The organism is Variovorax nivicola, from assembly GCF_051216475.1.
Lineage (GTDB): Bacteria > Pseudomonadota > Gammaproteobacteria > Burkholderiales > Burkholderiaceae_C > Variovorax.
This window is the reverse complement of sequence record NZ_JBPJZK010000008.1, coordinates 1-56,432: the sequence shown is the minus strand read 5'-3', so window position 1 is coordinate 56,432 and position 56,432 is coordinate 1. Positions and strand designations below refer to the sequence as shown.

51 protein-coding genes and 3 pseudogenes are annotated in these 56,432 nt (G+C 62.1%); 31 read left to right on the top strand and 23 right to left on the bottom strand.

Annotation, left to right across the window (positions count from 1 at the left end; genetic code table 11):
* Positions 1–495 precede the first annotated feature (495 nt).
* Together ACSFBF_RS27115 and ACSFBF_RS27110 are read left to right on the top strand one after the other, a co-directional pair.
* Complete coding sequence (locus tag ACSFBF_RS27115; RefSeq protein ID WP_435460607.1) at positions 496–804, top strand: DUF736 domain-containing protein; 309 nt, start codon at positions 496–498, stop codon at positions 802–804.
* 606 nt (positions 805–1,410) lie between these two features.
* The gene (locus tag ACSFBF_RS27110; RefSeq protein ID WP_435472407.1) at positions 1,411–1,752 is read left to right on the top strand and encodes a DUF2958 domain-containing protein; all 342 of its coding nucleotides are present in this window, start codon (positions 1,411–1,413) and stop codon (positions 1,750–1,752) included.
* A 30-nt stretch (positions 1,753–1,782) separates the two neighbouring features.
* On the opposite strand, the gene ACSFBF_RS27105 is transcribed toward ACSFBF_RS27110, so the two are convergent.
* On the bottom strand, positions 1,783–2,073 hold the full coding sequence (locus tag ACSFBF_RS27105; protein ID WP_435460605.1) for a helix-turn-helix domain-containing protein: 291 nt from the start codon (positions 2,071–2,073) through the stop codon (positions 1,783–1,785).
* 235 nt (positions 2,074–2,308) lie between these two features.
* On the opposite strand from ACSFBF_RS27105, the gene ACSFBF_RS27100 reads away from it, so the two are divergent.
* From ACSFBF_RS27100 to ACSFBF_RS27055, 10 genes and pseudogenes are all read left to right on the top strand, one after another.
* Positions 2,309–2,650: a DUF2958 domain-containing protein gene (locus ACSFBF_RS27100; RefSeq protein ID WP_435460604.1), complete on the top strand. Its 342-nt coding sequence runs from the start codon at positions 2,309–2,311 to the stop codon at positions 2,648–2,650.
* Between the two features lie 107 nt (positions 2,651–2,757).
* Entirely contained in the window at positions 2,758–3,009 is a 252-nt protein-coding gene (locus ACSFBF_RS27095) for a transcriptional regulator domain-containing protein (protein WP_435472405.1), read from the top strand.
* A 112-nt stretch (positions 3,010–3,121) separates the two neighbouring features.
* Positions 3,122–3,562, top strand: a complete 441-nt coding sequence (locus ACSFBF_RS27090; RefSeq protein ID WP_435472403.1) for a DUF2285 domain-containing protein — start codon at positions 3,122–3,124, stop codon at positions 3,560–3,562.
* A 92-nt stretch (positions 3,563–3,654) separates the two neighbouring features.
* Positions 3,655–3,951, top strand: a complete 297-nt coding sequence (locus ACSFBF_RS27085; RefSeq protein WP_435460602.1) for a helix-turn-helix transcriptional regulator — start codon at positions 3,655–3,657, stop codon at positions 3,949–3,951.
* 27 nt (positions 3,952–3,978) lie between these two features.
* A pseudogene (locus ACSFBF_RS27080) lies at positions 3,979–4,803 on the top strand (replication initiator protein A); the annotation flags it as partial.
* Positions 4,804–5,003: 200 nt separating this feature from the next.
* Positions 5,004–5,762, top strand: coding sequence for a ParA family partition ATPase (gene parA / locus ACSFBF_RS27075; RefSeq protein ID WP_435460601.1), 759 nt, complete (start codon positions 5,004–5,006; stop codon positions 5,760–5,762).
* The gene (locus ACSFBF_RS27070; protein ID WP_435460600.1) at positions 5,759–6,022 is read left to right on the top strand and encodes a chromosome partitioning protein ParB; all 264 of its coding nucleotides are present in this window, start codon (positions 5,759–5,761) and stop codon (positions 6,020–6,022) included. Before parA ends, ACSFBF_RS27070 begins: the two co-directional genes overlap by 4 nt.
* A pseudogene (locus ACSFBF_RS27065) lies at positions 6,019–6,549 on the top strand (DUF2840 domain-containing protein). The gene ACSFBF_RS27070 and the pseudogene ACSFBF_RS27065 overlap by 4 nt, the downstream one beginning before the upstream one ends.
* A complete protein-coding gene (locus ACSFBF_RS27060) occupies positions 6,546–7,079 on the top strand; it encodes a S26 family signal peptidase (RefSeq protein ID WP_435460599.1) in 534 nt (177 codons plus the stop codon). Before ACSFBF_RS27065 ends, ACSFBF_RS27060 begins: the two are co-directional and overlap by 4 nt.
* A gap of 375 nt (positions 7,080–7,454) precedes the next feature.
* Positions 7,455–9,401 carry a DUF3363 domain-containing protein gene (locus tag ACSFBF_RS27055; protein ID WP_435460598.1) on the top strand — a complete coding sequence of 649 codons (1,947 nt, stop codon included), beginning with the start codon at positions 7,455–7,457 and terminating at the stop codon, positions 9,399–9,401.
* A gap of 175 nt (positions 9,402–9,576) precedes the next feature.
* Here ACSFBF_RS27055 and ACSFBF_RS27050 read toward each other — a convergent pair whose 3' ends face one another.
* Positions 9,577–10,605 (bottom strand): ABC transporter substrate-binding protein, encoded by a 1,029-nt coding sequence (locus ACSFBF_RS27050; RefSeq protein ID WP_435460597.1) that lies wholly within the window; start codon positions 10,603–10,605, stop codon positions 9,577–9,579.
* A 73-nt stretch (positions 10,606–10,678) separates the two neighbouring features.
* The gene (locus tag ACSFBF_RS27045; protein ID WP_435460596.1) at positions 10,679–11,401 is read right to left on the bottom strand and encodes a GntR family transcriptional regulator; all 723 of its coding nucleotides are present in this window, start codon (positions 11,399–11,401) and stop codon (positions 10,679–10,681) included.
* 108 nt (positions 11,402–11,509) lie between these two features.
* Between ACSFBF_RS27045 and ACSFBF_RS27040 the strand changes: the two genes are divergently transcribed.
* The 4 genes from ACSFBF_RS27040 to ACSFBF_RS27025 are packed head-to-tail and all read left to right on the top strand — an operon-like array spanning position 11,510 to position 14,212.
* Positions 11,510–12,331, top strand: coding sequence for an ABC transporter ATP-binding protein (locus ACSFBF_RS27040; protein ID WP_435460595.1), 822 nt, complete (start codon positions 11,510–11,512; stop codon positions 12,329–12,331).
* Positions 12,328–13,104: an ABC transporter permease gene (locus ACSFBF_RS27035; protein ID WP_435460594.1), complete on the top strand. Its 777-nt coding sequence runs from the start codon at positions 12,328–12,330 to the stop codon at positions 13,102–13,104. The genes ACSFBF_RS27040 and ACSFBF_RS27035 overlap by 4 nt, the downstream gene beginning before the upstream one ends.
* A gap of 36 nt (positions 13,105–13,140) precedes the next feature.
* Positions 13,141–13,563, top strand: coding sequence for a cupin domain-containing protein (locus ACSFBF_RS27030; RefSeq protein ID WP_435460593.1), 423 nt, complete (start codon positions 13,141–13,143; stop codon positions 13,561–13,563).
* On the top strand, positions 13,457–14,212 hold the full coding sequence (locus tag ACSFBF_RS27025; protein WP_435460592.1) for a flavin reductase family protein: 756 nt from the start codon (positions 13,457–13,459) through the stop codon (positions 14,210–14,212). Before ACSFBF_RS27030 ends, ACSFBF_RS27025 begins: the two co-directional genes overlap by 107 nt.
* A 14-nt stretch (positions 14,213–14,226) precedes the next feature.
* On the opposite strand, the gene ACSFBF_RS27020 is transcribed toward ACSFBF_RS27025, so the two are convergent.
* The 8 genes from ACSFBF_RS27020 to ACSFBF_RS26985 all read right to left on the bottom strand — a co-directional run bounded on the left by ACSFBF_RS27020 (position 14,227) and on the right by ACSFBF_RS26985 (position 22,658).
* A complete protein-coding gene (locus ACSFBF_RS27020) occupies positions 14,227–15,213 on the bottom strand; it encodes a PDR/VanB family oxidoreductase (RefSeq protein WP_435460591.1) in 987 nt (328 codons plus the stop codon).
* Positions 15,210–15,953 (bottom strand): hypothetical protein, encoded by a 744-nt coding sequence (locus ACSFBF_RS27015; RefSeq protein ID WP_435460590.1) that lies wholly within the window; start codon positions 15,951–15,953, stop codon positions 15,210–15,212. Before ACSFBF_RS27015 ends, ACSFBF_RS27020 begins: the two co-directional genes overlap by 4 nt.
* Entirely contained in the window at positions 15,950–17,572 is a 1,623-nt protein-coding gene (locus ACSFBF_RS27010) for an ATP-dependent acyl-CoA ligase (RefSeq protein ID WP_435460589.1), read from the bottom strand. The genes ACSFBF_RS27015 and ACSFBF_RS27010 overlap by 4 nt, the downstream gene beginning before the upstream one ends.
* An 18-nt stretch (positions 17,573–17,590) precedes the next feature.
* Positions 17,591–17,959: a Zn-ribbon domain-containing OB-fold protein gene (locus ACSFBF_RS27005; protein WP_435460588.1), complete on the bottom strand. Its 369-nt coding sequence runs from the start codon at positions 17,957–17,959 to the stop codon at positions 17,591–17,593.
* Positions 17,953–19,128 (bottom strand): thiolase family protein, encoded by a 1,176-nt coding sequence (locus tag ACSFBF_RS27000; RefSeq protein ID WP_435460587.1) that lies wholly within the window; start codon positions 19,126–19,128, stop codon positions 17,953–17,955. The genes ACSFBF_RS27005 and ACSFBF_RS27000 overlap by 7 nt, the downstream gene beginning before the upstream one ends.
* Before the next feature lie 53 nt (positions 19,129–19,181).
* Positions 19,182–20,159 (bottom strand): Bug family tripartite tricarboxylate transporter substrate binding protein, encoded by a 978-nt coding sequence (locus ACSFBF_RS26995; RefSeq protein WP_435460586.1) that lies wholly within the window; start codon positions 20,157–20,159, stop codon positions 19,182–19,184.
* A 47-nt stretch (positions 20,160–20,206) separates the two neighbouring features.
* Entirely contained in the window at positions 20,207–21,532 is a 1,326-nt protein-coding gene (locus tag ACSFBF_RS26990; RefSeq protein ID WP_435460585.1) for an aromatic ring-hydroxylating oxygenase subunit alpha, read from the bottom strand.
* 553 nt (positions 21,533–22,085) lie between these two features.
* Positions 22,086–22,658, bottom strand: a complete 573-nt coding sequence (locus ACSFBF_RS26985) for a MarR family winged helix-turn-helix transcriptional regulator (RefSeq protein WP_435460584.1) — start codon at positions 22,656–22,658, stop codon at positions 22,086–22,088.
* Between the two features lie 141 nt (positions 22,659–22,799).
* On the opposite strand from ACSFBF_RS26985, the gene ACSFBF_RS26980 reads away from it, so the two are divergent.
* From ACSFBF_RS26980 to ACSFBF_RS26930, 11 genes are read left to right on the top strand one after another with little or no spacing between them, the layout of a single operon-like run.
* On the top strand, positions 22,800–24,407 hold the full coding sequence (locus ACSFBF_RS26980; protein ID WP_435460583.1) for an FAD-dependent monooxygenase: 1,608 nt from the start codon (positions 22,800–22,802) through the stop codon (positions 24,405–24,407).
* 2 nt (positions 24,408–24,409) lie between these two features.
* Entirely contained in the window at positions 24,410–25,141 is a 732-nt protein-coding gene (locus tag ACSFBF_RS26975) for an SDR family NAD(P)-dependent oxidoreductase (protein WP_435460582.1), read from the top strand.
* A 10-nt stretch (positions 25,142–25,151) separates the two neighbouring features.
* Positions 25,152–26,207 carry an Ldh family oxidoreductase gene (locus ACSFBF_RS26970; protein ID WP_435460581.1) on the top strand — a complete coding sequence of 352 codons (1,056 nt, stop codon included), beginning with the start codon at positions 25,152–25,154 and terminating at the stop codon, positions 26,205–26,207.
* Positions 26,208–26,231: 24 nt separating this feature from the next.
* The gene (locus tag ACSFBF_RS26965) at positions 26,232–26,633 is read left to right on the top strand and encodes a RidA family protein (protein WP_435460580.1); all 402 of its coding nucleotides are present in this window, start codon (positions 26,232–26,234) and stop codon (positions 26,631–26,633) included.
* Positions 26,634–26,637: 4 nt separating this feature from the next.
* Positions 26,638–27,546, top strand: a complete 909-nt coding sequence (locus tag ACSFBF_RS26960) for a fumarylacetoacetate hydrolase family protein (RefSeq protein ID WP_435460579.1) — start codon at positions 26,638–26,640, stop codon at positions 27,544–27,546.
* Positions 27,546–28,472: a VOC family protein gene (locus ACSFBF_RS26955; protein ID WP_435460578.1), complete on the top strand. Its 927-nt coding sequence runs from the start codon at positions 27,546–27,548 to the stop codon at positions 28,470–28,472. Before ACSFBF_RS26960 ends, ACSFBF_RS26955 begins: the two co-directional genes overlap by 1 nt.
* A gap of 18 nt (positions 28,473–28,490) precedes the next feature.
* Complete coding sequence (locus tag ACSFBF_RS26950) at positions 28,491–29,426, top strand: amidohydrolase family protein (protein WP_435460577.1); 936 nt, start codon at positions 28,491–28,493, stop codon at positions 29,424–29,426.
* Complete coding sequence (locus tag ACSFBF_RS26945; RefSeq protein ID WP_435460576.1) at positions 29,423–30,748, top strand: aromatic ring-hydroxylating dioxygenase subunit alpha; 1,326 nt, start codon at positions 29,423–29,425, stop codon at positions 30,746–30,748. The genes ACSFBF_RS26950 and ACSFBF_RS26945 overlap by 4 nt, the downstream gene beginning before the upstream one ends.
* Complete coding sequence (locus tag ACSFBF_RS26940; protein ID WP_435460575.1) at positions 30,745–31,242, top strand: aromatic-ring-hydroxylating dioxygenase subunit beta; 498 nt, start codon at positions 30,745–30,747, stop codon at positions 31,240–31,242. Before ACSFBF_RS26945 ends, ACSFBF_RS26940 begins: the two co-directional genes overlap by 4 nt.
* Entirely contained in the window at positions 31,239–31,985 is a 747-nt protein-coding gene (locus ACSFBF_RS26935) for an SDR family NAD(P)-dependent oxidoreductase (protein WP_435460574.1), read from the top strand. The genes ACSFBF_RS26940 and ACSFBF_RS26935 overlap by 4 nt, the downstream gene beginning before the upstream one ends.
* Before the next feature lie 7 nt (positions 31,986–31,992).
* The gene (locus ACSFBF_RS26930; RefSeq protein ID WP_435460573.1) at positions 31,993–33,603 is read left to right on the top strand and encodes an AMP-binding protein; all 1,611 of its coding nucleotides are present in this window, start codon (positions 31,993–31,995) and stop codon (positions 33,601–33,603) included.
* Between the two features lie 550 nt (positions 33,604–34,153).
* On the opposite strand, the gene ACSFBF_RS26925 is transcribed toward ACSFBF_RS26930, so the two are convergent.
* From ACSFBF_RS26925 to ACSFBF_RS26890, 8 genes are all read right to left on the bottom strand, one after another.
* Complete coding sequence (locus tag ACSFBF_RS26925) at positions 34,154–34,936, bottom strand: SDR family NAD(P)-dependent oxidoreductase (RefSeq protein ID WP_435460572.1); 783 nt, start codon at positions 34,934–34,936, stop codon at positions 34,154–34,156.
* Between the two features lie 91 nt (positions 34,937–35,027).
* Entirely contained in the window at positions 35,028–36,038 is a 1,011-nt protein-coding gene (locus ACSFBF_RS26920; RefSeq protein WP_435460571.1) for a transketolase family protein, read from the bottom strand.
* A complete protein-coding gene (locus tag ACSFBF_RS26915; RefSeq protein ID WP_435460570.1) occupies positions 36,035–36,886 on the bottom strand; it encodes a transketolase in 852 nt (283 codons plus the stop codon). Before ACSFBF_RS26915 ends, ACSFBF_RS26920 begins: the two co-directional genes overlap by 4 nt.
* A 13-nt stretch (positions 36,887–36,899) precedes the next feature.
* On the bottom strand, positions 36,900–38,783 hold the full coding sequence (locus ACSFBF_RS26910) for a TRAP transporter large permease (RefSeq protein WP_435460569.1): 1,884 nt from the start codon (positions 38,781–38,783) through the stop codon (positions 36,900–36,902).
* A 57-nt stretch (positions 38,784–38,840) separates the two neighbouring features.
* Positions 38,841–39,860 (bottom strand): TRAP transporter substrate-binding protein, encoded by a 1,020-nt coding sequence (locus tag ACSFBF_RS26905; protein WP_435460568.1) that lies wholly within the window; start codon positions 39,858–39,860, stop codon positions 38,841–38,843.
* 38 nt (positions 39,861–39,898) lie between these two features.
* On the bottom strand, positions 39,899–42,211 hold the full coding sequence (locus ACSFBF_RS26900) for a molybdopterin-dependent oxidoreductase (RefSeq protein ID WP_435460567.1): 2,313 nt from the start codon (positions 42,209–42,211) through the stop codon (positions 39,899–39,901).
* 2 nt (positions 42,212–42,213) lie between these two features.
* Positions 42,214–43,077 carry a PCC domain-containing protein gene (locus ACSFBF_RS26895; RefSeq protein WP_435460566.1) on the bottom strand — a complete coding sequence of 288 codons (864 nt, stop codon included), beginning with the start codon at positions 43,075–43,077 and terminating at the stop codon, positions 42,214–42,216.
* Positions 43,078–43,727: 650 nt separating this feature from the next.
* Positions 43,728–44,531 carry an SDR family NAD(P)-dependent oxidoreductase gene (locus ACSFBF_RS26890; protein ID WP_435460565.1) on the bottom strand — a complete coding sequence of 268 codons (804 nt, stop codon included), beginning with the start codon at positions 44,529–44,531 and terminating at the stop codon, positions 43,728–43,730.
* 214 nt (positions 44,532–44,745) lie between these two features.
* Here ACSFBF_RS26890 and ACSFBF_RS26885 point away from each other — a divergent pair, with 214 nt between their 5' ends.
* On the top strand, positions 44,746–45,624 hold the full coding sequence (locus ACSFBF_RS26885) for an IclR family transcriptional regulator (RefSeq protein ID WP_435460564.1): 879 nt from the start codon (positions 44,746–44,748) through the stop codon (positions 45,622–45,624).
* A 118-nt stretch (positions 45,625–45,742) separates the two neighbouring features.
* Entirely contained in the window at positions 45,743–47,020 is a 1,278-nt protein-coding gene (locus tag ACSFBF_RS26880) for a bifunctional O-acetylhomoserine aminocarboxypropyltransferase/cysteine synthase (protein ID WP_435472387.1), read from the top strand.
* Between the two features lie 661 nt (positions 47,021–47,681).
* Here the strand turns inward: ACSFBF_RS26880 and ACSFBF_RS26875 are convergent.
* The 3 genes from ACSFBF_RS26875 to ACSFBF_RS26865 form a co-directional block, all read right to left on the bottom strand.
* The gene (locus ACSFBF_RS26875; RefSeq protein ID WP_435460562.1) at positions 47,682–49,160 is read right to left on the bottom strand and encodes an efflux transporter outer membrane subunit; all 1,479 of its coding nucleotides are present in this window, start codon (positions 49,158–49,160) and stop codon (positions 47,682–47,684) included.
* Positions 49,161–49,249: 89 nt separating this feature from the next.
* The gene (locus ACSFBF_RS26870) at positions 49,250–52,420 is read right to left on the bottom strand and encodes an efflux RND transporter permease subunit (protein ID WP_435460561.1); all 3,171 of its coding nucleotides are present in this window, start codon (positions 52,418–52,420) and stop codon (positions 49,250–49,252) included.
* Entirely contained in the window at positions 52,420–53,700 is a 1,281-nt protein-coding gene (locus tag ACSFBF_RS26865) for an efflux RND transporter periplasmic adaptor subunit (protein WP_435460560.1), read from the bottom strand. Before ACSFBF_RS26865 ends, ACSFBF_RS26870 begins: the two co-directional genes overlap by 1 nt.
* A gap of 194 nt (positions 53,701–53,894) precedes the next feature.
* Between ACSFBF_RS26865 and ACSFBF_RS26860 the strand changes: the two genes are divergently transcribed.
* Together ACSFBF_RS26860 and ACSFBF_RS26855 are read left to right on the top strand one after the other, a co-directional pair.
* A complete protein-coding gene (locus ACSFBF_RS26860) occupies positions 53,895–54,584 on the top strand; it encodes a response regulator (RefSeq protein ID WP_435460559.1) in 690 nt (229 codons plus the stop codon).
* The gene (locus tag ACSFBF_RS26855) at positions 54,584–55,684 is read left to right on the top strand and encodes an ATP-binding protein (RefSeq protein ID WP_435460558.1); all 1,101 of its coding nucleotides are present in this window, start codon (positions 54,584–54,586) and stop codon (positions 55,682–55,684) included. Before ACSFBF_RS26860 ends, ACSFBF_RS26855 begins: the two co-directional genes overlap by 1 nt.
* 404 nt (positions 55,685–56,088) lie before the next feature.
* On the opposite strand, the pseudogene ACSFBF_RS26850 reads toward ACSFBF_RS26855, so the two are convergent.
* A pseudogene (locus ACSFBF_RS26850) lies at positions 56,089–56,289 on the bottom strand (transposase domain-containing protein); the annotation flags it as partial.
* Positions 56,290–56,432: the final 143 nt, after the last annotated feature.

Here is a 56,432-nt window from a genome sequence, read left to right as displayed (position 1 = left end):
GGGAACGACGGGTCATCCAGCGTCACGGATCAGTCCCTCGCCGCGGATGTCTGACTTTCTTCTGTGCCGCCTATGCCAATCACGTCTGCGGCCTCGATGCAGTGGGGCGTTCCGGCGGCGCTTTCCTGGCCAGCCGGCTTGGACCTGGACTGCGTCCGGGTCCATGCCGGAAAGCCGTTGCTGCGGGATCAGTGCCTGGGCCACGTGTCCTTTCGGGATCAGGTTCACGCCCACGGCCTTGTATTTGTCGTGAATCCTGGCGCGGGCACGGCGGCGCTTCTCTTCGTTGCGCTTCGCCTCGGGCTTCATCGCCGCAACCGTCCGGCCCGACAAATTTCCCCGACCTGCGGTCTTCCTCGCGAGGCAAATTTCTCGGGCCTTACGGTCCTCCACTCGCGTTGCGGCCTTCGGTGCGACGCGCCCGGACCCGCGCCGACCGGATCACGCCAAGACCGCGATGGGCGCGGACCTGGTCAACTTCGAAAGGACTTCATCATGGCCAACATCGGCACTTTTGCCGCACAGAACAACGGCTTCATCGGCACGGTTCGCACCCTGACGCTCAACGTCAAGGTCAAGATCGCGCCCAGCGACAAGGAAAGCGAGAACGCCCCGGACTACCGCATCGTGGCGGGCACCGGCTACGAGATCGGTGCGGCATGGAAGAAGGTCAGCAAGGCGGACCGGCCCTACCTGTCGGTGACGCTGGACGACCCGTCGTTCCCGGCGACCATCTATGCCCGCCTGGTCGAGGGCGACGATGGCGCGCACAACCTGATCTGGTCGCGCAGCAAGGGCGACTGATCGTCGCCCGGCGCCCCGCCGGCTGGCGGGGCGCTTTACCCTTGGATTCCATCAATGGCCCGCGCTCTGTCGCGGGCCGTTTCATATCTGCGTGCGCGCACTGAGTGGCGGAAGTACGGATTGGCGTCAATCCGTACTTCCTGATTTCCTGATGCGTGGGTAATCGCAGTTCGGCTTTTTCGGTTCTACGGATGTACGGATGTACGGGTAGCCGTGGATGTGCACAGGTGGTTCTGCGAATTCGCGGGTTTGTGCAAAGACGGGTCGCAGGTTGTGCGAATCGGCGTGCATACGGTTCGGCGTCGAAGAAATGCGTGCGTCTCCCGGCGGTGCCGGGCCGGGCTGTCGTGCGGCGCATCGAGCCGCCGGTGGCGTCTCGCCCCTTCGGGCTTCCATCCCTGACGCCTGCGCGCTTCGCTTGCCTCAGGGCGGGGGAGGGGCTTGCTGTTCCCTTCATCGTTGCACGAGGTTCTCGCCATCAAGGTCTGCGCGCACGTTGTGCGTGCGCTTGCGGCCGGAGGCCGTCTGCGAACCCTGACGGCTGCGCTGCGTCGTGCGGCTTCGGTCTCGGGCAATCCCGCCCTGCATCCTCTTCAAGGAGAGACCATGACGAACCTTCTGACCGACCACCAACGCGTACAGTTGCTGGCCAACGGGCGGCAATCCATCGAGAACCCCAACTTCGACCCGCTGCCCGTGGTCAAGCTGTTCACGCCCAATGCGGGCGCGACCTGGTTGCTCACCGAACTCGATTCGGAAGAAATCGCGTTCGGACTCTGCGATCTTGGGCAAGGCTTTCCCGAACTCGGCTATGTGAGCCTGGCGGAGCTGGAAGGCTTGCGCGGGAGATGGGGCCTGCCGATCGAGCGCGATCTCCATTTCGTCGCCGACAAGCCGCTGAGCGGTTACGCGCGCGAAGCACGGCTGGCAGGGCGCATCGTGGCGTAGCGACGAAGGCGCGGCCAACCGGCCGCGCTTTCACTCTGTTTGCGCGTCTTGGATTTCGGCCAACTCGCGCCGTACACGCTCGAAGAGCTTGTCTCTGGCCTTGTCGTTGCCGCCGTAAGCGAGCGTCAGCAACGTGAGTGGATGCACGTCCATGACCTCGCACAGCTCGCTCACCTTGCTGAGGGTCGGGCTCTTCAGGCCGCGCTCGAGCGAACTCAAGTACGTGCGACTCGACACATCGGAAAACGCTTCCTGACTCAAGCCACGGGCTTTCCGGACAGCCTTGAGAGCTGCGGGGAAAGAGTGTGTGGTGGAGGTCATTCGATCGTTCGTCGGGGAACGGCGATGACACCCTATCGACCTCTATAGAGCTACAATCTATAGTGTTCAAAAGCGCATTCTTATCAAGGCGTTGGCTTTGCGTCGGCGCAGAAGGCGTTGCCGAACGAGATCCCGCGGTTGGACATCGTGCAAGCTTTGAGTCGCATGAAGTCGCCAATTTGACTTACAAGTCCTCGTCCGTCGCACTAGCATTCCAAGGTCTCTTCTCGAAGCCATGGCATTCCTCACTGAACAGCAGCGTGACCAGATGCTGGCCAACGGCGTGGCGCGCGCCAGTGGGCAGGTCGTCGACCTCTATCCCGTCGTCAAGCTGTACACGCTGGACGCCCCTGCCTGCTGGCTGCTCACTGAACTCGACGCCGACGGCGATCGCGCCTATGGGCTGACCGATGCCGGCACGGGCTTTCCCGAACTCGGCCACGTGAGCCTGACCGCGCTCGAGGGCGTGCGCGGTCCCCAGGGGCTGCGCATCGTGGCCGATCCGCACTTCAGGGCGCGCCAGCCGCTGTCCGGCTATGTGGCCGAAGCGCAGCGCGACGGATCGATCAACGACTGATCCTCATTGGCGGGCGTACGGAATCGTCGCCGCGCGCGCGAGAGCGCATCGCCGCAAAAGCCAGCCATGCCGGCCGTGCCTATGGCAGCCTTCGCGCAAGCAAAGGAGTGAGTTCTGCCATGACCGACCGCAAGGCCGAAGGCCTGCCGAGCGCGCCCTGGGGCGCGTCGGCGGCCTACCTCTACACGCTCGATCTCGACGGCCCCGCACTCGCGTGGGAGTACCTGCGCCGCCATCCGCCGTACCAGGCGGACTGGGCGCGGCGCGCCGCATCGCTCGACCGGTGGGGGTTGCGACAGCGCCGAAGACCCCCGTCTCGATGCGCGCGAAGCGCGGCCATTCTGGATCTCGGCGACTGACGAGTTGCTGCACGTGCGTGCCTTGCGCGCGCATGGTGCGTCGACCCAACCGACCTTCGACCTCTGGCGCGTGCCAGGCCGCAAGCACTTGGCGCCCGGTGGTGTCGGCCTGATGCTGCTGACCGACGTATCCGCGCAGCGCATCCGCATGTCACTGGCCGATGACCTCGGCGACGGTGCGGCCTACACCTGCACCGTCCCGCTCGGCCCTGGCCTGCGCGGCCAATTGGATGTGTTCAACGCCCAGGCACGGGTACTTCGAGGTCACGCGCCGGCATCGGCGCATGCGCGGCCCGTCGGCCGGGCCGCGCTGCTGCATCTTCGCGCCCTGCAGGCGCTCGATGGCGCGCAGTCCGGGGCGTCGCACCGCGAGATTGCCCAGGCCCTGTTCGGTCTCGACGCCATGGGGCGCTGGCACGCCGATGGCGAGCTTCGCGCCCAGGTCCGGCACCTGTTGCGGCGTGCCGAGGCGTACATGCGCGGTGGCTACCTGGCGCTCGCGGGCATACGGCGCACCGCAGCCGATCGCCCCGGAGACGAACTGATGCACTGAATCTCTCCCTGCGCAGGAAGACATTTACTCCTGAGACTGCCTCCATCGGGCTGCGAATGGTTCGCGGCCCCGCGACAACGATGGAGGCTGTCATGGCAAGCGCCAGTTCCCGGTTTCCCGTCCGCGCTGCGGCGACTGCGCCGCAGCCCCTTTCAGCACCTGATGCGCCCGCCACCCCCGAGTTCCTGACCACCGACGAGGCCGGCGCCTTCCTGCGGCTGTCGCCGCGCACGCTCGAAAAGCACCGCGTGCTGGGCGGTGGTCCGCGCTTTCGGAAGTTCGGCGCGCGTGTGGTCTACGCGGTCGAGGATCTGCGGGCCTGGGCGAACAGCCGGGCCTATGAGATGACGTCCGATCCCGGCTACGTGCAGCGCGGCTCGGTCCGCTGATCGGCGCGCAGGGCAGGGAGCACCCCCATGTCGAAGCGTTCGAGCGAACGCGAACAGCTGTCGCTGTTCCGCGCGCTGCCGGCAGGCGACATGGCGCTGCGCGACGCGCAGGACCTGATGGCCTATCCGTTCTTCTCGCTGGCCAAATCGCCGCGCACGGTGCCGATCCGCTTCGAGGCCGGCGGCGTGTCGCTCACTGTCGAGGGCGTGCCGGAGCACGGCATCGCGACGATCTGGGATGCCGACGTCCTGATCTGGGCCGCGAGCCAGATCGTCCAAGCCAAGAAGGAAGGCATCGCGCCTTCGCGCCTGATGGTGGCCACGCCCTACGAGATCCTGCGCTTCACGCGGCGCGGGACCGGCCGCAGCGACTACCAGGCGCTGCGCGCCGCGCTCGACCGTCTGCAGTCCACCACCATCGCCACCACGCTGCGCCAGCGCGAGCGTCCGAACGGCGCCATGCGCGTGCACCGCTTCTCTTGGATCAACGAGTGGAAGGAGTACGTCCGGCCCGACGGGCGTTCCGACGGCATCGAGCTGATCCTGGCCGACTGGTTCTTCTCCGGCGTGATGGAGGAGACCCTGGTCCTCACGCTCGATCCCACCTACTTCCGGCTTTCCGGAGGCATCGAGCGCTGGCTGTACCGGCTGGTGCGCAAGCACGGCGGACGCCAGCCCGCGGGCTGGCGCTTCGAGATGCGCCACCTGTACCTGAAGTCCGGGAGCCTGCAGCGCTACCGCGACTTCGCCGCGCACGTGCGCCGCCTTGCCTTGCGCCAAGCGCTGCCGGGTTATGGCCTCGTCATCGAGCGCCGTGGCGGCAGCGAATGGCTGGCGTTTCGCCACTGCCCGGACGGCGTCGCAACACCTGACTTATCCACAGATTCTGTTGAAGAACCTGTGGATGGCGTGGGGATGGGCTCGGTGGATCACCGTCGGGCGACTCGGTGGATCACCGGCGCAACTGTCGGTGGATCACCGGCGCCAAACAGCCCGCAAGCCGCGCCCCGCAACGGTTTCGGGGCTCCCTAAACATCTAAAGGGATACATAAATGGAAGTCACGCGCGCGCGAGCCGAAGGTGCTCAAAGAATGGGCAGCGCCTCTTTCGAGGCAATCCAAGCAAGCCGGCCAGCCGGAAACCACTCGCCAGGCAGCGAGCCCCTCTCGGGCAAAGTGATCGCGCTGCTGAACCAGAAAGGCGGTGCAGGCAAGACGACGCTCGCCACGCATCTGGCCGGCGAGCTGGCGATGCAGGGTCGGCGCGTCACGCTGCTCGACGCCGATCCGCAGGGGTCGGCTCTGGACTGGGCGCAGCGTCGTCTCCAGAACGGCCAGGAGCGGCTTTACGGCGTCTTCGGGCTGGCGAGGGACTCGCTGCACCAGGAAGCGCCGCAGATCGCCTCGCAGGCCGACTACGTGGTCATCGATGGTCCGCCCCGGGTCGCGGCGCTTGCGCGCTCCGCGCTGCTGGCCGCCGACTTGGTGCTGATCCCGGTGCAGCCCAGCGCCTACGACGTGTGGGCCAGCCACGAGATGGTGCAGCTCGTCACCGAAGCGAGGGTGTTCCGGCCGCAACTGCGCGCGGCCTTTGTGATCAACCGGCGCGTGGTGGGGACGGTCATCGGGCGCGAGGCGCGTGGGGCGCTGGCCGATCAGCCGTTCGCTGCGCTGCGCGCCGAAGTCTCGCAGCGCATCGTGTTCGCCGACAGTGTCGCCGCCGGCCGGCTCGCCTGCGAAGCGGCGCCGACGTGCGCAGCCGCGCGCGAGATCGCCGCGCTGACGCAGGCCGTGCGGGAGATGCTGCGATGACGTCGCGCGCGACATCCACCGCGCAGAAGCGCGCGCCGATCGGCCGCAGGCCGGCTGCCGATGCTGCGTCGGCCTGGGTGCGGCGCGCCGACGAACCGACGACTGCACCCAAGGCGTCGATTTACACCGCGCGCCTGACCATTGATGTGACGCCCGCGCTGCGGGGGCGCATCAAGATCGTGGCGTTCAAGCGCAGTACCACGGCGGCCGAGATGCTGCGCGAAGTGCTGCAGCGCGAGTACCCGGAGGACACGCCATGACCGCACGGGTTTCGCATTTGACGCCGGCCATCGTGCAGACCTGGCCGCAGGCTGCATTGCCACAGCGGCCAGCGAACATGCAGGTTTCGCTCGCTTTCGTCCAGCAACGCGTGAACGTCTGGCTGCGCTTCGGTCGGCGCGATGCGCGAGACCATCCTCGACCGCTGGCGGCGCGTCGCGACCTTCGAGCCGGGCGCGATCTGCTGCCGCATCAAGTGGATCGGCAACGACCATGGCACGGCACTGTGGCAGCTCATGGTGCTGCAGGCGCCCTCGCTGTTCGAGGGCGCGCAGCGCGTTGCCGGCGTGCAACCGGGCGCGCGGATTTTGCTGCGCGCCGATGGCGAGGCGCAGGTCAAGGCGTGCTTGAAGTGATCGATGCCATCAAGGCGCTGGGCATCGATCCGTGCGCGGTGGCTGTCACGTACTGGCGCACGGTCGGCAACCGGTTGGCTGCACGCCAGCCGCTGCCGACGTACACCGCCGAAAGGCATGCGACGCATCTGGCGCGTGAGGCGCTGCGATGACGCCGCGCCTGCTCTTCGCCTGGATGGGCGTTGGCTTGGCTGCGCTGTACGCGCCAGCGGTCGCGCCGATGGCGACACGCGACCACGTGTTCGTGGTCTACAACCCGAGCGACAGCGTACCGCGCGGCTGGTACCGCATCGCGCGCATTGAAAGCGCAGCCTCACTGCGCGTTGGCAGCATCGTGCTGGCACGGCTTCCCGCCGGCGTGGCCGCCTTCGCGGCCCAGCGCGGCTACCTGCCGAGCGGCGTGCCGATCCTCAAGCGCATCGGCGCGCTCGCGCCGCAATCGGTGTGTGTCCGAAAGCAGCTTGTGCACATCGACGGCACCGTGGTGGCGAGCGTGCGAACGCATGATGGCGCGCTTCGTCCGCTGCAAGCCTGGGCGCAGTGCCGCGCCCTTGCTATGGGCGAGCTGTTCTTGATCGGCGACACGAATCCGACGTCGTTCGACAGTCGGTATTTCGGGCCCATTTCCGCGTCAGCCGTGCTCGGCGTCGCGCGGCCTTTGTGGATATGGAGTGCGCAATGAACTTCGTCGTATCCGGCGTCCGAGCATGCCGCCGGACTGCAGCCGGCCGCGCGTCCGCTCTGCACTCCATCGTGCAGAGAGTCCGCCGCCAGCGTGCAGCGCGAGCTGCACCGCCGCTGCCCCTCGGGCAGCGTTGCGCACCCCGTGCGCGGCTGGCGGTAGGTCGGAGCCGGGAGCGGATGCGGGAGGTGGAGACTGGGGGCCAGATAAAAGGGGCGGCACGCCGCCACCCGCGGAACCAATCTGCACGTGGGTTGGGCGCGGCACTGCACCAGTCGGTGTCGGTGCCGCGCCCATGCGCAATGCAGCATCGCCGCGGCATTGCGCGCGTGCCGCTTCCGATCCCTTGCGCCTGGTTGCGTTGGAGTGCTCGCCATGGCTTCGCGTAAGGAATCGGATGGCGAGCGCTTTCGCGTCCGGCCGGCGGCCCCGAAATCCCGCGTAGGACCTCGCCCAGAGCGCTTCGTGTCCCGGGTGCTCAAGGAAGTCTCAAAGGCCGGCGTCAAAGCTCCCGGCCAGCGGGCAGGGCGGCCCGCATCGACCTTCGGTCGGGGCCGCGTCGCAGCCGGCATGGCGGGCGCTCGCTTGAGCTCGCATGCCCGGCGCGTCGTCATCAAGGCGCGCTTCGTGGTGCTCCGGAAAGTCGGCGCGAACTCGGTATCCACGCACTTGCGCTACATCGAGCGCGATGGGGTGACACGCGACGGGCAGCGCGGCCAGGCCTACGGGCCCGAAACCGATACCGCAGACCTCAAGGCCTTCGAAGAACGCGGGCGAGACGACCGGCACCAGTTCCGCTTCATCGTCTCGGCGGAGGATGCGGTTGTCTTGCAAGATCTGAGCGGCTTCACGCGGCAACTGATGCAGCGCATGGCGGTAGATCTGGAAACGCCGCTGGACTGGGTGGCGGTCGATCACTGGGACACCGACAACCCGCATACCCACGTTGTGCTGAACGGCCGGACCGCCGGCAAGGAAGACCTCGTGATCGCGCCGGGCTACATCGCCCAGGGCATGCGCATGCGCGCTAGTGAGATCGCCACCGAGTGGCTGGGCCCGCGCACCGAGGTCGAGATCCGGCAAGGCTTGCAGCGCGAAGTCGAGCAACAACGGTTGACCGGCCTGGACCGGGCCTTGTTGTGCCGGGGTGTGGCGAATGTCGTGGACCTGACTGGCCGGCCCGAAGACCACCAACGCCATAACCTGCTGCGGACACGGCTGCAACGGCTCGAAGCCATGGCGCTGGCCGAGCGGATTGATGCCAACCGATGGCATCTGGCGCCGGACATGGCGTGCACATTGACCGCGATGGGTGAGCGCCAGGATGCGTTGGGCATCATGCGCCGGGCACTCAAGGGGCAGCAGCGCGAATACGTTCTGGATGGCGCGTCGACCGCTCCCGTCATTGGCCGCATCGCGGACAAGGGCCTGGTCGATGAACTGCACGATCGCGGCTATTTAGTGGTCGATGGCATCGATGGTCGGGCGCACTACCTGAAACTACAGGCCGACGCCGATCTGTCAGTGCTGCCGGTGGACGGTATCGTCGAAGCAAAGCCGCCGGGGCGAAAGCGGACCGTGGACCGCACCATCGCGGCAATCGCCAAGGACGGTATCTACGAGACTGCCGACCACCTGACCCGACTAGAACAGGCGGCAGATCGCGATCCGCAGGCTACGGTCGATGTCCACGTGCGCCGGCTCGAGGCGCTGCGCCGCGCTGGCATCGTGGTGCGCGTGGCTGATGGCGTCTGGCGGGTACCGCCGGACCTGGTGTGGAAGGCGCAGCAGCATGATGCGCAGAGAGGCACGGGCCTGACCATCGAATTGTGCTCGCATCTTCCCATCGACCAACAGGTGCGCGCCATCGGTGCGACCTGGTTGGACAGGCAATTGATCGAGGAGGGTAGCGAGTTGGCAGCGCGGGGCTTTGGCTCGCAGGTACGCGACTCGATGCGCGGCCGCGCGGACTTCTTGATTGAGCAGGGTTTGGCCGAGCGACCAAGTGTGCACGTGGTTCTCGCGCGAAACCTATTGTCCACCTTGCGTGACCGCGAATTGACGGCTGTGGGGAAGTCTCTACAAGACCAAACTGGCAAGACTTATCTGCCGATGCAGGATGGAGGGCGCGCCAGCGGCGTCTACCATCGTTCCGTCCAACTCGCCAGCGGTCGCTTCGCCATACTCGACGACGGCATGGGTTTCAGCCTGGTGCCTTGGCGGCCGGTGATCGAGCAGCGGCTGGGCCAGCAGATGGCGGCTATCGTGCGCGGCGGGTCCGTGACTTGGCAACTTGGGCGCCAGCAGGGCATATCCATTTGAGCCGCGCACCACGAAATTCGGGGCAACGGCTTAGACAGAGCGTGCTTGAAGAGACTTCGCCAAGAACGTGCCGATGTGAAACTGACCCGCAGCTGGGTCAATTTCGGCGCGAATCAACACGCGGGGCGCAAGCCATCGGCATCGCTACGACATGCAGCGAAACGGTGCGGTCCGATCACGGTTTGATGGGTGGCTGGGGCAGGAACCCGGCGACAAACATTTGATCCACCGTTGGTGGTGTCCCGGGAACGGTGACGTTCTGGCTGATGAACTCGACCGTGCGCGTCAGCTTCTCACGCGACAGCGTTCCGAAACCGCGCGCCTCGACGTCCGGCGTGATCGCAATGCGTCGAAGGATTTTCAACTCCTCAACGATGATTGCCGGATCCAGGGCCTTGAGGTACTGAGTCTGAATCTTCGCTGCTTCCTCGGGGTTGGCGAGAGCGTATTTCCATCCTCGGAGAGCCGCTTTGACAAAACCACGCACGGCGGCCGGATTCTTCTTCAGAAAATCCTCGCGTACGCCAATGCTGTTGGCATAGATGTCCAGGCCATGATCTGCCAGTAGCAGGCAGGTCGGCTGTGCACCGTTCGTCGCGGCGCGGCGGATCGATGGCTCTCCCATCAGGAACTGATCGATCGCCTGCACCTTGTTGCTGACGAGCATTGGCACGCGGGCCGAACCGTCGATGTTCACAATCTTAAGCGTCGATGGGTCGAGGTTGTTCAGCTTCATGAACGCACTGAAGATGCGCGGCATGAATGATGCGCTGCTGGAACCCATCTCCAGACCGACCATGCCTGCGGGCGACGTGACGTTCGCCCCTGGGTTCATGCTGAAGACGCAATAAGGCGCGCGTTGATAGATGCCCGCAACAATCCGAACGGAAGAGCCTCCACTGCCACTCGCGACGAGGCTGGGAATGTCGACGAATCCAAACTCGGTCAAGCCCGTCTCAATGTACCGAATCGCATCAGCTGTGCCCTTCGTGGGCAAGATCGAGACGTTGAGTTTCTCTTCCTTGAAGTATCCCTTGGACAAGGCCACGTACCACGGTGCATGCCGACCCAGCGGTATGAAATCGAGCGCAAATTTGACGTCCTCCTCATTGGGCGCGGCCTGCGCCGGCGCCGGAGTCAGCGCGGTAGAGGTAATGGCCAAGATGGCCAAAGCCGCTGATACAAGTTGAGCGGGCGACTTCATGATGCAGTTCCTTTTCTAGGGTGGGGGAAACCATACATAGAGTGGAATCTGCAGCCGCACCGAATGGCAGGGGTCAGAGATTCGACGCTTTTAAGATTCGGTTGTGCAGCGATGTCAGATGCGCGTGCATCGCTTTCCACGCACCTTCCGAATCGCGCTCGACGATTGCCTTGAGCACCGCTTCATGCTCCTGTTGGGTCACTTTGAGGCCGTCGGCGGGCATGATGCGAAGATGCCAGATCAGGTCAGAGCGCTCATGCAGAGGGCGCAACGTATCGGTCAGTATCTTGTTGCAGGCCGCGTCGGCTACGACGCCATGAAATGCTCTGTCAATGGCACTGAATGACTCCCTTTGACGCTGGTGCACCAGAGAGGCGGACTGTTTGAGGAGTCGCCGCAGTTCTGCGATCTGATCGTTGTGGATTCGCTGGGCCGCCAGCGCGACGATGTTTGGTTCGATGGCCAGGCGCGCCTCAATCAGGAGGAGGATGTCCTGCAACGAGTCCGAACGGATCACGAGACCCTTGCGCGGAATGACCTCGATCAACCCGTCAGCCTGAAGCTTATGAATGGCTTGGTGCACAGGCATGCGGCCAAGTCCTGTCATCTCACACAGTGCGGCCTCGTTCAGAAAGAGGCCCGGGCGCAACTCCATCGACAGGATGCTGTTCTTGATCTGGTCGTAGGCCCGTTGCGTGAGTGAGGGTGCCTTTGGCTCGGAGCGCTTAGGCGCGATCGGCGCGCGCGCCACTACCACTTTTGCTTGCGGTAAAGAGCTCATTGATAGACGTGCCATGTTTGGTAATATATCATGTGGTTTTAGAAACAAAAACCCGCTTGGTGGCCGCGGACTGCCGGAGGCGGCACTGCAATCCTACCTACAGCGGTCGACGGAAAAAATGAAATGACATTTGGAGTCATCAATGCCGCGCGCAAGGTGTTCCCTGCCGCAGAACTGGGGCCATCCGCGAAGGAAGATCTCGTCGCGCTCGAGGACGCGACCTTCTTCTTTGACGAGGGTGAACTGGTCACACTCCTCGGGCCGAGCGGCTGCGGCAAGACCACGCTGCTGCGCATCGTTGCTGGGCTAGTCGACCGGACCGGCGGCGAGGTGACCATCGGCGGCAGGGATGTTCAGGGTCCATATCCCGACTACGGGTTCGTATTTCAGGCGCCTGGGCTGATGCCCTGGCGCACGGTCCTGGACAACGTGCTCTTTCCCATGGAAGTCTTGCGGCGGCGAGACGCAAAAGCGGAGCGCCGTGCGCGCGACCTGCTTGGGATGGTGGGGTTGGACGGGTTCGAGGGCTCGCGCCCGCACCAGCTGTCGGGAGGCATGCAGCAGCGCGTTTCATTGTGTCGGGCGCTGATTCATCAGCCGAAGCTGCTATTAATGGATGAGCCTTTTGGCGCGCTCGACGAACTGACACGACTCGATATGAACGATCTGCTGCTCGATGTGCGCAGAGAGACCGGCGCGGCCGTGCTCTTCGTCACACACTCCATCTCCGAGGCCGTGTATCTCGCCGACAAGGTCCTGGTGTTCAGCCGGAGGCCGGCTCGCGTGGTTTGCCAGATCGAGCCTGCACTGGGCAACCCGCGCCACCGTAGCATGCGGTTCGAGACAGCCTTCACGCAAGCGGAGCGAGCGGCGGGAGAGGCGCTGGGCGTGATCCATCCGTCGGTGTCGGCGCAGCAACTCAGCGTCGAAGGAGGCGTGCAATGACGGGTCGTGCCGTGGCCGCGGGGGGGCGTCTTTCCTATCCGATCGCTGGAGTCATTCTGTTACTGGCCTTGTGGCAGCTGGTTTGCATGATTTGGGCGGTACCCACTGCGGTGTTGCCGACCCCGGTCAAGGTGGCGCACGCCTTTGCCGAGCACTGGCAAGCGATTGTGGAGGAAGGGTGGGTCACGCTCAAAGCGACGCTCTACGGCTTTGCACTTTCACTGGTGCTCGGCATTCCCCTGGCCGTGGCCGTCACCAGCTTCCGCTGGGTCAACCTGACGTTCTACCCGTTGCTCGTGGCCTTGCAGTCGGTGCCGAAGGTCGCTCTTGCGCCGATCTTGCTAGTCTGGCTGGGCACGGGGATGTCATCGAAGCTCGCCCTGGCCTGGTTGGTGGCCTTCTTTCCGGTTGTGGTGGACACGGCCGCGGGCTTGCAGTCGACGCCGAAGGAATTGCTCGAACTCGCGCGAAGTCTGCGTGCGTCGCGCTGGCAAGTGTTCCGGATGGTCCGGTTTCCTGCAGCGTTGCCATTCGTCATTACAGGCGCCAAGGTGGCCGTGACGCTGTCGCTCATCGGGGCAGTGATTGGAGAGTTCGTTGGCGCGGGCGAAGGGCTCGGATTCCTGCTGCTGAGCGCGACCTCGCAGATCAACACACCACTTGCATTCGCTGCGCTTTTCGGACTTTCTTTCATGGGGATGGCGGTGTACCTCTTGGTGGTGTTGGGCGAGCAGGTGCTTTCGGCCTGGTTGCCGCCTCCGTCGAGTCACTAGTGCCTCCCTTCGATCAACCTACCGAGGAAATATCCTATGTCGTCTACAACTACACTCGCTGAAGCCGCAGGCGGCGAGGCCCCCGATCTTGTCGAAATCCTCATCGCGACCCAGACCATGGAATGGCGTGAGAAGTCCCTCAAGGGCGTCTTTGAGAAAATGCTCTGGCGTGACGAAGCAACCGGTGCATCCATCGCACTGATCAAGTTCGCCAAGGGCACCAGCATTCCCAAGCCCCATAGCCACGCCTCCAACCAGTTCATGTACTGCCTGAGTGGCAAGTACGAATACACGGCGACCGGAGTTACGCTTTTGCCCGGCTCGTTCTATTGCAACCCGAAGGGGAAAGTGCATGGGCCCACCCTCGCGCACGAGGAGTCGGTGGTGGTCGAGATCTACGATGGTCCGCACTATCCGAAGGTGCCCGACTGGTACACGGATGCCCGCGACGCAACCTGACGCGCGTGAGGTGGCGAGCGGGCCGAGCCTTATGCATGCGATCGACCCGGAGAGCTTGTCAGGCGCAGAGATCTACAAGCTCATGACAGGCGCAGTGGTCCCGCGTCCGGTTGCTTGGGTCGGCACAAGGTCTCCCCAGGGCGTGATGAATCTGGCACCTTTCTCCTCCTTCACTTTTGTGTGCCACGATCCACCCATGCTCGCCATCGGGATCGATGCACGCCGCGCGGCATTCGACGGGCTCAAGGACACGGCACGCAACATCCTGGATACGGGGGAGTTTGTGGTCCACATGGCTGATCACAGTCTGCTCGCAGCGGTGCACGCGAGCGCGCAGGACGTTGGTGCCGACGTCAGCGAGGCCGCGTTGCTCGGCCTTGCGACAGTGGCGAGCGTTCGGATTGCGACGCCGCGTCTGGCGGCCGCGCCGGTGGCCATGGAGTGCGTGCTTCACCAGTGCATCGAACTGGGAAATCAACCCAACCGGTTGATGATCGGTCGGGTGTTGCAGTACCACGTGCGCGAATCGGTGCTGCAGGAGGGGCGCATTGATTCGGCCCTGTTGGACCCGATCTGCCGACTAGGCGGTTCCTGGTACGGCAGGCTGGGCGAAATTTTGCCTGCACCCCTTCTCGTGGGCTCTTCCTGAAACTGCCGCGCGCTTCAGAGGTCAAGCACCAGCCGTGGACCTTTTGCGCGGGATACGCAGATCTGCATGACCTTACCGCTGGCCTTCTCCGCCTCGGTGAGCACGTAATCACGGTGATCGATCTCGCCTTCGAGGACGGTGGCGGCGCAGATGCCGCATTCGCCGCGTTTGCAGTCGGCAAGCACGTCGCACCCGTTGTCGAGGAGGCAGTCCAGGATCGATTGATCGGAAGACACGGTGAGCGTCTTGCCGCTTTGCTTGAGCAAGACCTCGAAGGCGCGGTCACCCGTCTGAGCCTCGGGTGCGGAGAAGAGTTCGAACCGGATACGGTCGGACGGCCAGGCTCGGGATTGGGCCTCAGAGAGGATCGCGTCCAGCATGATCTTCGGACCGCAGACGTAGAGGACTTCACCCGCGTCGCAGCCATCAAGCAGTCGTGCAATGTCCAGCGGGGCATTGGCTTCTTCGTCGACGTGGAGCTCCAGCGAGTCCGCGAGCAGCGTACGGAGTTCGGGCACGAATGCCATGAGCTCTCGCATGCGGCCCGCGTACACCATGCGCGCCGCACGGTTCACGCGCTTGAGCTCGGTCGCCATGGAGGCAAGTGGCGTGACGCCGATGCCGCCGGCGACCAAAACGGCCGCTGCCTCGTGATCACGGAGGGGAAAGTCATTCTTGGGCGCCTGCACAGTAACGGAGTCGCCAGCCTTGAGCTGATGCATGTGCTTGGATCCGCCTCGGCCCACATCTTCTCGCCGCACCGCGATGGTGTAGTCGCGGGGAGCAAGCGTCGAGGAACCGGTCGGGTCGAAGCTGATGAGCGAGTAGTGACGCCAGTCGCTTAGGCCAACGCCGAGCTGCACCTGCACCTGGATGTGAGCCCCGGCGCTGAAACTTGGCAGGAGGCCGCCATCCGGCGCTTGAAGGACGATGCGACGAATGAGGGAGTTGAGTTCCTCGGTCGTGGCGACCAAGAGCTGGAGAGTCGAAGGATCGGTCATGGCAGGGTCGGCGCTGAGGGTCGGTAGGTCAATGTCTCGAAGGGAAAGTGCAGCGCGGCGCCTTCGAATGGGGGCAAGCGATGGAAATCCTGGCGCAGCAGGCCGCGCACCGGAGTTTGCATCGCGTGGCTCATGGCCTGCGCGCTGTCGAACACGGTCTTGTTGCGCTGAAGGCAGGGCCGCTCTGGCAGCGGTAGCCCGCACACCAGCGCGGCGGGGGTGTAGATTTCGATCGCGCGGATGCCAGGGAACTGGGAAAGCAGCAACGGGTGGCGGCGCATGTACGCCTCGTGCCACTTGTTGGGATTGGCAGCAGGGCCCGCGTACTCGACCCAGTAGCTCACGCTTTCGGCATGTGCGCTGCGAATGCCGGGCTCGGCGACCGGATAGTACCGTGCGAGCATGCCCTGTTGCGTGGCTTGGGCGCCTGCCAGGCTTGGCAGGAAATCCGGGTCGGCAAGGGGTGCGAGGTAGCCGCCTGGACCAAGATGCTGTTCCAGCACACACGGGTGGAAGAAGTCGAGTTGCACCACCAGCGAAGGCGACCCCTCGCGGTCCGGATAGAAAGGATCGTCTGCCGATGTCGGCAGCATCACGTGCGCTGCCTGTGTTCCTGGGCAGCCGTTCACCAGTGCGCGCAACGCGTTGCGTTCGTATGGAGCCAAAGGCAAAACCTGGTCGGCCACCCACACGCAGAACCAAGTCAGCGGTGCGTCCTTGGGGCGTTCAATGCCGGTCATGCGTTGCTCTGGCGACGAGGTTGGCTGGCGCCTGGACGTTCCCAAGTGGTCGCGGTCACTCCCGTGTCGCGCAACTTGAATTTCTGGACCTTGCCGTTTTCCGTGCGCGGCAAGTCGGTGACCACATCGAAGTAGCGTGGCACAGCGAAGTGGGGCAGGCGGCACTCGCAGTGCGTGACGAGCTTGGATAGCTCGATGCGGCTGGCCGCATGCAGAACGACCGAGACCATCACCTCGTCCTCGCCGAGCTCGGACTGCACTGGGAAAGCCGCAGCCTGGGCGATGTCGGGATGAGTGAGCAATGCTTGCTCCACCTCGTAGGAGGAGATGTTCTCGCCACGGCGGCGGATCGCATCCTTCATTCTGTCGACGAACCGGAAACTACCGTCGGTCTCGCGCACGACGCGGTCGCCGGTATGGAACCACAGGTTGCGCCACGCCTCCACGGTCTTGTCAGGCATGTTGAAATAGCCGCTCGCGAACGCGAAGGGCTCGTCCGCGCGCAACAGGAGCTCGCCTGCCTCCCCGAGCGGTACCTCCAGATCGAATGCATCGGCCACGCGGGCCTGGAAGCCTTCATTGAGCCACCCCATCGCTCCAAGCCCGGCCACGCCCGGCGGGGTCGAGATCACCACAGAGGTTTCGGTCGAGGCGTAGCCGTCGACGAGAAGTACGCCCGTGCGATTCTTGAAGTCCTCTGCCGTCGTGCCCGGGGCGCCTCCACCGAGGCCTATACGCACATTGTGAGACCGCTCGTCCTCGGAGATGGGTTGAGCCAGAAGCATGGGAATCATGGCGCCGAGCAGATAGATCACCGTCGCGCCGCAAGCCCGGGAGGTGGGCCAAAAGCCTGACGCGGAGAACTTCTCGTGAATGACGACCTGGCAACCCGTGATGCTCGCTTGCGCAAACGTGTTGAGGGCGTTGATATGGAACAGCGGAAGGGTGGTGCTGAGCACGTCACTGCCAGTGACGCCGAGCATGCGTACGCTATTGAAACCGAACATGTAGTAGTGTCCGTGAGAGCAGATGACGCCCTTGGCGGGACCGGTTGTCCCCGACGTATACAGAATCGCCAAGGTATCTGACGACTCCATGTCCTCGGCCGACACGGGGGGGCCGGCCACAGGGTAGGCCACGACACGGGCGCCGTTCACGTGTGATCGGTCTTGTGCGCCGCATGCGGGGCTCGGAATCACCCAGATCGTCTCGAGAGCGGTTTGCGAGAAATCGACATCTTCGAGTCGTTCGAGAAAAGCAGCCTCAATGACAAGCAGCTTCGCGCCGCTGTTCTCGACGTAGTACTGGATCTGAGGTCCCTTGGCCGCCGTGTTGATAGGTACCGCCACCGCGCCGATCCAGCCGCAACCGGTGAAGACCTCAATCGCCTCGATGCGATTGCCGCACATCGAGGCCACGCGATCGGACTTAGTGACGCCTGCGGCGTGAAGGGCAGCGCCGCGCGCGCCGGCGGCCCTAAGGGCGTCGGCGTGGGTCCAATGCTTCGATCCCATCGTCAGGAATCGGGCGTCAGGTTGCCGCGCGGCCTGACGTTGCAGCATCCGGGGCAACGTGCGGTTCTGGACGGATTGGGGCTGGAGTGGCAACAGGGACGTCATGGTGGGCGTGGGGTGATATCAGAGGCCGCGAACTTCTGCATGGAAGAGGCCGTGGCGAAGATGAATCCTGACCTGGGTACCTACGGGGAGCATGCGATCCACAGTCACAAATAGAGAGAGCTGCGCCGCTGTCTTCACGCTGGCAATATGGACGGGCAAGGCAGCGGTCCACGCTGGATCGAAGGTGCGATGCAGCCGCGTGGTGGACAGGACGATTGCGTCACCACTGTCGGGCACATACTCGATCTCGGGGGCCAGGCAGTGCGGACAGAAGGACTGAGGCGGATAGAAGCGATGCCCGCACGCTCCGCACCGCGGCACTGCGAAGCCGGTGGCCTGTGCGGCGTCGATCAGCGCCTTCATTGCGTTCGATGAGGTGGTCACCATGCGCCCTCCAGCAACGTTGCGCCGCTGCCGAGGCAGCGGTCGTAGACGGCCATGCCGTAGCCGCTGACGACGCCCCGTCGAGCGCCCCGGACTTGCCGTCCAGGCGCCTGATGCGACACTTGGCGAAGTACCTCCACGAGGCCGAGATAGCCTCCCGCCGCTCCTGCCTGACCACAGCCGAGTTGGCCGCCGCTGGTATTCATGGGGAAGTCCCCTCCAAGTCGCAAGTCCCGATCTCGCACGAGATGGCGGGCTTGCCCTTGCGCACAGAATCCGAGACCTTCGAGCTGCATTAAGACGATGGCGGGACAGTCGTCGTAGGTTGCAACCACGTCGATGTCATTTGGCCGGCATCCCGCCGTCGCGTACAGGCGTTCACACTCGAGAAGCCAGCCCCCGCGCAACACCGGATGTTCGTTGGGGTAGGCATTGTGGCGCTCGACCACGCTGAGGATGCGGGCGTAGGGGATCTGGAGAGCCTTGGCATGCGCTTCGCGCAAGACGAGGAAGCCCTCGGCGCCGGCGCAGGGCATCACCAAGTCGAGCTTGTGAAACGGCTCGCTGATTGCAGGCGCAGACAGGTAGTCATCGAGGGTGATCGGCTTGCGCAGTAGCGCATGCTCGCAGAGGCTGGCGTTGTCGCGCTGGGCTACGCACAGACGACCGAAGTCATCGCGAGAGGTGCCGGTGGCGTCCATGTACTGCCGCGTAATGTGGGCGAATGGCATTGTGGGGCCGCCCGCGCCATAGGGGAACACCGCGTCGTTGGATGCGACCGAGAAGCCGCTGATGATGTCCTTGAAGCCATCCGCGGGATTGCTGTCGGCTCCAATGCAAGCTACGACGGATGCGTCGCCTGCCTGAACGGCGCGAGCAGCCCGGCGCAGCGCCATGACGGCGCTTGCGCCCCCAAAAGGCACTGCCTCCAGCCAACCGGGCGAGATGCCCAGCGACAGGGTAAGCGATGCGACTGGATTCGGCGCCAAGGTGAAGCTCGAGGCGGCCAGCCCGTCGATCTCCGCCTTGTCCAGGCCGGATGCGCCCAGCATGGCACGCAGGCACTGCGCGAAGTACCAGTCAGCCGGCTCACTGCTGTAGCGCGCGTAGGCGACCGACACGGGAGCTGCGATGACAACCCCGCCGAAATCAGAACTGGGTTTGGAAGACACGCGCGGTCTCTGGTCGAAGAGAGGTGGTCGTTGATCGATTCGCCAAGGCGTGTTCAGTCGGCACTGATCTTTGCGTCCTTGATGACCTTGCCCCAGCGCTGTGCGTCCGCTTGGATTCGTGCCGAGAGCTCGGCCGGAGAACTGTGGATAGGTTCGAGGCCGATGGGCAAGGTGGCATCCTGCAGAGCTTGTGACTGGACAATCTTGGTGAACTCCGCGTTCAGCTTGTTGACGATGGCATCGGGTGTGCCCGTGCGCGCAAACATGCCGAACCAGAACAACAGCTCGATGCCCTGGTAACCGAGCTCGGCCAGCGTCGGGATATCCGGAACCTGAGGCAGCCGCTTGGACGACGCGACGGCGAGCACGCGCAACCGACCTTCCTTCACGTAGGGAAGGCTGGTGCTGACGGAGTCGAAAAAGAAATCCACGCGATTCGAAAGCAGGTCTAGCAAAGCGGGTGCCGAGCCTTTGTAAGGGACATGCGTGCCCTCGATGCCAGTGCGCGCCTTGAACATTTCTGCGAGCAGTTGTCCGCCAGTGCCGACGCCTTGGGAAGCGAACGTCAGCCCCCCGGGCTTACTCTTGGATTGCGCGATCAGGTCGGCAACCGATCGCAGCGGGCTGTCGCGGTGCACGACGAGCCAATGAGGCGTTTGCACGACCGGCGTGATCGGCGCGAAGTCGCCGGGCGCATAGCCGAGCTTGGAGAAGAGGAATGGATTGAGCGCCTGGGATCCCATGTTGCCCATGAACAGCGTGTAGCCGTCGGCTGGCTGATTCTTGACGGCGGAGATTGCGACTTGGCCGGCGGCGCCCGGCCTGTTGTCGATGATGACCGGCTGGCCTAGGGATTCGCTCAACTTCTGCCCTACGAGGCGGGCGATGGGGTCTGCGATGCCGCCCGGCGGAAACGGAACGATGATGGTAATGGGCTTCCTGGGGTAGTCCTGCGCCCGTGCGGGCAGCGCAAGTGCGGATGCGGCCAGGAGGCATGCGGTGCTGAGCAAATCGCGGCGGGTGTGTGTCATCGTAGAGCTCCAGGGGTGTATGGGATGAGGGGCGCAGAAGAACTCGCTTAGGAAACTGTGGCTGGCGTGCCCTGCTGCATCCATTGCGCCCAGGCCCGGAACTGATTGCGCATCAGGATTTCGCTTGTAGCGCTGTGATCGACGGCGAGGTCTGTGCTTTCGTCGGCGCGGTGAAGACGGTGCAGGCTGACCCAGGGGTTGGCACGGGAGTGCAGTGCGCGTTGCATGCCCTCGAACACGTGCACGTCATCGTGGGCCACTGGCGACATTGGCGAATAAACCAACCGGTTGTAGTGCATGGTGCGCGCTGCCAGTTCGGCAGGCGCACCTCTTAGTTGCAATGCCCAGGCCTCGACGACGATCCGATCCACGCCGAGGGGCCTCACCACCCGCAGGAGTTGGGGCGAGCACTTCAGGGCAAGGCTTGGAAACAGAATGGCGTTCTGTGGTGCGAAGGAAAGAATCTGTCGTGCTTTGTCGGGTCCATGCACGTGCGCGAGTGATGCCTCATACTCGTTCAACGCGTGATATCCGGTGTGCAGGCTCGCCTTTGTGCCGAGGATGCTGTGACCATTGTTCAAAATGCGCGCACCTATGCCGCGGACGAAATCAAGCCCTGAACCAAACGGCAGAAGCTGCTCGACCGCCATTGGGGTGGCAGATCGGTCGACCTCTGCATCCCATGCATTCTTCGCTGTCACGACAACCGATTCGTGTGTGGAAATCGCGTGGACGGCGTCGTTCACATTCTCGAGGTACATCTTCCAATTGCAACGAATGGTCGATCGGATGCAGCCACCCACTACAGAGACGTCGCCTTCGGGCGATCTGTCAATGAGGTTGTCGATCACCTCCAGCATTCCACCGGCGTACGTCTCGAAGTCCGGGCCCTCGGGTGAGAGTCTCACGAAGACGAAGCCACGATAGTTGCGTATCGCAGGCTTCGAGAGACCCTCACTTGCGGGGCAGGCGCGCACGTTGGTGTACTCGTACTCCGCACGAAGAGGCATGGAGATCAGCGAGCCATCGAGCTTGTACGTCCATGCGTGATAGGGACAGCGAATGACCTTGCCCGCGTTGCCGCTGGGCTCCGAGAACAGCGTTGCCCCCTTGTGGGCACATCGGTTATGCAATACGGACACCGATGCATCGGCTTGCCGGATCATCATGAGTTGCTGACCCGCGATCGTCACCGTGTAGAAGTCGCCGGTGTTCGGAATTTGGCTGGCATGCCCGACGTACTGCCACGTGCGTACAAATAGCATCTCCTGCTCCAGCGCGAAGAGCTCTGGATCAATGTAGAGGTCCGCATGGACCTGATCGGTTCGGATCAGATCGGCGATGGCCGCTTGGTTGTTGCGATATCTGCTCACGTGGGCTCCGTCGTGGCTGCCTAGCCTCCGAATCGAAGACCAGGTTTATGAGTATTCTCTGGAAATATTCTATGTGACATATCACAAGATAGTCAATATGGCGCAGCGAGAGTCTGGCGCGACGCTGCGCGAATGGCGGCCGCTATGCGACGCGCACATGTCAGTTAGAACATCTGCGTCCGGGACGATCTCTGTGAGACCGACTGACGCTATCGACTGCCGGCTAGGCGCTGCCGCGACGTCAATGGCGCTGGATCGCGCCGAGGGAGTGAGGCGGTGCTGCCAAGTTCGCGCCCTTCACGGGGCGTATCAGGCGCGGCCCATGCAGGCCAAGCGCCAAAGCGGGTCTGACTCACGGCCAGCGTTCAGAACGCTGCATTGGGGGTGCTGCCCACGGTGTCGCGTCCGCGATGTCTCGCAGCCGTTGATTCCGAGAGGAGACCGTGAGTGCACGGCATCGTGCTGACGGCGGTCGCAAAGCTGCTGCGTGCAAGTCGGCGCAAGGCGCGCGCTGCGCATCCGGGACGTGCACTGCTGTAAGCCGAGGATTCTTTCAGGACGGATTGCCTTCAAAGGGCGTGTCGACGGCCAGTAGCAGCTTGCGCAGCCCGGTGGAGATGGCGCTCAGGTCTTGCGCGGAAAGCGAGTCGGCCAATGCATGCAGTCGGCGCACTCGCATCTCTAGCGCAGCGTCGATGACGTTGCGGCCCGCATCCGTGAGGGCCAGCAAGATGCCTCTTCGGTCTTCGGGGTGGCGCTGGCGGCGGACGAACTGGCGCTCCTCCAGGCGGTCCACCAGAGACGTCATGGACCCCGAGGTCAGGATGGCGATGCGGCTGAGTTGGGAAAGCGATTGTGGCTCCGGATCGTGACGGCGCAGGGCCGCGAGCACCTGAAACTGCGCGCTCGTGATGTCCTGCATTTTGGCGATCCGGGAGAGTTCTTTCTCGAGCAGGTTCGAGAGCCGAAGAACGCGCATGAGAGGCGAGAGACGGTGAATCTGAAGATCTGGGCGGTGCCGATCCCACTCCATCACAAAGTGATCTACGTAATCGGCCGTTTCCAAGTCCGCGCCAGTGGAGGCCGGCGCTTTCGGTTTGCGGGAGGCGGTGAGGGTCTGTGTCATTCCTCCTAGTTTACGCGGTTCAAGTATTCCTCAATCAAGTATCTTGACATCAAGTTTTATCGATTTATGATCGTCATGTCTTGGTCTCAATCACGGTCCGGTCTCTCAGGGGAGGTCGCCGTTCCTGCGGAGCTTCTTATCTTGAATGCAACCATTTCCTCATTCCCGAACGCGGACGGCCGCCCGGTGGCCATCATTGGTGCAGGGCCAATCGGTCTGCTCACAGCACTGGGGCTTGCCCGCTACGGCATTCCTGTGCAGGTCTACGAGGAGGATGGGCAGTTATCGATGGAAATCAAAGCCGGCACCATCCTTACGCGGACGTTGGAGGTGCTGCGCCGGTATGGCGCCGTGGATAAAGTTCTGGCGTCCTCGTTGCGCATTGACGAGATCGGCGAGGTGGACCGTCGCACGCAGACCGCCCAGTTCCCAGTTCCTCTTCACCTGCTTGGCGATGAGACGCGATTCCCGTTCGTCATCAACATTCCGCAGCACGACTTCGAGCCGGTTCTCGCAGAGGAGTTGAGTACGCGAGAGACCGCAAGCCTCCATCTGGGGCACAAGCTGGTCGGCTTCGAAGACCGGGATGACCATGTGCTGCTGAAGCTCGACACGCCCGAAGGCGCCAAGACCGTCGAGTGTGCTTGGATGCTGGCGTGCGATGGTGGCCGGAGCATGGTGCGCACGAAGTTGGGCATAGAGGCCGAGGGCTACTCGCTCGATGAAAAGTACGCGCTGGTGGATCTCAAGCTGGACCTGGATATCGGCAACCCGCGCGACTATCCCTACCTGGCCTATTTTTCGGACCCCGAGCAGTGGATGATTCTGGTGCGGCATCCGAAGTGCTGGCGCTTCCTGTATCCACTTTTACCGGGCCAGGACTCGCCGACGGACGCTGAGTTGCTGGAAAAGTCGTTGTCCTTCATCGGCCAAGTGGACAACGTCGAGGTGATCAGCAAGGTCATCTACAACGTGCATCATCGCGTTGCAAGCCGCTGGCGCAGCGGCCGCGTCCTGCTGATGGGCGACGCCGCCCACCTCATCACGCCCATGTGGGGTCTCGGTATCACCACCGGTGCACTGGATGCGTCGAATCTTCCCTGGCGCCTCAACTGGGTGCTTCGAGGGTGGGCCGACGAGAGCCTCATCGATGGCTATGAGCGCGAGCAGCGGCCCATGGCAATCAATGGATCGGGCCAGGTGGCAGAGGCGGCGCGCCTGTACATGGCCCGTCGCAAGGACAGCGCCATCGCAATGACCGACAACAGCTGGGCGAACGCCTACACCCGGGGCTTGCTCGGCGTGAAGTTGGATCTGGAGGGGCATGGCGGCGGAAGCCTTTTCAAGCGCAGTACCCGCCCGGCGATCGAAGTGGGGGATCGTCTGCCCGACCATCCCCTGCATGGCAGCGATGGGCGCGTGCTGCGTGCGCATGACCTCTGTCAGGATCGATTTGTCGCGCTGTACTTCACCGATGCACGCCGCCGCCCCTCGTTGCCGGCGCACGATTCACCGGCCCTCGCGCACCGCGTCGTCTCGCGCTGGGATGCTCCACACGATAGCGGCCTGCGCGATCGCGCGGTGCTCGATCCGGGGGATGCATTCATGAAACGGTTGGATGTCCAGCCCAACACCCTGGTGCTCGTTCGGCCGGACGAGCATGTCGCGGCCATCGTTTCGATGGATGGGGCAGACGCCGAAGCGCTCTACACGAAGATCACGGGCGTGCTCCCGCCAAAGGGAGCTTGACGATGAAAGTCTCCTATGACTTCAGCGGGCACACGGTGCTCGTCGTGGGTGCTGCTTCGGGCATCGGCCGCGAGACAGCCCTGGCAGTTGCCGGATGCGGGGCCAAAGTCTGGGCGGTGGACATCGACGAAAAGGCGCTCCACGCGCTCGCTTCGGTTGCTCGTATCGAGGTCGCCACTCTCGACATAGCGGACTCGCATGGCTGCCAGCAGTTGGTCGACCGCATTCTGGCTGCGGACGGACGCGTCGATGCGGCGGTGCTGACCTCGGCGATTCAGGAACGCTCAAGCATCGAGGACACAACAGATGTGCAATGGCAGCGCCATCTCGACGTCAATCTATCGGGGGTTTTCTATCTGTTGCGGGCACTCCTGCCAGCGATGAAACGCCAGCGCCGCGGCTCCGTCGTTGCGTTCACGTCGGGTTTGGCCAGCAATGGCTGGCCCGGCGCTGCGGCGTATGCCGCGACGAAAGCGGGAATCATCGGGCTCGTCAAATGCGCTGCGCTCGAGGCTCGCGAATTCGGCGTTCGCGTGAATGCACTCTCGCCCGGGCTCGTTGCGACACCCGTCTTCCTCAAATCGGCCAGCGCGGAGGAGCTCGCGGGCTACGAGCGCACTTTGGGCGTCTCCCAGCCTTCGGCCGTAGTTCCCACGTTGCTTCATCTGATCTCGGATGGCGCCAGCACGATTTCCGGGAACGTGGTCGAGCGCAGATTGATCCCCGCGTCTTGAAGGGCTCCTTATGAATAACACCAAAAATCTGAGCGTGGCACCCGGTCGTCTGATCGAATGGGCAGCGCAAATCCTTGAATCCTGCGAGGTGCCGGCTGCCGATGCGCAACACACCGCGGCAGCACTCGTCGAGGCCGATCTGCAGGGCGTGGCGTCTCATGGCTGCATGCTGCTGCCGATGTATGTGGAGCGCCTGCGTGCCGGCAGCGTCAAAGCCAAGCCGGTGTCCAACGTCGTTGAAGACCGTGCTTCGTTGCTGGTTCTGGATGCCGACCATGCGCTCGGCCAAGTCTCTTCAGTACTGGCGACGGATCTGGCGATCCAGCGAGCACGTCAGACGGGCGTGGCCGTTGTCGCGGTACGGCATGCGTTTCACTTCGGAACGGCAGCGTACTGGAGTGCGCGGATTGCAGAAGCTGGCCTGATTGGCGCAGCGATGTCCAACACGCGTCCGCTGATGCCGGCGCCCGGCGGCGCGGAGCGTGTGGTCGGCAACAACCCACTGTCGTTCGCATTCCCGGCGCTGGCGGGCCGACCCATCGTCATCGATATGGCGACCAGCAATTCAGCCATGGGAAAGATCCGCAACGCAGAGCGCGAGGGCGGGACCATCCCGCCAGGCTGGGCAACTGACAAGGGCGGGCGGCCGACGACGTCCCCGAGCGAGGCGATTGCAGGGATGCTTCTGCCAGCCGCTGGTCCAAAGGGTTTTGGGCTCGCGGTCATGGTCGATCTTCTGTGTGGTGGGCTCTCCGGCGGGTCTATGGCTGCGGAGGTTCAGCCTCTTTATGGCGCCTCCGATCGTCCCTACGACTGCGCACACTGGTTTCTTGCCATTGATGCGGGGGCGGGCATGCCCGCGCGAGCCGAAGCGTTTGCCGAACGCATTCGCAATTCGGTGCGCGCGCCCGAGGTGGCTGCCGTCTACGCCCCGGGCGATCTTGAGCGCGAACGCCGTGCACACAACCAGCACGCGTTGAAGCTCTCGCCAGAGCTTGTCGCCCAGTTTGACAGCCTCGCGCAATCCGCTCGCGTGGCGCCCCTCGGCGCGACGTCGACCCTTTGATCCAACCACAGAGAGAAAACCATCATGAGCACGAAGAAGCAACACTCCCCCGCGTCGCTGGCGACGCCGAACGGACACTTTTCGGCCGCCATCAGCGTCAAGCCTGCGGGCCGCATGGCCTTCATTTCGGGAATGACCGCGCGGAAGGCGGATGGAACCATCGCCGGCATCGGTGACATCGAAGCGCAAACCCGCCAGGTCTGTGAAAACCTGAAGGCCGCGGTGGAGGACGCGGGCGGCACGCTGCGCGACATCTGTCGTGTCGATGTCTACGTTCGCAACATCGAGTACTTCGACATCATCCACAAGGTGCGCCGTGAGTTCTTCGAGGCCCCTGCGCCGGCGTCGACCATGGTCGAGGTCAGCAAGATGGTCAAGCCGGAGTACCTGATCGAGATCAGCGCGATCGCTGTCATCGAGGACTGAGACCATGGCACTTCGACTCGGAACTGTTTTGCTGCGCGGAGCTGAGCGCGCGGCCTGCCTGGACGACGAGGGACGCGTTCGCCTTCTGCCTCTGGAGCTGGGCGATGTGCTGGACATCGTCTCGCGTGGGCCGGAGTTTGCGCAAGAGCTGAAGGTTCATGCCGCGAACTCGATCGACGTCGTCGCCCTGGAGGATGTGAAGGTGCTGTCGCCGCTCAGAAGGTTCCGGCGTGACGTGCTCTGCACCGGCTGGAACTACTGGGACCATTTCTACGAGAGTGAGGGCAAGCGCGAAGGCCAGGACGTGCCCAAACCTGACGCTCCCACATTCTTCACGAAGGCGCCAGCGACCGTGATCGCGCCCTGCGATCCGATCGCCTTCGATAGCAAACTTTCGGCCAAATGGGACTACGAGGCCGAGGTCGTCGTCGTCCTGGGAAAGCGCGGTCGCAGCATTTCGATTGCGAAAGCAATGGACCATGTCTGGGGTTACTGCCTGGCCAATGACGTTTCGCAACGCGACCTGCAACGCCGTCACGGGGGACAGTGGCTCAAGGGGAAGAGCATCGACGCGACGATGCCACTTGGGCCCTGGATCGTTCACCGTGATGACGTCGCGCTTGAAGCGCTTGCCATTGAGTGCGAGTTGAATGGCAGGACCATGCAGAGCGCCACTGTTAGCGACATGGCGTTCCCGATCCCAGAACTCATCGCTGAGCTTTCCTCCGGCATGACGATCGAGGCGGGTGACGTCCTCCTCACCGGCACCCCGAGCGGTATCGGCAATGCACGCGTGCCTCCGGTTTTCCTGGCCGATGGCGACCGCGTGATTGTTCGAGCCACGGGGCTGGGCGAGTTGGACAACAAGGTAACGGCCACCGACCTCACGTCCTATCGAGAAGGAGACTTTTGATGTCTTCCGCACGCGTGCATTCACTTGCAGGATATGGATTTGAAGTGCCTGACGTCGAGGTAGCGCGCAGCTTCTACACTGCGTTCGGTCTGCAACCCAAGGCGCATGAGGGCGCGCTCGCGTTGGGATGTGCCGATGTGGCAGCGCCGAGCGTGCTGGTACTCCAAGGCCCACCGGGCTCCATCAAGCGCCTGCACCACCTCTCCTTCTTCGTGGAGGCGGCCTACTTGCCGCGCTTCGAAGAGCGGCTGAAGGCGCTGGGCACACCGGCAGCAGCGCCGCCGTTTGCCGGTCTTCGCCCGGGACTTTGGTTTCAGGATCCGTGGGGGACATGGTTCAACCTCACCCCGCGCACGCCTGCCGATGAAGTCGTCATCGAGCCGTTCGTCGTGGATCACAAGCGGGTGGACCGACATCTTTGGACGGAACTGCCCAAGCAAGTCCTGCCCAAGAAATTGGGACATATGCTGCTTTTCACCCAGGATTTCGCAAAGGCGGAGGCTTACCTGAGCGAGGCATTGGGTCTGCGCACGACGGACCGTGCCGTGGGCAAGGTTTCGTTCATGGCGGGCGGCGAAGGCGTTCGAGATCACCACTGTTTCGGTCTCATCAACAGTACGCATCGCGGATTCCAACACGCGAGCTTCTACGTGGACTCGTTTGACCAGCTCGGCTTTGGCGGCTGGCAGATGCGAGAAGCGGGGTTCGCCGATCAGTTCGGGCTGGGGCGCCATGCCCTGGCTTCGAATTTGTTCCTCTACATCCGGGATCCCTGGGGCAGCTGGGTCGAGTACTACAGCGATATGGACAAGATCAGTGAAGCCTGGGTCACGAGGGACTGGAACCAGCTCCCCTATGTCTGGGGACCGAAATGGTCGCCGGAGTTCTGGGGCAACGAAATGAACGCGAATCTTGAGCCGCGCTGAAAACGGCCCGGACCGCCCATGAATCCCATTGCTCTCGATGTTCACGCGCATCTGGTGCCCTTCGCAGCCGAGCGCTTGGCGGGTCTTCCGGGCGTTGTGTGGCATTCCGAACCGCCCAAGCTGACCGTCGACGGCCATGCCATCGGTATTGCGAATCTGTATTTCCCCGAGCGTCTGCTGGCTTGGATGGAGGAACACTCCGTGGACAGGGCGCTGGTTTCCGTGCCTCCGCCCCTGTATCGCCAGCAGCTCGATGAGCGCGCGGCCGAACTCTGGGCTCGAGCCTTGAACGATGGGCTGCTCGAGTTGACCGCGGCGCATGACCAGCGACTTTCTGCGCTTCTTCATCTGCCCATGGAACATCCTGCGCTGGCGCTGCGACTGCTCAGGCACTATGAGGGACACCAGTTCGAGGGTGTCGCGCTCGCCGCGGGCGGCGACCCGCGAATCCTTTTTTCAGATGCGGCCTACGAACCACTTTGGAAGATCCTCGACGACAAGGGCGCATTCGTCTTCCTGCATCCGGGTGCATGTGCCGACGGCCGGCTCGCTTCCTTCTATCTGGAGAATCTCATTGGCAATCCCATGGAAACCGGGGTGGCTGCCGCACATCTGGTGATGGCGGGCGTGCCCGCCAGATATCCGAGGGGGCGATTCTGTCTCGCCCATGCAGGTGGCGTCTTCACATCGCTGGTCGGGCGCATGGAGCGCGGATTCGAGACCCGCCGCCCCGGCGTGGATCACGAGGTGGAGAGGCCGTTGCAGGCGGCAAGGCGCTTCTACGCGGACTGCATCGCGCACCATCCCGGCGTCCTCAGCCTGGCGAGAGACGTATTCGGACCTACCCACATCCTATTCGGCTCTGACTGGCCCTTCCCAATGGGCCTGCCCGACGGAATGCCTGCAGAGCAGGAAACAACAAATCAGTTCATCGCTTCCAAAGGACGAACATGAGTAACGTCAATCGGTATCGCAACGATGCCAAGGCCATCGCTGCGCTGATCAAGGTCGACCAAGTACATCGTGATGTGTACGTGGATCCGGAAATCTTCGACTTGGAAATGGAACGCCTGTGGCGGCGCGCCTGGATTTACGTGGGGCATGAGAGCCAGGTGCCCGAGCCGGGCGATTACCTGACCGCCGATCTTGGCAATCAACCGGTCCTTCTCGTGCGACAGCCGGATCATAGCGTCCGCGTACTTCTCAATCGCTGTGCCCACAAGGGCGCCAAACTCGTCACGGCCCCGACAGGCAACACCGGTCGCCAGTTCCGTTGCCCCTACCATGCCTGGATCTACCGAACTGACGGAAGCCTGGCGGGTGTTCCTCTTCGCAGCGGCTATGAAGGCACAGAGTTCGCACAGGCGCCGGCCAGCGGCGGCATGTGCCGCATTCAGAACGTTGCCTCACGGCGCGGCTTCGTCTTCGCCCGCCTGTCTGACACCGGACCCGGTTTTGAGGAGTACTTCGGCGACTCCTTGAGTTCCATCGACAACATGGCCGATCGTTCGGCCGAAGGCGAACTCGAGGTTGTGGGCGGTTGTTTGCGGTACACGCACAACTGCAACTGGAAGATGTTCATCGAGAATCTCAACGACACGATGCATCCGATGGTGGCCCACGAATCCTCGGCAGGTACAGCGAAATCCCTGTGGAAGGATGAGCCCTCGGACAAAGTCAAGCCGATGGCCATCGAGGTCATGGTCCCCTTCACTGAAAACTACCAGTTCTCTGATGCGATGGGTGTGCGCGTGTTTGCAGGCGGGCACAGCTACACGGGTACCGAATCGATCTCGCTGCATTCGAGCTATTCGCAGGTGCCGGCATACGAGGAACAGCTCGTTGCGGCTTATGGCGAAGAGCGCACGCGCGCGATTCTCGGGACTGTGCGTCACAACACTGTCTATTACCCGAGCCTGACCGTCAAGGGAGCCATCCAGGCAATACGCGTGATCCGGCCAATCGCGGTGGACAAGACCGTCGTTGAGTCGTGGACCCTGCGTCTGAAGGGGGCGCCCGATGCGCTCCTGCAACGCACCATGATGTACAGCCGTCTGATCAATTCACCGATGTCGGTGGTCGGCCATGACGACCTGCATTGCTACCGGTCCATCCAGGAGGGATTGGCTGCCAATGGCAATCCATGGATCAGTCTTCATCGCAATCATGTCAGTGACGAAGAGAAGGCCCGTGACCTCACAGTCAATGGAACGAGCGAGATATCCGTGCGCAATCAGTTTCGTGCATGGTCGTCGATGATGGGAGAAGAGGAATGATCGAAGTTGCCAAAGAAATCAGTCAAAACGACCTCGTCGCTTTCGTCGTTGGCGAGGCGCGGCTGCTCGATGAGCGGCGCTACGGTGACTGGTACGAGCTTTTCGCCGACGATGGCGTGTACTGGATTCCTCTGCAACACGACCAGGTCGATGCAGTCAGCCACAACTCGCTCATGCATGAGGATAAGCTGCTGCTACGGCTTCGCGTCGAACGGCTTGGTCATGCGCGCGCGTTTTCCCAGCAACCTGTGAGTCGTGGATTGCACGTTCTTCAGCAGCCCACGGTAGAGCGCTTTGATCCCGAGCGCAACGACTACCTGGTTCGGACTTCTTACACCTATCTCGAGGCGCGCGGTGAAGAGCAGTTTGTCCTGGGCGCCGTCTCTTGGCACACCTTGGCGGTTGACGCAAAAGGCAAGCTTCGAATCCGAACTAAGCGGGTCAACCTACTCAATTGCGACGCTGCGCTGCCTTCGGTGCAACTTTTCCCATGAGTAGCGGTGACATCTTTACGGGTCGCCGTGCACTGGTGACTGGCGGTAGCGCCGGGATCGGCGCGGCTGTGTGCCATGCACTCCTAAGTCAGGGCGCGGAAGTCGTTTCCCTGTCTCGCGACAAAGGCTCCTTATCTCACGCCGCTTTCGCGCAGCATGAGGTCGATTTGAGTGACATCCGTTCGACGCGAACAATGTCGCTGGATCTCGCGAAGCAAGCGCCTTTCGACATCTTGATCAACAACGCGGGTGTCGTGCGAAACACGAGGCTCGAAGATGTGGCGGATGAGGAGTTTGAACTCCTCGTGGACCTTCATCTGCGGGCCGCGGTGGTGTTGGCGCAAGCTCTCACGCCCGGCATGCGCGAGCGCGGTTTTGGCCGGATTGTGAACCTGTCGTCGCGCGCGCTGGTCGGAATGGCGGGGCGCACCGTTTATTCTGCGACGAAGGCTGCGCTGGTGGCGATGACGCGTACGTGGGCGCTGGAGTTGGGCCCGTATGGGATCACCGTCAACGCCGTGGCACCCGGACCGACCGTCACGCCGATGCTCGTGGCTGACATTCCGGCTCAGAGCCAGAAAGCCCGTGACCTTGCGGCTGCATTGCCGATGCGTCGCCTTGGAGAGCCCGAGGATGTCGCGCGCGCGGTCCTTTTCTTTGCCGACCCGCGCAACAGCTGGGTGACAGGGCAGAACCTTTTCGTGTGCGGCGGCGCCAGCGTCGGCACTGCCATTCCAATCTGAACCGCATATGTTGAACGCCCCCAGCTCCGTTTATCAAGCCTTTCGTCAAACCGCGGATCGCACTCCTCAGGCTCCGTTCGTTCACATTCCAGCCACCGCCGCTGCTAGCTACGCCCGCGGTCCACTGGATCTGACCTATGGTGAGGCCGCGCGCTTGACCGAGTCGCTAGTCCCCTCTTATCGCGAGAGCGGCCTGCGAACGGGCCATCGTGTGGCTCTGCTGCTGGACAATCGGGCGGATTTCTTCGTGCATTGGCTGGCGCTCAATGCGCTGGGCATCTCGATCGTGCCACTCAATGCGGAAGGCAGCACTGCGGACATGGCTCATGTCGTGCGCGACAGCGGTGTGGCCATGGCCGTGGCCTTGCCCGAGCGACGCGCCCTGCTCGAGGCCGCGGCTCCGACTCTTCCAGTGCATGTGATCGATAGCGATCCGCCGCATTGCCTGCAGGCGTCACCAAATTCCGGGCGCGACGAGTGCTCGCTCGTTTATACGTCCGGCAGCACCGGTGCGCCCAAGGGGTGCATGTTGTCGAACCGCTATTTCCTGGCCTTCGGCACGTGGTACATAAACGTCGGCGGGCTGTGCCACGTTCGCAACGGAGAGGAGCGGCTGATCACGCCGTTGCCGCTCACGCACATGAACGCTCTGGCCTGCTCGACCATGGCCATGGTGCTGTCGGGCGGCTGCATCGTACAGCTGGATCGCTTTCACCCTCGATCATGGTGGCAGGTCGTAGCCGAGAGCCGCGCGACGATCGTTCACTATCTGGGTGTCATGCCTGCCATGCTCCTGCAAATCCCGCAGGGAGAGCACGAGCGACGTCACGCGCTGCGTTTCGGATTTGGTGCGGGCGTTCATCCATCCCACCACAAGGCCTTCGAGGAGCGTTTCGGTTTTCCGCTGCTCGAATCTTGGTCGATGACTGAGGTGGGGGCGGGTGCAGCCATGGTAGCAAGCGAGGAGCCGCGCCATGTGGGGACTCGGTGTTTCGGCCGGCCCACCAATGCAATGGAATATCGCTTGGTAACACCCGACGGCAATCAGGTCCTCAAGGGCGCGACTGGCGAATTGCAGGTGCGCGCCGCTGGCGAGGATGCGCGAGGGGGATTCTTCAGCGGCTACGCAGGTCAGTCCGTGTTGACGGAGGAGGCTTGGTCCGATGGATGGTTCCGCACTGGCGACATGGTGCGCGAAGGCGATGACGGGTCGTTGCACTTCGTGGATCGTAGCAAGAGCATTGTTCGTCGCAGCGGAGAAAACATTGCGTCGCTGGAAGTGGAGGGCGTGTTGAACCAGATCGCCGGGGTGCGAGCCGTTGGTGTGGGGCCAGTCGATGACGAGTTGCGAGGCGAAGAGGTGATGGCTTGCATTGAACTGGCCGAGGGGGTCGCGCCGACGATCGACACCGCTCGGCAGATATTCGACTCTGCGGGTAAGAAGTTGACCTACTTCAAGGTTCCGGGTTACATCGCTTTTGTTGCAGCGTTGCCCCTGACAACATCGCAGAAATTGCAACGCGGGGAGCTCAAAACGATGGCGCGCTTGCTGGTACAAAGCGGGAATGTTTTTGACCTGAGGTATTTGAAGAAGCGGTCGTCGAGGGGCCAGCACTGACGGAGATCAGCTCACTGGCTGCCACCGGAGCGGCAGGGGGTCGTCGCAGCGATAGTCGGATGAAGAATCCCTGAGATGCTTGGGTCTGAGGTTCGGTGGCGCGTCGGTTGCACCGGCAGTGACTCCGGGCATCGGCGCCACACCCATAGGAGCTTGGCTGAGCTCACGCCGGCGAGAGCCCAGAAGCTGGCGTGCCAGCCGCCCGCCTGAAGCAACCACCCGCCGATGATCGGTACAACGATGCCCCACGAGCTTTTCGCAGTTCAGCCGTGACGGCGACGCGCGTCTCAGCTCGCGTTGTTTACTTGCATACCCCGATGTGCATGGCTCCATCCGTTCGTCAGAAACCTGTGGTGTGGACCGCGCAAACGCTTCACCACGCGTCGCAAAACTAGAAGGTCCATGCACCTCGTAACGAGCCTGAGATCAGGCGACCGTTGGGCGAACGCCTTAGGAACATGGCTGGATCGCGGTGCCAAGCCGCCGAGCGTCAGGCCGTCCCCCGTCCACGGGATCGCCTTCGACGTATCAGGGGTAGCCGGGGTGCTTTTCAAGCGTTGTTGAAAAGGTCGCGGACGATGATGCCGCTCGCCAGGAATCCGCCATCGACGGGCAGGGTGTGGCCAGTTAGGTAGCTGGCGCCGGTGGAGGCAAGGAACGACACGGCGTGGGCGATCTCCTCCATGGAGCCGTAACGTCCCATTGGGATCATGCTCTTGTAGATGTCGGCCGTGCTGCCACCATGGTTCTCGCCGGTCAGCGACGTCTGGACCGGGCCGGGCGCGACCGCGTTGACCGTGATGCCATCTTGTGCCACCTCGACCGAGAACTGGCGCGTCATGGCGTTGAGCGCTGCTTTGGACGTGCCATAGGCGAGGCGGCCGGTTCCTGCTAGATCGGCGCTGACAGACGAGATGTTCACGATGCGTCCCCATCGATGCTCGCGCATGGTGGCGATGCACAGTTGGGAAAGGCGCATGGCTGCCGTCACGTTGATGTCCATGCTCTTGCGCCAGTTGTTAATGTTGAAAGTGGCAGCAGCTTCCACCGATGCGAAGCCGGCGCAGTTGATCAAAATCTGCGGGCCGCCCACGGCGGCGACCAGATCCGAGAAAACGCGCTCGATGGCGGCGATGTTGGACAAGTCCACCGCGTAGGGATGGACCGTTCCCCCTGACGCGCGGACCGACTCCGCCACAGCGTGGGCGCTCTCGGCATTGCGATCGAGCAAGCACACCGTCGCCTTCTCCTCAAGCGCAAATTTCTCTACGATGCAACGCCCGATGCCACTGGCACCCCCGGTCACGATGCAAACACGATCTTGGTGATTCATGGCGAATCCTTGTTGAGATGGCGATGGGCCCGCTCAGGGGCGGGCGCCCGCCCCCTGAACGCCCGCAGACGCGAACGGCGAGGTGGAAGCCTTATAGCCAGTTCTTGATGCTGGCCATCATGGCCTTGCGTGAGATGCCGTACCGATCCTGAAGGACTGGCAAGGATCCCGCGTGCAGAAACGCATCTGGCAAGGCAATCTGGTGGAACGAGCACGACACGCGTGCGCGCATCAGCGTGCCCGCAACCGCTTCGCCCAATCCGCCAATGGTCGTGTGGTTCTCCGCCACCACGACCAGGCGGCCGCCCTTGCTGGCTTCCGCAATGATCGTCGCTTCGTCCAGCGGCTTGACGGTGGGCACGTGCACAACGCTCACGTCGATGCCATCTTTCTCCAGCTCCTTGGCCGAATCCAACGCCCGCATCGTCATGAACCCGGTCGCGATGATGACAACGTCACGGCCGCCTCGCAGGACCTTGGCCTTGCCGAGCTCGAACTTGTAGTCGTACTCGTCAAGGACCAATGGCACATTGCCGCGCAGCACTCGCATGTAGACGGGGCCGGGATAGGCTGCGATGGCAGGCACGATTTGTTCGATGTCCAGCGCGTCGCACGGATCTATCACGACCAGGTTCGGCATCGCGCGAAAAATGGCGAGGTCGTCTGTCGCCTGGTGGCTTGGGCCGTAGCCTGTGGTCAAGCCAGGCAGGCCGCCGATCAGCTTGACGTTGGCGTTTTGCTCCGCGACAGCTTGCGACATGAAGTCATAGCAGCGGCGCGATGCGAAAGTCGCATAGGTCGAAGCAAAAGGGACGAAGCCTTCCTTTGCCAATCCTCCCGCCGCCGTTGCCATCAGCTGCTCGGCCATCCCGACTTGGTAGAAGCGGTCCGGGAAGGCCTGCGCGAAGATGTGCATGTCGGTGTATTTGGCCAGGTCTGCGCTCATGCCCACGATGCGCGGATCCGATTCGGCCAGGGCGACCAGTGCCTTGCCGAAGGGCGTGGCGCGGACGCGATGCCCTTCTTCGACGTTCGAAGCGATTTGCGCCATGGGCTTCGGCGCTTGGACTGTTGTTTGTTCCATCACGGTGCTGTTGTTCATGCTACTTCTTTCCTCAATGCGCCAAGGCGCTCGTACGCTGACGACCACTCAGGTTTTTCCAGGCGGATGAAATGGTTTTTCTCGCGCTTCTCCAAGAAGTCCACACCCTTGCCCATCTTCGTGTCGCAGATGATGATTCGAGGCACGACGTCTTTCAGATTACGCGCCATTTCAAACGCATCGACGAGGGCCTCCAGGTCGTTCCCGTCCACGCGTTGTACGTGGAAGCCGAAAGCGCGGAACTTGTCGGTCAGTGGTTCCGTCTTGAATATCTGGGTACTCGGGCCATCGGCTTGGACGCCATTGAAGTCAACGATGCCGATGATGTTGTCCAGCGCGAAGTGCGACGCGGCGGCCGCTGCTTCCCAGGTCGGACCCTCGGCCATCTCTCCGTCGCCCATGAACGTGTAGACGAACGCCTTGTTATTCTTGCGTTTCAGTCCAAGACCCATGCCTACCGCCATTGGTAAGCCGAGGCCAATGGAGCCCCCGGACATTTCTGCGCCGGGGGTATAGCCCGACATGCCCGACATCGGGAGACGGCTGTCGTCGCATCCGTACGTGTCGAGTTCATCTTCGCTGATGTATCCGGCCTCAGCCAGGATCGCGTAGTGGGCGATGCCGTAGTGTCCGACCGACAGGAGGAAGCGATCGCGGTCCTCCCATTTCGGCTCTTGTGGCCGAGTCTGCATCGAGTCGAGGTACGTGACGGCTAGCAGATCGGCCACGCCCAGCGCCTGGGCGATGTAGCCCTGGCCGTGGATCTCTGCCATGCGTAGCGCGTTGATTCGAACCTTGTACGCTCGCGCTGCCAAGTCGCGCAACCGCTCTGTCTTGGGGAGTTTCATGAATACCTTCCTTTTAGGGTTGTGATGTGGCGAGGAAGCCGATCGAGATCCAGGGCACCGCTGCGACGACGACCACGCCGATAAACAGCGCCACCATGTAACCAACGATCGGGCGGATGCCTTCGTCGGGATGGATCTTGCTGATTGCGCATGCGGCGTAGTAGCCCACGCCGAAAGGCGGAGCGAAGAGGCCGAGGCCCATGGAGAGCACGACCACCATCGCGTAGTGCACTTCGTGGATCCCCACGGCCTTGGCGATGGGAAAGAGAAGGGGGCCGAAAAGCACCACAGCCGGAATTCCCTCGAGCACGCTTCCCAACACAATGAAGGCGACGATGGACACCGCCATGAAGACGGGCGCACCACCGGGCAAGCTGGACATGTATTGCGCGAGCGACGCGGAAAAGCCGGACTGCGTCAACGCCCATGCCATGGCGGTGGCCGCGCCGATGATGAGCAGGATGGCCCCGGTCAGGGACGCGGTGTCTACCAGCATCGGGAACAGCCGCGACAGCTTGAACTGGCGGTACACGAGAATGCCCATCAGGCAGGCGTAAACGATCCCAATCGTCGAGACTTCCGTGGCGGTTGCCACGCCCTCTACCACTGCGGCCCGGATGATGAAGGGCAGGGCCATCGCCGGCAGCGCGACCAGGAAGGCCTTCCATATCTCGCGTTTGGTGGCGCGTTGCACGTCGTCGAGGTTCTCGCCGCGATAGCGCCACCAAACCAGCGCGCATAGCGCCACTCCGAGCACCACGCCCGGCAGCAATCCGCCTGTGAAAAGCGCCGCGATGGAAACCCCCGTCACAGAGCCGATCGTGATCAACACCAAGCTGGGCGGAATTGTTTCCGTCTGTGCGCCGGTTGCTGAGAGCAGCGCCACGAGGTCGCCCGGTTTGGCGCCCCTCTTCTTCATTTCGGGAAACAACACTGGGGCGATGGCCGCCATGTCCGCGGCCTTCGATCCTGAAATGCCCGATACAAGGTACATCGCGGCGATCAGCACGTAGTTGAGTCCGCCGCGAACGTGGCCGAGCAGGCTGGCCAGAAAGCCGATCATGGCCTTGGCCATGCCCGTCATTTCAATCAGAAGACCGAGAAACACAAACATTGGGACGGCCAATAGGATTAGATGTCCCATGCCTTCATCCATACGACCTACCACGATGACGGTCGGTGTCGCCGTAGTAAGACCGAGGTAGGCGAAGGTGGCAAGCCCAAACGCGAATGCAATCGGGACGCCCGTCAAGACCATCACGGCGACCAATCCCACGAAGAAGATCAACAGGTTGGCGCTGCCGAGTTTCGCGAAGACGGGCTGCAGCAACCAGAACGCGGCGACGATGATTGCCACGGTGGCGACCGCCTTGACGAGGTGGCGCACACTGGTCACCTGGGCCAGTTTGAGGAATGCGACCACCGTCATAAGCGCAAAACCGGCCGGCAGTGCGGCCGCGCGCCACGCGTTCGACACCTCCAGAGCGGGAGTAGTCATCATCACCTCGTCGGAAGCGAACTCGTACGAAGGGTGAAGCACCAGGAGCAGGAACGTGATCGGCACAACGATGGCGATCACGTCAACGAAAGCTCGCGTGTTGGGTTTGAGTTTCCCTACAAGCGCAGTCATGCGCATGTGCTCGCCGCGCTGGAAGGCGGCGACGGAACCGAGCATGGCGAGCCAAAGAAAGACCATCGCGGCAAGCTCGTCTGACCAAACCAGTGGGCTGTGGAACACGTACCGGCTGGCCACGCCGATGGACAGTACGACGATATCTATCACCACGAGCAGAGCGCACGGGACTTCGATCAGGGGACGCATCCTTGCATCGAGGCTGGCCGCGAAGCGTGAGAGCCCTGTGGGGTGACCAATGGGAATGGGAATGGCTGTTTTCATCGCAACATCCTTGATGGGTACGCGGATGGAAGCCCGCCACGGCGGGCTTCATGAGTTTTAGAGCGAAGCGCCAGCGCTTTTTTCCAACAAGGCCCACAACGGGTCGCCCAGCCGGGTCTGCCACTCTTTGTAGAAACCAGCTGACTTGAGCTTCGCCTGGAACGGCGTGCTGTCCACGCTGTTGATGGCGAGACCGCTGTCGGCAACGTGTTTTTCGAGCGACACGTTCTGCGAGATGACGTCTTCGCGCTGCAGCAGGCAGCAGCGGTTCACATGCTTTTCGATGACCTGGCGCACGTCCGCCGGCAGCTTGTTCCAAGTCTTGCCACTTGCTAGGAACCAAAATCCGTCCCACATGTGGTTGGTCTTTGACAGGAACTTCTGGACTTCGTATAGCTTGGCCGAATCGATGGTCACAAGCGGGTTTTCCTGCGCGTCAGCGATCTTGGTCTGCAGTGAGGAATAGACCTCGGCAAAGTTGATCGACAGTGGTGCCGCATCGAAGCTCTTGAACATCGACGTCCACAGGGGCGCAGGTGGGACGCGGATCTTGAGATTCTTAAGATCAGCCGGTTGATGGATCGCGCGCGTGGACGTCGTGATTTGCCGGAAGCCGTTGTTGAAAATCTTTTCGAAGGGATGCAGGCCGGTTTTGCTGATCTCTGCACGCACGAACGCGCCAAGCTCGCCGTCCATCGCGCTGAACACTTTCTGGTAGTCCGAGAACGCGAACCCGATGCCGCTTATGGCCGCTTTGGGCACCATGGACGAAAGGATCAGGGGTGAAAGCGTGAAGAAATCCAAGCCACCCGCACGCAATTGGGCGAGCATGTCGGTGTCGCCGCCAAGCTGGCTATTGAAGTACACCTGCAGGTCCACTTTGCCATTGGTCTCAGCGCGGATGGCTTCCGCGGCTTCCTTCATGCGGACCGTGAGGGGGTGGGCTGCGGGCGCGTTGTTGGCGTACTTCAATGTGAAATCCGCAGCGTGTGCCGGACGCGACTGGCCCCAGCCAGCCAAGCCCAGTGCTGTGCCGGTTGCGACGCCAAACATCTTGCGACGTGAGAGTTGATACATGACATGTCTCCTTGTGAAAATGGTGAAAGGCAAAGCCGTCAGATGCCGCTGTCATCCGCCCGGTCGGCAAAGGCGGGCAGTTCGAAGGCGGTCACTGGCGGCGGCTCGCCGGTGAAGCGCTCCAATTGAACGAGGCACGATTGGGCAGCGCAGCCTTGCGACAGTCCTGAGGCCGGAACGTCGTTCGTCAGGACGTTGGGATTGCCATGCTTGTCGAGTCCAGTGTCTGGATCGGGGTCGTACCAGGAGCCTGTGGAGATACGGCACACGCCTGACATCACGTCGGCCGAAACGGTGGCGATGGCCAGGCAGGCGCCTCGGTCATTGAATACGCGCACCAGATCACCGTGTTGGATGCCTCTAGCGCCCGCGTCGTCGGCACTCAGGTAAACAGGTTCGCGGCCGTGTACCTTCGAGGCCATGCTGTGCGGGCTCGCATCCAGCTGGCTGTGCAACTTGTTGCGGGGCTGGTCCGTCAACAGATGCAATGGGTACTTGCCCGTCAGATCTGATCCCAACCATTCGGTCGGGGCAAGCCAGGCCGCGTGACCGACGCAATCGCTCAATTGGAACGATTCGATATCGCGGCAAGTGATCTCAATCAAGCCAGAGCGCGTCTTGAGAGGGTGGGTTAGCGGGTCTTCGCGAAAGGCGCTGAACATGACGTGACTGGACCCGGATGCGTCCAGATCGATCAGTCCCAGTTCCTTGAACGCTTCGAAGTCCGGAAGCGCGATGCCGACGCGGTCGTACTTGGGCACCAGATCTTCGTACATGACCCTCAGCCATGCGTCGGCCGAGCGTCCTTCGGTGAACACGTCGGCGCACCCCAGCTTGCTGGCAATCCCGGCGAAGATGTCGTAGTCGCTGAGCGCATAGCCCACGGCCTCAGTCGTTTTTGACATCCAGACCAGCACGCCCTCTTGCGATGCATAACCGATGTCGTCACGTTCCAGGGAGGTCGTCGCGGGCAGCACAATGTCTGAAAACTTCGCAGCGGCGGTCCAGTATTGTTCGTGGAACACGATCGTTTCAGGCCGTTGCCATGCCTTCACCAGCCGATTCAGATCCTGATGATGATGAAACGGGTTGCCGCCGGCCCAGTACACCATTCGGATGTCAGGGTACGTGTAGGTGGTCCCGTTGTAAGTGAAGGCTTCGGTCGGGTGAATCAGCAGGTCTGCAATCCGCGCCACTGGGATGAACTGCGTCACGGGGTTGAAGCCTTGCGACAGGGTGGGGCCACCGATCTTGCGATGGGGTGTTCCCATTGTGTTGGCAGGTCCGTAGCCTGCGCCGAACCCGCCTCCGGGCAGCCCGATCTGACCCAACATGCAAGCCAGAGTCACCACACCCCAGAAGGGCTGCTCGCCCCGTTCGGCACGCTGCAGCGACCACGCCACATTGAGCATGGTCCGGTTTTTGGCCATGTCGCGGGCCAATTGGTACGTTACTTCGGCGGGAACGCCGGTGATGGTCGCAGCCCATTGCGGCGTCTTCGCAATGCCATCCGTGGCGCCCAGTAGGTACGCCTCGAAATTGATATACCCCACGCAGTACCGACTCAAGAAATCGACGTCGTGCAGTTTCTCGTCGCGCAGCACCCAGCACAGCGCCATCATCATCGCGACGTCGGTGTTGGGCCGCAACTGGATCCATTCGATCGGGCCGCCCGTCTCGATGTTGTCGTTGACGGGCCCCAAGTTGACGATTCGCACGGCGGCTCGGTGCAAAGACGCGAGCCCGTCGCGAACCCTGTGGCGTCCCACGCCGCCGGGAGATGACTGGGCGTTCTTGCGGGGCACGCCGCCAAAGGTCACAAGCAGTTTGGTATGTTCAGCGAGAACATCCCACGTGTGGTGGATGCTGATGAGCTCGTCCATGCCTGCTACCACGTGCGGCATGATCACGTGCGCCGCCCCAAGGCTGTACGAGTCCTTGTGGCGCACATAACCGCCTGCGGCGTTTAGGAAGCGGTGGATTTGACTCTGGGCATGGTGAAAGCGCCCGGCGCTGGCCCAGCCATAAGACCCGCCGAAGATTGCCGAATTGCCGTGGGTCGTGCGCACGCGCTCGATCTCGGCGGCCACCAAACTGAAGGCCTCTTCCCATTCGACTTCGACGAACGGTTCCCGACCTCTGAGTTCGGGGTTGGCGCCAGGCCCGTTCTCAAGCCAGCTTCTGCGCACCGCTGGTTTGCGGACACGAAGCCGGGAAAGTTCGGGCGCAAATTGGTGCAGTCCGATGGCCGATGGATCTGGATCGTGCCGGTACGCGGCGATGGACGGCTCTCCAGCGGCCGTCTTCTCGACCTCGTACAGGCCCCAGTGGGAAAGGGTATATCGAGCCACTGTCAGACCTCAACGAGGACCAGTTCGAAGCAGATCAAAACGGCGTTTTCCCCGCGGGCGAGATCTCCGAAATGGACATCGCCTCTGGGGTCAATCAGTGCGATGCGCAACTGAGCGCATGGCCCCTCGGCATCGGGCTCCACGTGCCCAGAGATCACAAGGATCTCGGTGGCGATGTCCGATACCCTTCGGCCATCGGTGAACGTTGCACCAACCACACTGCCCACGCTGCCAGCGACGCGCGCCCGGTGGATCCCGTAGCGCTCGCAAGCGCGTTCAATGCTGATTAGCAAATCCTCGTTTGGACGGACTTTTGCGATCACGCAGCGCGACGCGTTCCGGGGCGGTGGGAGCCGCTCCTGCACCGCGCGGGGGCGGAACAAGCTGAAGTTTGTCTCCGCATCGAATTCAACTGACATTGCGGCATTGCCCAGACCCCAAGCTGTCGCTGGCGTGTCTTCGCACACCCGCACGCAGTCGTTATGCAGGTGGCCGCCTTTGACCCTGCCTTCGTCATCCGTCCACAGCGCGTGGCAATGCACGAATGGCTGGCCATCCTTCTCACCGAAAGTCGCCACCGCCAACAGGACGCGGACCGGTGCGTCGATGCGGTGGGTCGCGCTGTAGAACGCCACGTGCTCGTCGTCGTCCGTCTCGGTCGGCCGAACATAGTGCAGGGCGTGCACATCGAAGTCCGCCATCCGAAGCGTCCCACTGCGAATGCCTGCGTGATGCATCCCCTGGCTGATTCCTGCAAGCAGAGTTGCCCCAGCGGCAACGTTGAAGCGGACGCTGTGCAGCGGGCCCTCTATGGATTCCAGTCGCTGGGTCTCGGGAGTTCCTGGTTGTACGAGGGTGGTGAGCATGGTTGTCGGGTGAGGAGCAATTAGGGCCGTGAGCTAAAGCTTGGGTGCTTGACTAGTGAAACCATATTGTGGACTTTTAAATGTTATTTAAAGTCCATAATATGGATTCTTGATTTGCTGCTGCGCATCTGCCAAGAACCGACTTTATTCCTAGAAAACAGCTAGGAATCTCGGGGTTTACCATGGGTTTTCATTTCAAATCACTTGGCAAGCAAGAAAATAATTTATATATAAATCCATAATATGGACTTTTATTGATCATCTTTCACATGGTCAAAACTGGTTTTTGGACTCAGGTCGGAGCGGCTCCATGTGACTGGCCGCCGAGCCGCCGAGGGGTGGAGTCGGGCGAGCTCGTTTAGCTGTGCGCGTTGTCGACCGCATTGGAGAAATTCGCCTGCCCGTCACCACCAAAGGCGATCGCGTGGGCGGTCCTTGCGATCAACAAGCTGAGCTTCGGATGTCGCCCGGTGGCGTGATCAACCCATGACCCACCGCCACGGATCAGCGGCTCACGTTGGCGTGGCGATGCGTCGCGCGCGTGGACATGCCAGCTGGTGTTGGCCCGCGCTGGGCGGGTGCAAGGGTCGACGAACGTGCAACCCCTCTGCCAGGTGTCGCCTCGACTGGGGTTTCGTGAATGGGTGGTGTCAGCCCAGAGGAGCGGTGGCGCAACTTTGACCGCCATCGACCGGAAGGCAGACACCGGTGATGAACTTGGCTTGGTCTGACGCCAGAAACACGGACGCGTTAGCGATGTCCCATGGATCGCCCATGTGTCCCAGTGGCACCATTCGATTGCGCGCAGCCAGCATCTCTTCAATCGATGTGTACTGCGAAGCGATTTGCTGGTAGATGAGGGGCGTGTCGATCGCGCCGGGAATGATGCAATTGGCTCGTATGCCTTGTCTCGCGTACTGCATGGCGATTGCGACCGTCGCTTGGTTGACGGCCGCTTTGGATGCCGAGTACACGAAGTACGGGTAGCCAGTCCATCGCAAGGCTGCCAATGAAGAGATGTTGACGATGACGCCGCTGCCTTGTTTGAGCATGTGCGGCACGGCTGCCTTGACCGTGCGAAACACCGAACCCAGGTTCAGATCCAGCGACAACTGGAAGGTGCTTTCATCCAATTCCACGGGGCCGCCCATGTGGGTCACACCGACGTTATTGTGAAGGATGTCCAGGGTCCCCGAGAACGCCAGCGCAGAGCGCGTGGCGGCTTCGACCGATGCCGAGTCCCTCACGTCGCTATGAACGGCGATGGCCCGATGGCCTTCGCTGGCGATGACCGCCGCGGTGGCCTTTGCCGCGGCAAGGTCGATGTCCGCGCACGCTACGCAAGCGCCCGCGCGCGCATAGCCAACCGCCGTGGCCTTTCCATTGCTCCAGCCGTCACCCTTGAATCCAGCGCCGAATACAAGGGCTGTTTTGCCCTTAAGGGTTTGCGTCATGTTGGAAGTCCAAGTCAAATTGGCTAAGGCGCGTAAAGTCCATATAATGGACTAAATATAAATTCTTGATGTCGACCATACTGGGACTTCGTGCGGTTGACGTAGGCGTTAACCCTAAATTCCCTTGGGGGCAGGTCGAAAATCGGCCTGATAGCAGAAAATTGGCAAAGTTGGAATATCCATAATATGGATCAAAAAATCTCACGGAGAAAAGATGGAGAACCAGGAAAGACGAGCCCGAACTGCTGCAGGCGGCGCTGCCCCCGATGGGGCTCAGGCTATCGACCGGGCCATCGCCGTCCTGTTGCACGTGTCCAAGCTGCACGCGGCAGGCGCTTCACTCGGTCAACTCGTGACGGAGAGCGGGCTCAAGCAGCCGACGGTACACAGATTGCTGCTGGCGTTGATTCGCGGTGGACTGGTCGAGCAGGACATCGCAACCAAGCGTTACCACCTGGGTTATGAGAGCTACGTGCTCGGAGAACTCGCGAAGGATCGGTTCGGCATCCATCAACTCGCGCAGAGCAGCGTCGCGCGTCTTGCCCAAGTGTCTCAAGACACAGCGTTCTTGACCGTTCGCCGAGGACACTTCACCGTCTGCATGCACCGTGAAGAGGGCGACTATCCCATTCGCGCTCATGTGCTGTCGGTTGGCGACCGGCACCCTTTGGGTGTGGGTGCAGGGAGTATCGCCATCCTGGCTGCATTGCCAGATGAAGAAGTTGATTCGATCCTTGCCGACAACGCCCTCATCTATAAAGAAAAGTATCCGGCCATATCTGTGGACAGCCTGAAGACGCTCGTGGTCGAAACCCGGGCGAGGGGATTTGCAGCACACCGCGGTCTGGTGCACCCTGGTTCTTGGGGCATCGGCGTCGTTGTTTATGACCAGTTCGGTCAACCCAATGCGGCGCTCTCCATCGGCGCGATCGACACCCGGTTGCCCGAAGCGCGCCAGGAGTCTCTGGTACCGCTCATGCGAGAGGAAGCGGAGAAGCTGCGCAGGAAATTGATGGCGAGAACGAAGCCCACGGTCGCCGACGAGAAAAAGGTGCCGACTCGTGCCGAACAGGCAAGAAAGCCATATCGCTGACGACGTTTTGCGGCCTGTCTCGACAGCGCAGCGTACGCCAGCCAAGTCAAAGATTCTTCACTGATTCGCATGAGCCGTCGGGCGCAACGCGGTCATGTTTCAGCCCACCGGAGACCCTATGAAACTGGAAACCATCACCATCCACGGCGGCTACAGCCCCGACCCGACGACGAAGTCCGTCGCCGTGCCCATCTATCAGACGGCCGCTTACGCGTTCGACGACACGCAACATGGTGCGGATCTGTTTGACCTGAAGGTCGCGGGCAACATCTACACGCGCATCATGAATCCGACCAACGACGTGCTCGAGAAACGAGTCGCTGCATTGGAAGGGGGTGTTGGCGCATTGGCCGTTGCATCCGGCATGGCGGCGATCACGTACGCGATTCAAACGGTCGCTGAAGCCGGTGACAACATCATCTCGGTTGCAAAGCTCTATGGAGGCACGTACAACTTGTTCGCGCACACCCTCCCGCGTTTCGGCATCACGACACGTTTTGCAGGCCACGACGATGTGGCGGGCATCGAGGCGTTGATCGATGCAAGGACAAAAGCAGTGTTCTGCGAATCCATCGGCAACCCCGCAGGCAACATCGTGGACATCCGAGCCTTGGCCGACGTGGCGCACAAGCACGGCGTCCCGCTCATCGTCGACAACACCGTGGCCACGCCGATGCTGTGCAGACCGTTCGAACACGGCGCAGACATCGTGGTGCACTCCCTCACGAAATACATGGGCGGTCATGGCACCAGCATCGGTGGCATCGTTGTCGACTCGGGTTCCTTTCCCTGGCGCGAGAACGCAGCCCGATTTTCCATGTTGAACACACCCGACCCGTCATACCACGGCGTCACCTACACGGAAGCATTTGGAGTTGCCGCGTTCATTGGAAGGTGCCGTGTCGTGCCGTTGCGCAATACCGGGGCCGCGCTGTCGCCGTTCAATGCGTTTCTGATCTTGCAGGGTTTGGAAACGCTTGCGCTACGGATGGAGCGTCACACTGAGAATGCTTTGAAGGTTGCTACGTTCTTGCGTGAGCATCCCGCGGTGTCATGGGTAAAGTACGCTGGACTGACTGACCACCCCGAGCATGAATTGGCCAAACGCTACATGGGGGGGCGGCCGGCCTCGATCTTGTCGTTCGGGGTAAAGGGAGGGCACGAAGCCGGCGCGCGTTTTATTGATGCTCTGAAATTGTTCGTCCGCCTGGTGAACATCGGCGATGCCAAGTCCCTGGCCTGTCATCCGGCTTCAACAACTCACCGCCAACTCGACGAGAAAGAGCTTGAAGAGGCGGGGGTTCCACGGGACATGGTTCGACTGTCTGTTGGGATTGAGCACTGCGACGATCTTTTGGACGATCTCACACAGGCGTTGGCTGCTGCCGCCGACTAGCAAACATCGGCACGCGTCCCTCGACGAGCAGACAGTTTTACGGTCTCCATCCAAGAGAATAGCGCAGTCTGCGCTGTGAACCGAAACACACGGGAGGACCTATGGTGGGCATCTGATGAGTTCGGCGGTTGCGGCTGCGACGCCTCATCTGCTGGTCCTAGGTGATAGGCCGTCTTTAAGGCGCACGTCAGCGCTGCTGTCCCGCGGGCAGGCGCCTTAGAACCTGCTCCGATTCGGTCGGCGAAGATCCGAACCGACTCCCTAAACTGACGCAGGTTCCCGAGAGCTTTCACCAGACCCTTGACCCTATGGGCGGTAAGGCCGTGCATCCTTATCCGCACTTTCGCATTCGCGCAGTTGCGATTCAACTGGCGCGACTGGGCCTCGTCGGGCCCCTTTCGCTGCTGGCTGCACGTCCAGCCCGGCATGGCGAAAGACGATCCGAGCGGGGCAGCGGGCGCTGGCTACCTGCCGACCTGGTGGCTCGACTTCTGCGTGGCGGCCCCTCTGATCGTCTCCTCAGTACCCTCTGTTTTCGCTGATCGAGGGTGTGCAGTATTGACTGGTCGTTGCGCACTTCGATCGCGTGCATCATGAACTTGATCGACGCAGAGGAGGGTTAAACATTGCCGGTTATAGCTCAAGCGACGCAAAGCCGTACTCATTCGGCGCTGGACAGACGCGGCCCGGTATAGGAGTCAGTGACGGCCGGCGTTGACGTATCGATCTCACCGTCCCAACCGCCACCCAGAGCCTTGTTCAGCGCAATGTACTGGGTGGTGATCAGCACCCGACTCTGGATCAACGCATCTTGCGACGTGTAAAGCGAACGCTGGGCCGTCAGCACATCAAGGAAGCCCGTGGAGCCGGCCTGATAGAGGAGCTGGGAAAGGCTCGCCGCTTGGCGGTAGGCATCGACCGAGGCCTCCAGATTCTGGACACGCGCCGTCTCCTGGGACAGGCCGACTGCAGCGTTCTCCACATCTTTCAGCGCGGCCAATACAGAGGACTGGTAGGCGATGAAATACTGATCACGCTGGGCCCGGGTGATATCCACCGTAGCCTTCAGCTTGCTGCCATTGAAAAGCGGAAGTGTCACGGACGGACCGAATGACCAACCGATCGAAGAGTGCTTCGCCAAGTCGCCGACCTGTTTGCCAGAGGTCGACAGACTGCCGGTCAGGCTGACGCTCGGGTAGCGCGCCGCTTCTGCCTGGCCGATCTTGGCCGTGTATTGGGCGTATTGGCGTTCAGCCAGCAGAACGTCCGGACGGGCGAGCAGCACGTTCGCAGGAATGCCGAGCGCGATTGGCAACGGTGGCGTGGGGATCGGCTCAACCGCCTGCAGACGCTGCATCAGCGCAGCCGGTGCCTGGCCCGTCAGGACAGACAGGCTATGCACGGTCTGTGCGTAGGAGCTTTCCAACGTTGGAATCGCCGCCTTGGTGGTTTGCGCCTGGCCTGTAGCATTGGCCGCATCCAGGCCGGAAGATGCGCCTGCGTCAAACTTGACTTGCGTGATCCGTGCTGTCTCTTCTTGCGATGAGACGGTGTCGCGAGCCAATGCCAGACGAGTCTGGTAGCCGCGCGCCTGAATGTAGTTGGACGTGATATCGCCGATCAGGGTGAGCAGCGTCGAACGCAGACTCCACTGGGCGGCGTCCACGCCATATCCCGCCGCTTCGACCGCGCGCCTGTTGGCGCCAAAAAGGTCCAACTCCCAACTCGCATCGAACCCCGCCTTGAACGTATTGCCGCCTGAGGAGGTCGTGAGACCGGTAGATGTCGTGCCGGTTGTCCCGCCGGACGCAACGCCGTTGCTGACGGACCGCGTTGCGGACGCTGTGCTCGTCAACGATGGGACCAACGAGCCGGCCGCCTGGTTGTAAGTGGCCCGAGCCTCACGAATCTTGGCACTCGCGGTAGCCACATCCAAATTGCCGGCTACTGCCTCGTCCACAAGCGCATTCAAAAGCGGATCGTCCAGACGCGTCCACCATCGGGATAGGTCCGGTGCGGCGGACGACAGTGTGCGATCTTGCGTCGTGGCCCATTGGACGGGCAATGTGACCGGCGGTGCGTGATAGTCAGGGCCCACGGCGCAGCCGGCCACAAGGAACATGCTGACCAGCAACGTCATGACGGGTGCGCAGCGTTGGGGCAGGGAGTGGGGGGGGCGGGCGAGACCATGCGTCGCCGTCGCCTTCGTGCTGATCATTTTCCGTTTGCTCATATTGGGTTCGTCACATCACCGGCGGCAGGATTCTTCGCAGGCAATCCGTTGTCTGGTTCAAGATCGGGAGACGACTGCCGTTTGAAAATAGCGCGCACGCCTACAAAGAGCAGTGGCACGAAGAAGATCCCCAGCACGGTGGCGGCGATCATGCCGCCCATCACCCCAATGCCGATCGACCGTTGCGCGCCGGAGCCAGCGCCGGTGGCCAGGGCCAGCGGTGCGACGCCCAGGATGAAGGCAAACGAGGTCATCAAAATGGGGCGCAAACGCTGCTTGGCAGCTTCCAGCGTGGCTTCGACCAATCCCGCGCCGCGCGCTTGGCGCTCCAGCGCGAACTCCACGATCAGAATCGCGTTCTTCGCCGCCAAGCCGATCGTCGTCAGCAGGCCGACCTTGAAGTACACGTCATTGGACTGGTCGAAGAGCAGGGCTCCCAAAAGTGCCCCGGCGATCCCGATTGGCACCGATAGCATCACGGCGAAGGGAATAGACCAGCTCTCATACAGTGCGGCCAAGCACAGGAAAACCACCAGCACTGAGATCGCGTAAAGCGACGTGGCCTGACTGCCCGACATGCGCTCCTGGTACGACAGCCCCGTCCATTCATGGCTATAGCCTTTGGGCAGCTTTGCGACGAGTCGATCAATCGCGCTCATGGCTGTGCCCGAGCTCACGCCCGCAGCGGCTTCCCCTTGAATCTGGAGGGCAGGCAAACCGTTGTATCGCTCCAGTCGAGCAGGACCAAAGGTCCAATGGCCGCTAGCAAACGATGCAAACGGCACCATGGCGTTGCTGGAATTGCGTACATGCCAGTTGTCCAAATCTTTGGGTTGCATCCGGAAATCGGCATCGGATTGCACGTACACCTTCTTGACGCGCCCCCGATCAATGAAGTCGTTGACATAGTTGCTACCCCAAGCCGTCGACAACGTAGTGTTCACGTCGGCCAGGCTCACGCCCAGCGCACTCGCTTTCGCCGGGTCGATATCGATGGCGTACTGTGGCGTGCCTTCCTGCCCGTTCTGGCGGGTGTTGCGCAAGCTCGCATCCTTGGCTGTGGCGCTGAGCAACTGATCGCGGACGGTGCTGAGTTGTTCGCGGCCCAACCCACCAGCGTCCTGCAAGTAGAAGTCGAATCCGTTGGACGAACCAAGGCCTTCGATGGCAGGTGGCAAAAGGACGAATACCTGGGCATCCTTTGTCGTGGCGAACGCCGTGGTGGCGCGTGCAGCGAGCGCGCTTGCGGACAAGCTCGCCGACTTGCGCTGGCCGAAGTCCTTCAGGCGAACGAAGACGATGCCAACGTTCTGGCCCGCGCCGCCGAACCCGAAGCCCGAGACTGCCATGACGCCGTCGACGGCATCCTTTTCCTGCTGGAGGTAGTAGTCCGTGACCTGGTCCAGCACCTTTCGCGTTCTGTCCTGCATCGCCCCAGCCGGCAGCTGTACGGACGTGATCAGAATGCCTTGGTCTTCAGAGGGCAGGAATGAACTGGGCAGGCGCGCGAACATCCACGCCATGACAAGCACAATACCTACGAAGGCAATGAAAAAGCGCTTCCGGCGGGTCAAAATCTTCTCTACGCCGCTACGATAGCGCTGCGAGCCGCGCTCGAACGTACGATTGAACCAGCCAAAGAATCCGCGTTGCGGGCCATGAGGCTTCGGGGGTTTTAGGACCGATGCGCACAGCGCCGGCGTCAGGATCAAGGCAACCATGAGCGACAGCACCATGGCTGAGACAATCGTGACCGAGAACTGGCGATAAATGATGCCGGTCGAGCCTGCGAAGAATGCCATCGGCACAAATACGGCTGACAGCACGACTGCGATACCCAGCAGTGCACCGGTGATTTCCTTCATTGACTTGCGCGTCGCTTCGCGCGCCGAGAGGTTCTCTTCGGCCATGATGCGTTCAACGTTTTCCACCACTACGATGGCGTCATCGACGAGCAGGCCGATAGCGAGCACCATCGCGAACATCGTCAGCGTGTTGATTGAGTACCCGAAGATGGACAAGACCCCGAAGGTTCCAAGAAGAACCACTGGAATGGCCAGGGTAGGGATGAGCGTAGCGCGTACGTTCTGAAGAAACACAAGCATCACGACGAACACGAGCACGATGGCCTCTACCAACGTTTTGGCCACCTCTTTGATAGAGAGCGTCACAAATGGCGTCGTCTCGTAGGGATAGACGACCTCCACGCCAGCGGGTAAAGTTGTTGCGAGCCCGCTGATCGCGGCCTTGACAGCCTTGGCGGTGGTGATGGTGTTCGCGCCGGTTGCGAGGTTGACGCCGAGGCCCGACGTCGGCTTGCCGTTGTAGGTCGCGCTGCCGGTGTAGCTTTCGGCACCAATCTCGATGCGGGCAACATCTCGAAGAAGAACAACCGACCCATCGGTAGCGCTTTTGAGAATGATGTTGCCAAATTGCTCGACCGTCTGCAGACGGCTCTGGGCTGTAACCGTCGCGTTGAGTTGTTGCCCCTGGCGCGCGGGTTGCGCGCCGAGCTGGCCGGCCGATACCTGGGTGTTTTGCGCCTTGATGGCAGTCTCGACATCGCCGGGCATCAGCGCATGCTGCGCGAGACGCTCGGCGTTGAGCCAGATCCGCATGGCATAGCCGGAGCCGAACAACTGCGTCTTGCCGACCCCGGGTACCCGTTTGATCGTCTCGTTCAACGTGCTGTTGACGTAATCGTCCAAGTCGGTCGCAGTGAGCTTGCCATTCGTCGAGACGAAACCGATCACCATGAGGAAGCTGGACGACGACTTGGTCACCGTCAGCCCCGTGCTCTGCACAATAGACGGCAGCAAAGAGGTGACGAGCTGGAGTTTGTTCTGCACCTGCATCTGGGCTACATCTGCATTCGCCGCGTTGCTGAAGGTCAGCGAGATTTCCACCGACCCTGCGGAGTCGGAGGACGCAGACATGTACTGAAGATTGTCGAGACCCGTCATGCCCTGCTCGATGATTCGGGTGACCGAGTTTTCGACGGTCTGGGCATCCGCACCGGGATAGCTTGCGTTGATCGATATGGTGGTGGGCGCGATCTCCGGGTACTGCGATATCGAAAGCATGCGGAGTGCCATCAGGCCTCCCAGCATGACGACGATGGCGAGGACCCAGGCGAAGACCGGTCGTTTGATAAAGAATTCCGACATTACTGGCCCCGGCTCGCCGTATCGCGTTGATTGGAGGTCGCCAATGCGGCAGAGCTGGTGAGGGCTTGAGCATCGCTCAATCCCGCCGGCGCCTGCTGACTGTGGGAGCCGCCCTGGTTAGCTTGACGGATCTGGCCCGTCGCCTCATCTATCGCCACGCTGACCGATGTGACCGCATCTCCTTCACGGACACCCTGACTGCCTTCCACAATCACTTGGTCACCGTCGGTCACGCTGTTTTCGACCACCCATGCGTTGCCGATAGAGCGACCGGCAGTCAGCACGCGCTGCTCCACCTTGCCGTTCTTGAGAAAGAGCGCCGTTGCTTCGCCGCGCGCATTGCGGCTGACGGCGCGCTGAGGAACGAGAAAGGCCTGCGGCGCCGCCCCCTTGTCGACGACGGCGCGCACATACATGCCGGGCAGCAGCAGGCGGTCCGGGTTGGCAAAAGTCGCGCGCAGCGTATAGGAGCCTGTTGTGGTGCTCACGCTGGACTCGGCGAACGCCAATTTGCCTGTCAGTGGATAGACCGTGCCGTTTTCTAGCTTGAGCGTCACGTCGATGTGTGCGCCGGAGGCCTTGATGCGTCCGGCCTTGATCGCCTGGCGCAGATTGAGCAAACTGGAGCTGGTCTGGGTCAAGTCAATGTTGATGGGGTCGAGCTGGTGGATGGTCGCAAGCGCAGTTGCCTGGCCCGCGGTGACAAGCGCACCAGGAGTCAGTGACGATTTGCCGATGCGCCCGGAAATAGGCGCGGTCATCGTGGTGTAGTCGAGGTTGATCTTCGCCGTCTGTACAGCGGCCTGGGCTGCGGAAACACCGGCCCGGGCCTGTGCCAAGGCCTCGACCGCTGCTTCGTAGTCCTGCGTGCTGATCGCCTTCTGGCTGACCAGGTCCTTATTGCGATCGGCTTTGGCCTGTGCGCTGGGTACAGCGGCTTGGGCTTTCAAGAGCGCAGCGACGGCACTGTCGTAGGTGGCCTGATAGGTGGCCGGATCGATTTTGTACAGGGCTGCGCCCGCCTTGACCTCGCCGCCCTCTGTGAATAGGCGCGTCTGAATGATGCCGCCGACCTGAGGACGGACCTCCGCCTCCAACGACGCGACAACGCGCCCGGCCAATTCCTCCGTGAGCGGAACCGACTGCGCATGCAGAGTCACGACGCTGACAGTAGGCCTTTCTTGCGAAACGGAGGCGCCGTCGTCGGCTTGCTTGCATGCTGCAAGGGCGAGAAGCAGCAATGCCGCTGCGGTGGTCCTGACTGTCGTGCTGCTGTTCATTCCTGCGCCAAAATTTTTCCGTGATAAGTCTTTTTGCCGTCTTGGGTCCGGGTAGCGTCCCATGCGGCCTGCGCATCCTCGGTGGGATGGACTCAGGAAGTGTTGGGGAATCGTGGAGAGTTGGTGGAGGCAAGTCGTCCAACCTCGACGCGGCGCCGTCCGTAGTCCGACAATGTTGGTACTGAGGCCCAACCGTGAACAACTCGCTCATCCTTATCGCTGAAGACGAACCAGAAATCGCCGAGATACTCGATGCTTATCTGACGCGGGAGGGTTTTCGTACCTACCGGGTCAACGACGGTCAAACAGCCATCGAGGTTCATCGAGTGCTGAAGCCAGACTTGGTGTTGTTGGACGTCAAGATGCCGAAGATGGACGGATGGGCTGTGCTGGCCGAATTGCGTCGGCGCGGCCACACGCCGGTGATCATGCTTACCGCCTTGGACCAGGACATCGATCGCTTGCAGGGCTTGCGCTTCGGCGCAGACGACTACATCGTCAAGCCTTTCAATCCTGTGGAAGTTGTCGCGCGCACCCAGGCGGTGTTGCGCCGCGCCGGGGGAGTCATTTCCGTGAGCGTGATCCGGTTGGGTCGGTTAGAAATCGATCTGGAGGGCTATGCGGCGCGCGTGATACACGAAACAGGCGACGTCCCTCTTGGTTTGACGCTGACCGAATTCCGGCTGCTGGCGCACATGGGCAAATCACCGAGCCGTGTTTTCAGTCGAAGCGAGCTGGTCGACGCCTGCCTGCCCGGGGGTGATGCGCTGGAGCGGACCGTAGACAGCCACGTCAGCAACCTACGCAAGAAGCTCGACCAGGCCGGAGCGCATGGAATGATGATGGGTACGCGCGGTGTGGGCTACCGACTGACGGAGGCCTGATGTCCGGCCGACTTAGCCGCCAGATCGTGCTGTCGATGAGTCTTGTATCGGCAATCACGACAATCATCGGATTTGTTGGCTCGTTCATCGCCTACGCGCTGCTTTTCCGGTTTCTTCCCCCACCTCCGGGACCTCCGGAGACCTTTCTTCCGCAAGGCCCCGACTACCTGATTGTTGCGATGTTCCTGATGCTGGGATTGATCGCGGCCGTGGTCATCGCGCTGCGATTGACTCGGCGCATCCTCACCCCGCTTAATTCTTTGGCGGAGAGCGCTCGCAGTATTGCGGCGGGGGATCTTGCGGTCCGGGCAAACCCCGGTGACAGGTCGCTTGGTGAAACGGCCCATCTCGTCGATGACTTCAACGTCATGGCGGCAAAACTGCAGGACATGGCCGCGAGCATGGCTTCGTGGAATGCGGCCATCGCTCACGAATTGAGAACGCCACTGACGATCTTGCGGGGCCGATTGCAGGGCGTCAAAGATGGCGTCTTTCCGCCGAGTGAAGAACTGATCCACGGCCTCTTGGCTCAAGTGGAAGGCTTGTCGCGGCTCGTTGACGATTTGCGCATCGTCACCTTGCAGGACAGTGGCCACCTGGAAATGCGCATCGAACCGGTACACGTCGGCGCCGAGGTTCAGCGCACGGTCGATTCCATGAGCCCTGCACTCTTTGAGGCCGGCCTGGCGGTCGAGGTGACTCAATCGGACATCGTGCTGCGCTGCGACGGCGCACGGCTGCGACAAGCCCTCATGGCGCTTCTCGACAATGCGCGACGTTATGCCCAACCCGGTAAGCTCAAGGTCGAGCTTGAGGCGACCGCCAGCCATGTGGTGCTGAGGGTAGAAGACGAAGGCCCGGGTCTCGCGCCTGAATTCGCACGCCAGGCATTCGATCCCTTCATGCGCGATGAGCCGTCACGTCTGCGGCAATACGGGGGATCGGGGCTCGGATTGGCAGTTGTCCGGGCGATTGTCTTGGCTCACTCAGGCGAAGTGCAATATCGAAGATCTCCCGTGGGCGGGTCCATCTTTGAGATGAAACTCCCGTACGCGGTCGGAAAGCCGGCACAGTTTCGCGCATTCAAGGTTCCACCGTGAATGGCGATCAGCCTGTTCATTGAAAATCGGCTGTTCTCGCTTTGCTCAGGCTCAACGGCATTGGACAGCGTGCCCAGATCAAACACCCTGCGACCGGGCACCGATTGGGAGCTGTCTGTCAGGCGACACGAGAAACTGACCCCCGGGGGGTCAGTTCCTGATGTCGCTTGACACTGTCGGCAATCGCCCCGGCGTTGCGGTCCATTCCGTCGTGAAAATACGGTACGTGAGCCGCAGACTGCGGGTATGAAATCTCTGTGGCCGCCGGTGCCTGCGCGGCGGCGGATCCGCAGGTACATCGAGGCGCGCTGAGAAGCGTGGCGCTGATCGAGTCCATCACGCCGTAAGCAGTCAATAAACCACGCCCTTGCGCGTGGTGTCAGAGCCGATGCGCGCAGGACGGCCTACGCGCCGCCGAGTTCAAGGTTCCAGGGCAGCAGCGCCTCGTAGTCGTCGACCGTCTGCGCCAGCGGCAGCTTCTTGAACAGCGCGACGAGATACCGATAGGGCTCGATGTTGTTGGCCTTGGCGGTCTCGATCAGCGAATAGAGATTGGCGCTCGCGTTGGCACCGCGCACGGTGTCGGCGAACAACCAGCTGCGGCGTTCATGCTCTTATGTTCATGAACGCCGTAATGCGAAGTGCGCTTTTATGCGAAGTCGGGATGTCGATACTGCAATCAGGCCGAGGGACAGGGAAGAGCTTGCGCCCATGATGGCTTTGCATAATCACAGTGCCTGCAGGAACG

Bases quoted from the DNA above. Each gene is read 5' to 3' on its own strand.
- ACSFBF_RS26940 (WP_435460575.1), top strand. From the start codon at position 30,745: ATGATCGAAGTTGCCAAAGAAATCAGTCAAAACGACCTCGTCGCTTTC.
- ACSFBF_RS27090 (WP_435472403.1), top strand. From the start codon at position 3,122: ATGCTGCTGACCGACGTATCCGCGCAGCGCATCCGCATGTCACTGGCC.
- ACSFBF_RS27070 (WP_435460600.1), top strand. From the start codon at position 5,759: ATGACGTCGCGCGCGACATCCACCGCGCAGAAGCGCGCGCCGATCGGC.
- ACSFBF_RS27085 (WP_435460602.1), top strand. From the start codon at position 3,655: ATGGCAAGCGCCAGTTCCCGGTTTCCCGTCCGCGCTGCGGCGACTGCG.
- ACSFBF_RS27025 (WP_435460592.1), top strand. From the start codon at position 13,457: ATGGGCCCACCCTCGCGCACGAGGAGTCGGTGGTGGTCGAGATCTACG.
- ACSFBF_RS27015 (WP_435460590.1), bottom strand. From the start codon at position 15,953: ATGACCGGCATTGAACGCCCCAAGGACGCACCGCTGACTTGGTTCTGC.
- ACSFBF_RS27045 (WP_435460596.1), bottom strand. From the start codon at position 11,401: ATGGCACGTCTATCAATGAGCTCTTTACCGCAAGCAAAAGTGGTAGTG.
- ACSFBF_RS26880 (WP_435472387.1), top strand. From the start codon at position 45,743: ATGAAACTGGAAACCATCACCATCCACGGCGGCTACAGCCCCGACCCG.
- ACSFBF_RS26995 (WP_435460586.1), bottom strand. From the start codon at position 20,159: ATGACACACACCCGCCGCGATTTGCTCAGCACCGCATGCCTCCTGGCC.
- ACSFBF_RS27050 (WP_435460597.1), bottom strand. From the start codon at position 10,605: ATGAAGTCGCCCGCTCAACTTGTATCAGCGGCTTTGGCCATCTTGGCC.
- ACSFBF_RS27115 (WP_435460607.1), top strand. From the start codon at position 496: ATGGCCAACATCGGCACTTTTGCCGCACAGAACAACGGCTTCATCGGC.
- ACSFBF_RS26890 (WP_435460565.1), bottom strand. From the start codon at position 44,531: ATGACGCAAACCCTTAAGGGCAAAACAGCCCTTGTATTCGGCGCTGGA.
- ACSFBF_RS26965 (WP_435460580.1), top strand. From the start codon at position 26,232: ATGAGCACGAAGAAGCAACACTCCCCCGCGTCGCTGGCGACGCCGAAC.
- ACSFBF_RS27105 (WP_435460605.1), bottom strand. From the start codon at position 2,073: ATGACCTCCACCACACACTCTTTCCCCGCAGCTCTCAAGGCTGTCCGG.
- ACSFBF_RS26970 (WP_435460581.1), top strand. From the start codon at position 25,152: ATGAATAACACCAAAAATCTGAGCGTGGCACCCGGTCGTCTGATCGAA.
- ACSFBF_RS26950 (WP_435460577.1), top strand. From the start codon at position 28,491: ATGAATCCCATTGCTCTCGATGTTCACGCGCATCTGGTGCCCTTCGCA.
- ACSFBF_RS26925 (WP_435460572.1), bottom strand. From the start codon at position 34,936: ATGAATCACCAAGATCGTGTTTGCATCGTGACCGGGGGTGCCAGTGGC.
- ACSFBF_RS27110 (WP_435472407.1), top strand. From the start codon at position 1,411: ATGACGAACCTTCTGACCGACCACCAACGCGTACAGTTGCTGGCCAAC.
- ACSFBF_RS26975 (WP_435460582.1), top strand. From the start codon at position 24,410: ATGAAAGTCTCCTATGACTTCAGCGGGCACACGGTGCTCGTCGTGGGT.
- ACSFBF_RS26920 (WP_435460571.1), bottom strand. From the start codon at position 36,038: ATGAACAACAGCACCGTGATGGAACAAACAACAGTCCAAGCGCCGAAG.
- ACSFBF_RS26985 (WP_435460584.1), bottom strand. From the start codon at position 22,658: ATGACACAGACCCTCACCGCCTCCCGCAAACCGAAAGCGCCGGCCTCC.
- ACSFBF_RS26885 (WP_435460564.1), top strand. From the start codon at position 44,746: ATGGAGAACCAGGAAAGACGAGCCCGAACTGCTGCAGGCGGCGCTGCC.
- ACSFBF_RS26935 (WP_435460574.1), top strand. From the start codon at position 31,239: ATGAGTAGCGGTGACATCTTTACGGGTCGCCGTGCACTGGTGACTGGC.
- ACSFBF_RS26955 (WP_435460578.1), top strand. From the start codon at position 27,546: ATGTCTTCCGCACGCGTGCATTCACTTGCAGGATATGGATTTGAAGTG.
- ACSFBF_RS27005 (WP_435460588.1), bottom strand. From the start codon at position 17,959: ATGGTGACCACCTCATCGAACGCAATGAAGGCGCTGATCGACGCCGCA.
- ACSFBF_RS26945 (WP_435460576.1), top strand. From the start codon at position 29,423: ATGAGTAACGTCAATCGGTATCGCAACGATGCCAAGGCCATCGCTGCG.
- ACSFBF_RS26960 (WP_435460579.1), top strand. From the start codon at position 26,638: ATGGCACTTCGACTCGGAACTGTTTTGCTGCGCGGAGCTGAGCGCGCG.
- ACSFBF_RS27030 (WP_435460593.1), top strand. From the start codon at position 13,141: ATGTCGTCTACAACTACACTCGCTGAAGCCGCAGGCGGCGAGGCCCCC.
- ACSFBF_RS26870 (WP_435460561.1), bottom strand. From the start codon at position 52,420: ATGTCGGAATTCTTTATCAAACGACCGGTCTTCGCCTGGGTCCTCGCC.
- ACSFBF_RS26865 (WP_435460560.1), bottom strand. From the start codon at position 53,700: ATGAACAGCAGCACGACAGTCAGGACCACCGCAGCGGCATTGCTGCTT.
- ACSFBF_RS26930 (WP_435460573.1), top strand. From the start codon at position 31,993: ATGTTGAACGCCCCCAGCTCCGTTTATCAAGCCTTTCGTCAAACCGCG.
- ACSFBF_RS26905 (WP_435460568.1), bottom strand. From the start codon at position 39,860: ATGTATCAACTCTCACGTCGCAAGATGTTTGGCGTCGCAACCGGCACA.
- ACSFBF_RS26855 (WP_435460558.1), top strand. From the start codon at position 54,584: ATGTCCGGCCGACTTAGCCGCCAGATCGTGCTGTCGATGAGTCTTGTA.
- ACSFBF_RS26875 (WP_435460562.1), bottom strand. From the start codon at position 49,160: ATGACGTTGCTGGTCAGCATGTTCCTTGTGGCCGGCTGCGCCGTGGGC.
- ACSFBF_RS27020 (WP_435460591.1), bottom strand. From the start codon at position 15,213: ATGACCGATCCTTCGACTCTCCAGCTCTTGGTCGCCACGACCGAGGAA.
- parA (WP_435460601.1), top strand. From the start codon at position 5,004: ATGGAAGTCACGCGCGCGCGAGCCGAAGGTGCTCAAAGAATGGGCAGC.
- ACSFBF_RS27035 (WP_435460594.1), top strand. From the start codon at position 12,328: ATGACGGGTCGTGCCGTGGCCGCGGGGGGGCGTCTTTCCTATCCGATC.
- ACSFBF_RS27055 (WP_435460598.1), top strand. From the start codon at position 7,455: ATGGCTTCGCGTAAGGAATCGGATGGCGAGCGCTTTCGCGTCCGGCCG.
- ACSFBF_RS27040 (WP_435460595.1), top strand. From the start codon at position 11,510: ATGACATTTGGAGTCATCAATGCCGCGCGCAAGGTGTTCCCTGCCGCA.
- ACSFBF_RS26895 (WP_435460566.1), bottom strand. From the start codon at position 43,077: ATGCTCACCACCCTCGTACAACCAGGAACTCCCGAGACCCAGCGACTG.
- ACSFBF_RS26915 (WP_435460570.1), bottom strand. From the start codon at position 36,886: ATGAAACTCCCCAAGACAGAGCGGTTGCGCGACTTGGCAGCGCGAGCG.
- ACSFBF_RS27100 (WP_435460604.1), top strand. From the start codon at position 2,309: ATGGCATTCCTCACTGAACAGCAGCGTGACCAGATGCTGGCCAACGGC.
- ACSFBF_RS27060 (WP_435460599.1), top strand. From the start codon at position 6,546: ATGACGCCGCGCCTGCTCTTCGCCTGGATGGGCGTTGGCTTGGCTGCG.
- ACSFBF_RS26910 (WP_435460569.1), bottom strand. From the start codon at position 38,783: ATGAAAACAGCCATTCCCATTCCCATTGGTCACCCCACAGGGCTCTCA.
- ACSFBF_RS27010 (WP_435460589.1), bottom strand. From the start codon at position 17,572: ATGACGTCCCTGTTGCCACTCCAGCCCCAATCCGTCCAGAACCGCACG.